Annotated in this window: 42 protein-coding genes (1 of these 42 running past the window's edge); 22 read left to right on the forward strand and 20 right to left on the reverse strand. The window is 60.2% G+C overall.

The features are described 5' to 3' along the window. Positions 1–110 carry the final stretch of a cystathionine gamma-lyase gene (locus ACR0DB_RS18160; RefSeq protein ID WP_480552402.1) on the forward strand. The gene continues 988 nt to the left of window position 1, outside the view, so the window shows 110 of its 1,098 coding nt (coding positions 989–1,098); the start codon falls outside the window, past its left edge; its stop codon occupies positions 108–110. On the opposite strand, the gene ACR0DB_RS18165 is transcribed toward ACR0DB_RS18160, so the two are convergent. Continuing rightward, the gene (locus tag ACR0DB_RS18165; protein ID WP_480552403.1) at positions 111–494 is read right to left on the reverse strand and encodes a hypothetical protein; all 384 of its coding nucleotides are present in this window, start codon (positions 492–494) and stop codon (positions 111–113) included. A gap of 154 nt (positions 495–648) precedes the next feature. Between ACR0DB_RS18165 and ACR0DB_RS18170 the strand changes: the two genes are divergently transcribed. Together ACR0DB_RS18170 and ACR0DB_RS18175 are read left to right on the forward strand one after the other, a co-directional pair. Then, complete coding sequence (locus tag ACR0DB_RS18170; protein ID WP_480552404.1) at positions 649–1,443, forward strand: DnaJ C-terminal domain-containing protein; 795 nt, start codon at positions 649–651, stop codon at positions 1,441–1,443. Beyond that, positions 1,440–1,781, forward strand: a complete 342-nt coding sequence (locus ACR0DB_RS18175) for a hypothetical protein (RefSeq protein WP_170774914.1) — start codon at positions 1,440–1,442, stop codon at positions 1,779–1,781. The genes ACR0DB_RS18170 and ACR0DB_RS18175 overlap by 4 nt, the downstream gene beginning before the upstream one ends. A gap of 6 nt (positions 1,782–1,787) precedes the next feature. Here the strand turns inward: ACR0DB_RS18175 and ACR0DB_RS18180 are convergent, their stop codons facing one another. The 5 genes from ACR0DB_RS18180 to ACR0DB_RS18200 form a co-directional block, all read right to left on the reverse strand. After that, entirely contained in the window at positions 1,788–2,414 is a 627-nt protein-coding gene (locus ACR0DB_RS18180) for a cytochrome P460 family protein (protein WP_170774916.1), read from the reverse strand. A 236-nt stretch (positions 2,415–2,650) separates the two neighbouring features. Continuing rightward, positions 2,651–3,838: a dual-specificity RNA methyltransferase RlmN gene (gene rlmN / locus ACR0DB_RS18185; protein ID WP_170783118.1), complete on the reverse strand. Its 1,188-nt coding sequence runs from the start codon at positions 3,836–3,838 to the stop codon at positions 2,651–2,653. Positions 3,839–3,917: 79 nt separating this feature from the next. Continuing rightward, positions 3,918–4,295, reverse strand: coding sequence for a lysozyme inhibitor LprI family protein (locus ACR0DB_RS18190; RefSeq protein WP_480552405.1), 378 nt, complete (start codon positions 4,293–4,295; stop codon positions 3,918–3,920). Positions 4,296–4,405: 110 nt separating this feature from the next. Beyond that, positions 4,406–4,573 carry a hypothetical protein gene (locus ACR0DB_RS18195; RefSeq protein WP_170783120.1) on the reverse strand — a complete coding sequence of 56 codons (168 nt, stop codon included), beginning with the start codon at positions 4,571–4,573 and terminating at the stop codon, positions 4,406–4,408. Positions 4,574–4,745: 172 nt separating this feature from the next. After that, on the reverse strand, positions 4,746–5,279 hold the full coding sequence (locus ACR0DB_RS18200; protein ID WP_170774923.1) for an invasion associated locus B family protein: 534 nt from the start codon (positions 5,277–5,279) through the stop codon (positions 4,746–4,748). Between the two features lie 178 nt (positions 5,280–5,457). On the opposite strand from ACR0DB_RS18200, the gene ACR0DB_RS18205 reads away from it, so the two are divergent. Beyond that, positions 5,458–6,456, forward strand: coding sequence for an asparaginase (locus ACR0DB_RS18205; protein WP_480552406.1), 999 nt, complete (start codon positions 5,458–5,460; stop codon positions 6,454–6,456). Positions 6,457–6,459: 3 nt separating this feature from the next. Here the strand turns inward: ACR0DB_RS18205 and ACR0DB_RS18210 are convergent, their stop codons facing one another. From ACR0DB_RS18210 to hutI, 8 genes are all read right to left on the reverse strand, one after another. Continuing rightward, a complete protein-coding gene (locus ACR0DB_RS18210) occupies positions 6,460–6,780 on the reverse strand; it encodes a YciI family protein (protein WP_170355453.1) in 321 nt (106 codons plus the stop codon). 33 nt (positions 6,781–6,813) lie between these two features. Then, complete coding sequence (locus tag ACR0DB_RS18215; protein WP_480552407.1) at positions 6,814–7,242, reverse strand: SRPBCC family protein; 429 nt, start codon at positions 7,240–7,242, stop codon at positions 6,814–6,816. After that, on the reverse strand, positions 7,230–7,559 hold the full coding sequence (locus ACR0DB_RS18220) for an ArsR/SmtB family transcription factor (protein ID WP_170355455.1): 330 nt from the start codon (positions 7,557–7,559) through the stop codon (positions 7,230–7,232). Before ACR0DB_RS18220 ends, ACR0DB_RS18215 begins: the two co-directional genes overlap by 13 nt. A gap of 46 nt (positions 7,560–7,605) precedes the next feature. After that, positions 7,606–8,484: a phosphoserine phosphatase SerB gene (gene serB / locus ACR0DB_RS18225; protein WP_480552408.1), complete on the reverse strand. Its 879-nt coding sequence runs from the start codon at positions 8,482–8,484 to the stop codon at positions 7,606–7,608. A 70-nt stretch (positions 8,485–8,554) separates the two neighbouring features. Beyond that, positions 8,555–10,237 carry a urocanate hydratase gene (gene hutU, locus ACR0DB_RS18230; RefSeq protein ID WP_480552409.1) on the reverse strand — a complete coding sequence of 561 codons (1,683 nt, stop codon included), beginning with the start codon at positions 10,235–10,237 and terminating at the stop codon, positions 8,555–8,557. Continuing rightward, the gene (gene hutG, locus ACR0DB_RS18235) at positions 10,234–11,052 is read right to left on the reverse strand and encodes an N-formylglutamate deformylase (protein WP_480552410.1); all 819 of its coding nucleotides are present in this window, start codon (positions 11,050–11,052) and stop codon (positions 10,234–10,236) included. Before hutG ends, hutU begins: the two co-directional genes overlap by 4 nt. Further along, positions 11,052–12,581 (reverse strand): histidine ammonia-lyase, encoded by a 1,530-nt coding sequence (hutH, locus tag ACR0DB_RS18240; protein ID WP_480552411.1) that lies wholly within the window; start codon positions 12,579–12,581, stop codon positions 11,052–11,054. Before hutH ends, hutG begins: the two co-directional genes overlap by 1 nt. Beyond that, positions 12,578–13,786 carry an imidazolonepropionase gene (hutI, locus tag ACR0DB_RS18245; RefSeq protein ID WP_480552412.1) on the reverse strand — a complete coding sequence of 403 codons (1,209 nt, stop codon included), beginning with the start codon at positions 13,784–13,786 and terminating at the stop codon, positions 12,578–12,580. The genes hutH and hutI overlap by 4 nt, the downstream gene beginning before the upstream one ends. Before the next feature lie 81 nt (positions 13,787–13,867). Between hutI and ACR0DB_RS18250 the strand changes: the two genes are divergently transcribed. From ACR0DB_RS18250 to ACR0DB_RS18260, 3 genes are all read left to right on the forward strand, one after another. Beyond that, positions 13,868–15,223 carry a formimidoylglutamate deiminase gene (locus ACR0DB_RS18250; RefSeq protein ID WP_480552413.1) on the forward strand — a complete coding sequence of 452 codons (1,356 nt, stop codon included), beginning with the start codon at positions 13,868–13,870 and terminating at the stop codon, positions 15,221–15,223. A 24-nt stretch (positions 15,224–15,247) separates the two neighbouring features. After that, positions 15,248–15,952 carry a GntR family transcriptional regulator gene (locus ACR0DB_RS18255; protein ID WP_480552414.1) on the forward strand — a complete coding sequence of 235 codons (705 nt, stop codon included), beginning with the start codon at positions 15,248–15,250 and terminating at the stop codon, positions 15,950–15,952. Between the two features lie 80 nt (positions 15,953–16,032). Then, positions 16,033–17,544 carry a malonate--CoA ligase gene (locus ACR0DB_RS18260; protein ID WP_480552415.1) on the forward strand — a complete coding sequence of 504 codons (1,512 nt, stop codon included), beginning with the start codon at positions 16,033–16,035 and terminating at the stop codon, positions 17,542–17,544. Here the strand turns inward: ACR0DB_RS18260 and ACR0DB_RS18265 are convergent. The 3 genes from ACR0DB_RS18265 to ACR0DB_RS18275 all read right to left on the reverse strand — a co-directional run bounded on the left by ACR0DB_RS18265 (position 17,537) and on the right by ACR0DB_RS18275 (position 21,203). Next, positions 17,537–18,262, reverse strand: a complete 726-nt coding sequence (locus ACR0DB_RS18265) for a metallophosphoesterase family protein (RefSeq protein ID WP_480552416.1) — start codon at positions 18,260–18,262, stop codon at positions 17,537–17,539. The two genes, ACR0DB_RS18260 and ACR0DB_RS18265, sit on opposite strands and share 8 nt — an antisense overlap. Before the next feature lie 118 nt (positions 18,263–18,380). Further along, on the reverse strand, positions 18,381–19,976 hold the full coding sequence (serA, locus tag ACR0DB_RS18270) for a phosphoglycerate dehydrogenase (RefSeq protein ID WP_170774951.1): 1,596 nt from the start codon (positions 19,974–19,976) through the stop codon (positions 18,381–18,383). A 72-nt stretch (positions 19,977–20,048) separates the two neighbouring features. Continuing rightward, positions 20,049–21,203, reverse strand: a complete 1,155-nt coding sequence (locus ACR0DB_RS18275) for a phosphoserine transaminase (protein WP_480552417.1) — start codon at positions 21,201–21,203, stop codon at positions 20,049–20,051. A gap of 285 nt (positions 21,204–21,488) precedes the next feature. On the opposite strand from ACR0DB_RS18275, the gene ACR0DB_RS18280 reads away from it, so the two are divergent. The 8 genes from ACR0DB_RS18280 (at position 21,489) to ACR0DB_RS18315 (ending at position 33,147) form a co-directional block, all read left to right on the forward strand. Then, positions 21,489–22,073, forward strand: coding sequence for an ANTAR domain-containing response regulator (locus ACR0DB_RS18280; RefSeq protein WP_480552418.1), 585 nt, complete (start codon positions 21,489–21,491; stop codon positions 22,071–22,073). Then, complete coding sequence (locus ACR0DB_RS18285; protein ID WP_480552419.1) at positions 22,070–23,242, forward strand: ABC transporter substrate-binding protein; 1,173 nt, start codon at positions 22,070–22,072, stop codon at positions 23,240–23,242. The genes ACR0DB_RS18280 and ACR0DB_RS18285 overlap by 4 nt, the downstream gene beginning before the upstream one ends. Positions 23,243–23,513: 271 nt before the next feature. Continuing rightward, positions 23,514–24,881 (forward strand): CmpA/NrtA family ABC transporter substrate-binding protein, encoded by a 1,368-nt coding sequence (locus tag ACR0DB_RS18290; protein WP_480552420.1) that lies wholly within the window; start codon positions 23,514–23,516, stop codon positions 24,879–24,881. 100 nt (positions 24,882–24,981) lie between these two features. Then, positions 24,982–26,067 carry an ABC transporter permease gene (locus ACR0DB_RS18295; protein WP_170791348.1) on the forward strand — a complete coding sequence of 362 codons (1,086 nt, stop codon included), beginning with the start codon at positions 24,982–24,984 and terminating at the stop codon, positions 26,065–26,067. Between the two features lie 5 nt (positions 26,068–26,072). Beyond that, the gene (locus ACR0DB_RS18300) at positions 26,073–27,758 is read left to right on the forward strand and encodes an ABC transporter ATP-binding protein (RefSeq protein WP_480552421.1); all 1,686 of its coding nucleotides are present in this window, start codon (positions 26,073–26,075) and stop codon (positions 27,756–27,758) included. 6 nt (positions 27,759–27,764) lie between these two features. Continuing rightward, a complete protein-coding gene (gene nirB, locus ACR0DB_RS18305) occupies positions 27,765–30,197 on the forward strand; it encodes a nitrite reductase large subunit NirB (RefSeq protein ID WP_480552422.1) in 2,433 nt (810 codons plus the stop codon). Next, positions 30,194–30,526 (forward strand): nitrite reductase small subunit NirD, encoded by a 333-nt coding sequence (nirD, locus tag ACR0DB_RS18310; RefSeq protein ID WP_170355473.1) that lies wholly within the window; start codon positions 30,194–30,196, stop codon positions 30,524–30,526. Before nirB ends, nirD begins: the two co-directional genes overlap by 4 nt. Beyond that, a complete protein-coding gene (locus tag ACR0DB_RS18315; RefSeq protein WP_480552423.1) occupies positions 30,523–33,147 on the forward strand; it encodes a molybdopterin-dependent oxidoreductase in 2,625 nt (874 codons plus the stop codon). Before nirD ends, ACR0DB_RS18315 begins: the two co-directional genes overlap by 4 nt. 2 nt (positions 33,148–33,149) lie before the next feature. Here ACR0DB_RS18315 and ACR0DB_RS18320 read toward each other — a convergent pair whose 3' ends face one another. Continuing rightward, positions 33,150–34,241, reverse strand: coding sequence for a Gfo/Idh/MocA family protein (locus tag ACR0DB_RS18320; protein ID WP_480552424.1), 1,092 nt, complete (start codon positions 34,239–34,241; stop codon positions 33,150–33,152). Between the two features lie 12 nt (positions 34,242–34,253). Continuing rightward, entirely contained in the window at positions 34,254–34,964 is a 711-nt protein-coding gene (locus tag ACR0DB_RS18325) for a GntR family transcriptional regulator (RefSeq protein ID WP_480552425.1), read from the reverse strand. Between the two features lie 108 nt (positions 34,965–35,072). Here ACR0DB_RS18325 and ACR0DB_RS18330 point away from each other — a divergent pair, with 108 nt between their 5' ends. From ACR0DB_RS18330 to ACR0DB_RS18355, 6 genes are read left to right on the forward strand one after another with little or no spacing between them, the layout of a single operon-like run. Further along, positions 35,073–36,227: an LLM class flavin-dependent oxidoreductase gene (locus ACR0DB_RS18330; RefSeq protein WP_480552426.1), complete on the forward strand. Its 1,155-nt coding sequence runs from the start codon at positions 35,073–35,075 to the stop codon at positions 36,225–36,227. Continuing rightward, positions 36,227–37,117: an aldo/keto reductase gene (locus ACR0DB_RS18335; RefSeq protein ID WP_480552427.1), complete on the forward strand. Its 891-nt coding sequence runs from the start codon at positions 36,227–36,229 to the stop codon at positions 37,115–37,117. Before ACR0DB_RS18330 ends, ACR0DB_RS18335 begins: the two co-directional genes overlap by 1 nt. Next, complete coding sequence (locus ACR0DB_RS18340; RefSeq protein WP_170783144.1) at positions 37,117–37,632, forward strand: flavin reductase family protein; 516 nt, start codon at positions 37,117–37,119, stop codon at positions 37,630–37,632. The genes ACR0DB_RS18335 and ACR0DB_RS18340 overlap by 1 nt, the downstream gene beginning before the upstream one ends. A 53-nt stretch (positions 37,633–37,685) precedes the next feature. Beyond that, the gene (locus ACR0DB_RS18345; RefSeq protein WP_170774995.1) at positions 37,686–38,273 is read left to right on the forward strand and encodes a TRAP transporter small permease; all 588 of its coding nucleotides are present in this window, start codon (positions 37,686–37,688) and stop codon (positions 38,271–38,273) included. Continuing rightward, complete coding sequence (locus ACR0DB_RS18350) at positions 38,274–39,563, forward strand: TRAP transporter large permease (protein ID WP_170783146.1); 1,290 nt, start codon at positions 38,274–38,276, stop codon at positions 39,561–39,563. 25 nt (positions 39,564–39,588) lie between these two features. Then, a complete protein-coding gene (locus ACR0DB_RS18355) occupies positions 39,589–40,650 on the forward strand; it encodes a TRAP transporter substrate-binding protein (RefSeq protein WP_480552428.1) in 1,062 nt (353 codons plus the stop codon). 30 nt (positions 40,651–40,680) lie between these two features. Here the strand turns inward: ACR0DB_RS18355 and ACR0DB_RS18360 are convergent, their stop codons facing one another. Further along, entirely contained in the window at positions 40,681–41,151 is a 471-nt protein-coding gene (locus ACR0DB_RS18360; protein ID WP_170783147.1) for a tetratricopeptide repeat protein, read from the reverse strand. Positions 41,152–41,235: 84 nt separating this feature from the next. On the opposite strand from ACR0DB_RS18360, the gene ACR0DB_RS18365 reads away from it, so the two are divergent. Beyond that, entirely contained in the window at positions 41,236–42,435 is a 1,200-nt protein-coding gene (locus tag ACR0DB_RS18365) for a cytochrome-c peroxidase (protein WP_480552429.1), read from the forward strand. Positions 42,436–42,532: the final 97 nt, after the last annotated feature.

Below are 42,532 nucleotides of genomic sequence, written 5' to 3' on the forward strand. Positions count from 1 at the left end.
GCGCGCGCTGGGGTGACGATGTAGACCCGGCCTTCATCCGCCTATCGGTCGGGTGTGAACCGGTCGAGGAATTGTGGCAGACGATCAACGACAGCCTTAACGCGTTGTGATTACTTCTTGGGCTCGCGTAGTTCCGTGAACACGTAGATCGGCAGCACGATGCTGGCGATCAACGCCCCCAGCCAGACCAGCAGGGTTGAGGCCAGCAGGTTGGAAATCCCGCCCACAGACAGGCCGTTTGTGATCAGATCAGTTAGCAACAAGCCGACAAAGGTCACGATCAGCGCGATGCCACCCTTGATCGCAGGCGCGCGCTTTGCGCCCAGTTTCAGGATAAGTGGCTCGGCGACCCATTGAATAAGCGTGAAAACGATCACCACCACGATGAACGAGATCGGCCGGATCGCAAATTCTGGTAGTAGGATCGCAGCCAGTAGCAACCCGATGGCATTCCCGGCCAGCAGGGCCAGAATGGACTTTAGTCTGCGCGTCATTAAAGTCTCCGTCAGCAATCAATTCAAAACATGCAGATATTAGCAGGATTAAGCGATTTAGCGAGGTGTTTCAAAAGCCTCTTCCTTTTGGGTCTTTGAAATCGCATGATAAAACCCAAGTATCAAGGTCAGACCCCCACCGACGAGAGGTGAGATGAGCGACGATCCCTATACCGTTTTAGGTGTTGCCAAGGATGCCAGCGACGCCGAGAAACGGGCGCAATACGATCGGGGTGAGATTGACGCCTCGGGCCAGGAGCGTCCGCAACAACAATACTATCGTGACTATGCCGAGGCTGCCGGAAACCCCTATCGCGGGCGCGCGGCAGACCCGGACGATATGTCGGACATCTTCGCCGAATTCATGCGCGGGCGCGCCAACTATGGTCAACGCAGTCAGGGGTTCCATGCGCCGGGGCATAACCGCAGCTACAGCCTGCAGATCAGCTTTCTGGACGCTGTGTTTGGCGCCAGCCAGAAACTGACATTGCCTGACGGCGACCGGATCGAGGTTAAGATCCCGGCAGGCATTACAGACGGCCAAACCATCCGCCTGCGCGGCAAGGGGGATCCCGGGTTTGGCGAGGGACCTGCGGGCGATGCTCTGGTCACGGTAACAGTCGCACCTCATCCGGTGTTTGAACGTCAGGGTGATGACATCCACATCACCCTGCCCATCACCATTGACGAGGCTGTTCTGGGCGGCAAAGTCCCCGCGCCAACTATTGACGGCGGCGTCAATGTCAGCGTGCCGCCGGGTACCAGCAGCGGCAAAACCCTGCGGCTGCGGGGCAAAGGGGTGAAAAAACGCGGTTCTTCCGACCGGGGCGACCAACTGATCGAATTGACCGTCGCCATGCCGGACCAGATCGACGATGACCTAAAGGCTTTCATGGAAACGTGGCGTGACACACACCGCTATGATCCTCGCAAAGGAATGCCGTCATGACCCGCACCCTGACCGAATCCGAAGTGATCGCAACCGTGACTCGCCTGACCTCAGCCCGGTTGACCGAGTATCTGGCCGCCGAAATCGTGATCCCTGAAAGCACCGAACAAGGGCTGGTCTATCATAGCCTTGACGTGGCCCGACTAGAGCTGGCCTGCGAGTTACACGACCAGTACGAGATGGAAGCAGATGCACTATCGATGATGATCTCGCTGATCGACCAGATGCACGGGTTGCGCGCCGAACTGCGCGAGGTGCTGAACGCCGTCGAATCGCAGCCCGAACCCGTCAGGCAAAGCCTGATCGACGTGATCGGCACCGCCCGGTTCGGGCGATAGGAAAGCTCAGTTCTGCACCAGATATTCTTCGGGCACGTAGAATGTATAGTCCCTATCCGCCACGGCCTCGTGACAATCGTGGCAATAAGACACGGCGCTGGCGCGGTCGCCCATCGTGTCGCCAAAGACCGACCCGTCCGGCATCACCATGATATAGCGCCAATCTGCCGTATCCGGGCTGGCGCCTTCGGCCAGTTTCTCCATCACGAACAAGGCGCCGGGATGGGTGTTGCCCTCATCCGTGACAGTCATGCTGTCCTTGGCCAACACCGACCCCAAAGGCAGCTTTTCACCCGGTTGCAGCGTGCCGTAATTGTGCGCCATCCGGTTGGCATAGCTGTTTACGAACCGCCTGCCATGGGTTTCCGAGATATAGGGCGCATCGTTGAACAAAGGCCAGTTCTGATAATTTCGCAGCTCATCCATCTGCGCGGCGGCGTATCCCCGCGCCATCCGGCGCTGTAATGAGGCATAGATACTCAGCGCCTCTTCCTTGGTTAGATCCGCCGGGTTTTCGATCGCAAGATGCGCGTTTTCACCATTCGACTGGGCCGCGACTCCGGTCGCCACCAAGCCTGCCAATCCTAACCCCAATAGAATTTTGCGGTTTTGTCGTATCAATTGCACAAACATTCATATGGCCTATCTGTTCAATTCGGTTCACAGAAACGCCGCACGTCTTGTGAGTGGCTATTAGATAGCGGCCATGGGTCTTCTCGCCATCACGGGGCACTCGACTCTCACCCCATTGTGCATGGATGTGAGCGCAGTACCCAAGTTTTGACCTGGCAAACATACCAAAAAAAGCATGCAATAGACAGACGCAGACGCATTAAATCTGTTTACGGGGCGATCAAATTTTATGCTTACTATCCGTCGAGGCCCGCTTCGGCTGCAATTTGCTTGCGCGACTTGCGCGCACGCTCGGTTGCGGATTTCAACTGACCACAGGCTGCCATGATGTCCTCGCCCCGCGTTTTGCGGATGGGGGAGGCATAACCCGCCTGATAGATGATATTCGCAAACGCCCGGATCCGGTTGTTCGAGCTGCGCTTATAAGGCGCGCCTGGCCATTCGTTGAACGGGATCAGGTTGATCTTGGCCGGGATGTTGTGGCGCTTGATATGGTCAATCAACCTATGCGCGTCGGCGTCGCTGTCATTGACGCCATCCAGCATCACGTATTCGAACGTGATCCGCTCCGAATTAGACGCCTTGGGATAGCTGGCCAGTGCGTGTAGCAGCTCTTCGATATTCCAGCGCTTGTTGATCGGCACCAGCACGTCGCGGGTCTCATCCGTAGTGGCGTGGAACGAGATCGCCAGCAGGCAGCCGATTTCTTCCGCCGTGCGGGCAATCTCGGGCACCACACCGCTGGTCGAAAGCGTAATCCGACGGCGGGACAGGGAAATTCCCTCAGGGTCCATGGCGATCTTCATCGCGTCGCGCACGTTGTCGAAATTGTAAAGCGGCTCGCCCATGCCCATCAAAACGATGTTCGACAGCAGGCGTGTTTCGTCTTTGGGCGCACCGGGGGTGGGCCATTCGTCCAGATCATCGCGAGCCATCATCACCTGACCCACGATCTCGGCCGCGGTCAGATTGCGCACCAGTTTCTGTGTGCCTGTATGGCAGAAAGAACAGGTCAGCGTGCAGCCCACTTGCGAGGAAATACACAGCGTGCCGCGATCGTCCTCGGGGATATAGACTACCTCAACCTCGTGCCCGCCGGCGATGCGGCACAGGTATTTTCGGGTGCCATCCTCGGACACCTGCCGTGTTACGACCTCGGGAATTTCGATCACAAAGCTCTCGGCCAGTTGGGCCCGATAGGCTTTGGCGAGGTTCGTCATCTGCGCAAAATCGCGAACACCCCATTGATAGATCCACTGCCAGATCTGCCCGGTGCGCATCTTGGCCTGTTTCTCGGGCGTGCCATGTGCGACCAGCGTCGTGCGCAATTGGTCGCGAGTCAGACCGACAAGGTTAACCTTCCCCTCGGGCAGCTTGCGGGGGATGGTCATGACGTCTTGAGTGATCGGCGCTTTGGGCGACATGGGGCTATCTCAACGGATTCTGGCTTGGGATGCGCCTCTATATAGGACCTAGCGCAAAGATCAAAAGAAATCGTCGCGTTTAATTCGCGTAGCGCAGCAATTCGTCCACACGTGCCCGGCCCAACTCTACCCGACAGGCGGCAATGCCAATGCCGGTACCTGACCCACCACCGAACGACGCGCCAACAGCCTCGCATTGGGCATCGCGGTAAGCCAGCCACGCGGTCTGCGCGCTGTCCAACGCGGGCACTGCCACAACACGTCCGGTAACATCATCCAGTTCTTTGGCCGATTGCATGGCAATGTCGTAACTTGCATCTATCGCCTGATTGACGCGGTCCTCCATCGCGCCCACGCATGCGCCAATCTCTATCTGAGAACCAGCATCCAGACATTCTAGAGTTGGATCAGCACTGGCAGCGGAAGACAGAAACAAAATCAAAAATGCAAAGCGCATCGGGCAGCCCCCTATTGGTTGCCCAATACTAGCACAGGCCCGGTTTTACCCCAAAGCGTCGAAGCCCCAGACACGACGACATGGCCGTGCCACGATGGGACCCGCATGCGTCAAATGCCCGGTGGCACGATATTGCAATCCGTTGCGTCCAGCGTTTGAACCGGATCATCCGGCCCGCATTGCTCGCCCGTGATCGGATATGTATCGGCCTCTTTCTCGCAAGCACTCAGGATAAGGGCGACCATCATCAAGAGAGCGGTGAGTGATTTCGTTTGCATGTCGGGCTCCTTCCCTAGTTCAGAGCCTTATACATGCAGATATTTGCATTCATTTCTTTGACTGGAATCAAATTTCGAATACGAATGCCGCCTCCAGAACGCTGCACAATGCCCTGCCACAACGCAAAAACCCCGCCAGACTGGCGGGGCAGCGATCAGGCAAATGCCCAGTCTAGTTGGTGCAGCGCGTCTCGGCGTCTTCAATCGCAGCGGTGAACCCCAGCAGCGAGAACGTGTCCTTGGTCTGCGTCCCACGCTCCGAGCGCGCCGTCAGGACGGCCTCGGTCCCGCGCTTCATGGCTGCGACCACCTTCAGGTCTTCACCTTCGGTTGCGGGCCACGCCCATTCACCTTCGGTGATCAGCTCGAACTTGGTGCCGTCGATATCAAGATTGACAGTCGATCCCGGTGCAAATGGATAGCCGCCCGTGAACGTCACCTGCCCTTTGACCTCGGCGTTGGGGCGGTAGAACACGAACAGCAGAATGTCGCTGCGCCGTACCGACACGACCCGCCCACCGCGGGTGTTCACGGTTTCCTTGGGGGCGGAAACGCTCCAGCATTCAGTCGGGTCATCCTCGACGAAGACGCTCCAGTCCGTTTTGGCTGCCACCCTGTTCGTGCTCGTCGCCTGTTGTGCAGTTGCCGTTGTTGCCAATCCTGCTATGCACAGGCCCGCGATCACGCGGACAAGCTTTGATCCCATCGTCCAGCCTCCTAGCTCGACCCATTACCTCATACCCACCGGAAATGCGTGCGGACCCTGCCTGATCCGTCTGTACGTTGCGTCTTCCGATGATTGCCGACATACACACTGTAACGCAGGTTTCGCCACAGGCGAAAGAGCGATTGGCAGAATTTTGCGCATGTTAAGGAATGTTCTAATGACACAAGCCGTACCAATGACAGAACTGTGGCGCGGACCCCTGTTGGAAAGCCTACATCTTGGGCATGCGGTGATCTGCGACGATACCGGCCAGATCGTTAAAAGTTGGGGGAATCCGAACGCTGTGATCTATCCGCGATCCTCGGCCAAGATGATCCAGGGATTGCCGCTGATCACCTCGGGTGCTGCGGCGAAATACGGGCTGAATTCGGAACATCTGGCGCTGGCCTGCGCCTCGCACAGCGGTGCACATATCCACACGGATCGCGTCTCGGCTTGGTTGGATCATCTGGGTCTGGCCGAATCCGATCTGCGCTGCGGCCCGCAAGAGCCACAGGACATGGCTGCGCGCGACGGGTTAATTTTAGCCGATGACACGCCATGTCAGATTCACAATAACTGTTCGGGCAAGCATTGCGGGTTTCTGACCGTTGCTCAGCATATGGGCGCCGGACCGGAATATCTGGAAATCGACCACCCCGTACAACAGGCCTGCCTGTCCGCGCTTGAGGAAACAACGGGCGAGACCAGCCCCGCCTACGGCATCGACGGCTGCTCGGCCCCGAACTTTGCGACCTCGCTGGTCGGGTTGGCGCGTTCGATGGCGTGGTTTGCCAGCGCCGCGGATCGGTCGGACCGGGCCAGCGACGCGGCGCAACAGCTGACGGCCGCAATGATGAAACATCCCGAGCTGGTCGCCGGTGAAACCCGCGCCTGCACCGAACTGATGCGCGCCATGGGTGGTCGCGTTGCCATCAAAACCGGTGCCGAGGCTGTGTTCATCGCAATCCTACCCGAAAAACGCATGGGCGTGGCATTGAAGATCACCGACGGCACCACCCGCGCCAGCGAATGCGCCATTGCCGCGATTCTGGTCAGCTTGGGCGTGCTGGAGGCCGACCACCCGGCCACCCGCAAATTTCTGAACGCCACGCAATACAGCCGTCGAGGGCTGGAATGCGGCGTGATCAAACCCGCGCCGGGGTTCCCCAGCTAAAGGCTACATCTCAATCTCGTGAATCTCGGCCACTTCGACCGAGCCGGACCCGTTGACAACCATCGGGCAACCCTTGGCCATCTCGGTCGCAGCATCCATGCTGTCGGCTTTGACAACTGTAAAGCCCGAGGCCGGATTGGCGCCGCCATTGTCAACAACACCGCTGCTGCTGACGGTGTAAGACTGGCCAACCGGGTTTCCGGGGATGTCCAGTGCCTCGCCCATTCCGCCAAACCAAGCGCCCCAGGCGGCCATGGTCGCTTCGATTTCAGCGGGGTCGGTCGGGGTATGACCACCGTGATAGACAAATAGAAACTGTGGCATTTATTTCCTCCCTTATGCCTTCGTGATGAAAAACTAGGCCAGCTGTGCGGCCAGCTTGTTCAGCGTCGACGTCCAGCCTTTGGTGTGGTTCGCTGCGATTTCGTCATCGCCCAACTCGCGGTGGTCGATGATCAACTTTGCACCCTCTTCTGCTGCCTCGACCGCCAACATCACATGGCTTTCGGCTCCGCGCTGGTCCTGATCGTCATGCCAGCCCCATGTGAACCCAACCGATTTGGGCGGATCGACATGCGTCACATGACCCGAAACCTTAAACCGCTGCCCTTCGTCATTTTGCATCACCGAATACCACGGACCCGTGCGAGAGAAATCCAGGTTGTGCTCGGGCACATGCATCCCTTCGGGTCCCCACCACTGCAGAAGCTTGTCGGGGGTGCTGATCCACGCATACAGATCGTCCGGTGCAAGCGGGTAAGCGCGCTCCAGTTTCAAATCGGCCATGAGGTCTCCTTTTCGATTGCATCACCCAGACGGTCCAGGCTGCTTTCCCAGAATTGACGTTTCGAGATGGTCCACTCCGCTATCGCGCGCAGCCCCTCGGGGCGGATCGAATACATCCGCTGGCTGCCCTGCACGCGCTGATTTATCAGCCCCGCCTCGCGCAGCAGTTTCAAATGGCGCGAGATCGCGGCGCCGGACATGCCGCGCCCTTCGATCAGGTCTCCGGCGGGCAATTCGCCATCCTGCATAAGCTGTTCGACGATCGAGAACCGTGTGGCGTCAGACAACGCGGAAAATGTGGTCAGAAGGGTGTTCATGACCACTATTTAACATTTTTGTTAAATAAAAGAAAGCCGCGCTGTTTTAACCGGCCACGAACTCAGATCGTGCATAGCCTTGCAGGAACAACAAAGCCGTTAGATCTCCGTGGTTTACCCGCACCTCGCATTGTTCCGCGACCGAGGGCTTGGCGTGCAGCGCCACCCCGGTTCCGGCCCGACCCAGCATCCCCAGATCATTCGCGCCATCGCCCACGGCGATCACATCCGATTCGAACAGACCCAACCGCGCAGTGATCTGCTCCAAAGCATCCACCTTGGCCTGACGACCCAGAATGGGGCGCGCGACATCGCCGGTCAGCTTACCGCCTTCGGCGAGCAGCGTGTTGGCGCGGTTCTCATCAAAGCCCAGTTCAGCCCCAACCTTGGCCGTAAACGCCGTGAACCCTCCCGAAACCAGCGCGGCATAACCCCCATTCGCCCGCATCGTGCCAACCAGTTCCTTGCCGCCGGGCATCAGGGTAATTCGCTCGGCCAGCACCTTGTCGATCACGGCCTCGTCCAAACCTTTCAGCAAGCCAACACGCTCGGTCAGAGCGCCCTCGAAGTCCAGCTCGCCGTTCATGGCGCGCGCGGTGATGTCCTTGACGCGCTCGCCGACGCCGGCCTCATCGGCCAGTTCGTCGATGCATTCCTGCTGAATCATGGTGCTGTCCATATCGGCCAACAGCATCTTCTTGCGCCGCCCCTCGGCAGGTTGAACCACCAGATCGACGCCCATGTTCTGCAAATCGGCCCACACGCCCCACTGATTGTCCGGCAGGCCCGCCAGAGAAAACTCTGCCGCTTCATCCGGGCTCAACCACTGCACACCGCCACCGCCCCAGGCATTACGCAGGGAGTCGACCAATGTCTGTTCCAGCGCGTTTTTGTCGGGGTTGGTCAAAAGGGTGGCAACGTACATCTTCAATCTCCGGCAAGCTTACCTGCGGGATATCGCAGGTGCAGCATTTTCACCAGAGGACAGATGCGCCCTAGCCCAGAATACCCGGCAGCCGCAGCCCATGCGCACGGGCGCAATCCTTCGCCGCCTCATAGCCCGCATCCGCATGACGCCACACGCCCGAGGCCGGGTCGTTCCACAACACCCGCTCTAGCCGCCGCGCGGCGTCCTCGGTCCCATCAGCGCAGATCACCACACCCGCGTGCTGACTGAAGCCCATGCCAACGCCGCCGCCATGGTGCAGCGACACCCATGTCGCCCCGCTGGCCGTGTTGATCAACGCATTCAGCAAAGGCCAGTCGCTGACCGCATCCGAGCCATCCAGCATCGCCTCGGTCTCGCGGTTCGGGCTGGCAACAGAACCGCTGTCCAAGTGATCCCTCCCGATCACGACTGGGGCCTTCAACTCACCATTGGCCACCATCTCATTGAAGGCCAGCCCAGCACGATGCCGATCCCCAAGCCCGATCCAGCAGATGCGCGCGGGCAAACCCTGAAACGCGATGCGGTCCTGCGCCATGTCGAGCCAGCGGTGCAGGTGCTCGTTCTCGGGGAACAGCTCTTTCATCTTGGCGTCGGTTTTGTAGATATCTTCGGGGTCGCCGGAAAGGGCGCACCAGCGGAACGGGCCGATCCCTTTGCAGAACAGCGGACGGATATAGGCGGGGACGAAGCCGGGGAAGGCAAAGGCGTTTTCCAGCCCTTCATCCTGCGCCACCTGACGGATGTTGTTGCCGTAGTCCAGCGTCGGCACGCCCGCGTTCCAGAAATCAACCATCGCCGCCACATGCTGTTTCATCGACGCACGCGCGGCTTTTTCCACCGACTTAGGGTCTGTTTCACGCTTTTCCCGCCACTGTGCCATGGACCAGCCGATAGGTAGGTATCCATTGATCGGGTCATGGGCGCTGGTCTGATCGGTGACGATATCGGGGCGCATGCCCCCCTCGGCCATGCGGCGGTAGATCTCGGGGAAAACCTCGGCGGCATTACCCAGTAGACCCACGGATTTCGCCTCACCAGCTTTGGTCCAGCGGTCGATCATCTCAAGCGCTTCGTCCAGCGTCTCGGCCTTTTCATCCAGGTATTTGGTGCGCAGGCGGAAGTCGATGCTGTCGAGGTTGCATTCTACCGCCAGACAACAAGCCCCGGCAAAGACGGCCGCCAGAGGCTGCGCGCCGCCCATACCACCCAAGCCGCCGGTCAGAATCCACTTGCCGGTCAGGTCGCCGCCGTAGTGCTGGCGTCCGGCCTCGGCAAAGGTCTCATACGTGCCCTGAACAATGCCCTGCGTGCCGATATAGATCCACGAACCGGCCGTCATCTGACCGTACATCATCAGACCCTTCTTATCGAGTTCGTTGAAGTGATCCCAGTTGGCCCAATGTGGCACGATGTTTGAATTGGCGATCAGAACGCGCGGTGCATCCTTGTGGGTGCGGATGATGGCCACGGGCTTGCCGGACTGTACAATCAGAGTCTCGTCCTCTTCCAGATCCTTCAAACCCTCCACAATAGTGTCGAAATCCTGCCATGTACGGGCTGCGCGCCCGATCCCGCCATAAACCACCAACTCATGCGGATTCTCGGCCACGTCCGGGTGCAGGTTGTTCATCAGCATCCGCAAAGGTGCCTCGGTCACCCAGCTTTTGGCGTTCAGCTCGCGGCCAGTGGGCGGATAGATATCACGGGTGTTTTTGCGTGGATCGCTCATGTCTGGGCTCCTTGATTGGTCAGTGCACCCGATCGGGTGAGGTCATTGAGGCGGGTGAGCATGTCGGTGAGATAAGGCCGTAAGGCCGCAGCCCGGCCCTCGCGCCACGTCCATGGCGGCATCTCGTCCATGTAGGAGCGCTGCGCCAACTCCATCTGGATCGCGTGGATATTCTGGTCTGGCTGCCCATAGTGGCGGGTTGTCCAACCACCGCGAAAGCGTCCGTTCAGCACCGCGGGCATCCTTTCGGCACCCTCAGCCACCCCTTGCACGGCCTGTTCGATGACGCGTGCGCAACTTTGACCGTCATTCGTGCCGGTGTTGAAAACGGGTAATTCCCCTTCGAACAGAAACGGAATTCGGGACCGGATAGAGTGGCAATCGAACAGGATCGCCACCCCATGACGCTCGCGCACGCGGTGTAGTTCTTGCAGCAGCGCGGCGTGATAAGGCGCATGATAGGCGTGACGCCGGGATTCGATTTCATCCGCTGAGGGCTCTTGCCCATCGGCCCAGATCGGTTGGCCGTCAAAATCGGTCAGCGGAACCAGCGTCGTCGTGTTCTGACCGGGATAGAGCGACACCCCGTCGGGGTCGCGATTTGCGTCGATGACATAGCGATGGATATGGGACTGCACCACCGTCGCATCGGTAAATGCCCCGTCATAGAGTCTGTTTATGTGCCAATCTGTGTCCGCAATCCCCCGGCCAATGTCGTTTAACCGCGCTGCGATGTCATCGGGCACATGGGTTCCACCATGAGGCTGACCCAGCACAATCGGGCTGTCACCGGACCGGACCGAGACCACCTGCATCAGAACAACTCCGGCATGGACAGTTTGACCGCATCCAACACGCACCCATCGGCAATCAGCACCTTCGCCTGTTCAAGCTCTGGCGCCAGATAGCGATCCTCGGACAGCGCCGGGATATCGGATCGCAGCCGGGCTACGGCCTGCTGCAACGGGGCGCTTGTTGTCAGGGGGGCGCGGAATTCCACGCCTTGGGCTGCACACAGCATCTCGACCCCAAGAATATAATTCAGGTTTTCGACCATCCGCGTCAGCCGTCGCGCGCCATGGGCCGCCATCGAGACGTGATCCTCCTGATTGGCCGAGGTCGGCGTGCTATCCGTCACGCAAGGGTTGGCCAGATGCTTGTTCTCGCTCATCAGCGCCGCCGTTGTCACTTCGGCGATCATCAGGCCCGAGTTCAGCCCCGGTTCGGGCGTCAGGAAGGGCGGCAGATCAAAACTAAGCGCCGGGTCCACCATCAGGGCGATGCGCCGTTGCGCGATGGCTCCGATCTCGGACAGGGCCAACGCGATCATGTCGGCGGCAAAGCCCACGGGCTCGGCGTGAAAATTCCCGCCCGAGACAATCGCGTCCTCCAGAACCAGCGGGTTGTCGGTGGCGGCGTTGGCTTCGACTTCAAGCGTGGCCGCCGCTTGGCGCATCACATCCATGGCCGCGCCCGTGACTTGCGGCTGGCAACGGATGCAATAAGGGTCCTGAACCCGCGTATCGCCATCACGGTGACTTTCGCGAATTTCCGACCCGTCCAGAACCGCACGCATGGCGCTGGCCGCCTCAGTCTGGCCGCGATGGCCACGCAAAGTGTGGATTTCGGGGCGCAACGGCGCGGTCGAACCCATGATCGCGTCGGTCGACAGGGCAGACACCACCAAAGCGTTTTGCGCTGCACGCCAGGCCTGAAACAGCCCTGTCAGCGCAAATGCTGTCGAGAACTGGGTCCCATTAATAAATGCCAGCCCCTCTTTCGGACCGAGTTGAATCGGCTCTAACCCGACTTTTTTGAGCGCATCAAGCCCCGGCAGGACCGTCCCGTACACTTCGGCCTCACCTGCACCGATCAGCACGGCGGTCATATGGGCCAAAGGGGCCAGATCGCCCGATGCCCCGACCGATCCCTGCGCCGGGATGACAGGTGTCACACCACGTGCCAGCATTTGCTGGAGCAGCTCGATCAAGTCCCACCGCACGCCCGAGGCCCCACGGCCAAAGGACAACAGCTTGAGCGTCATCATCAACCGGGTCACGCGGCGTGAGATTGCAGGGCCAACCCCGCAGCAATGGCTGAGGATCAGGTTGCGTTGCAGGGTAGATGTATCCTGCGCCGCGATTTTGTGGCTGGCCAGTTTGCCGAAGCCAGTATTGACGCCATAAACAGGGTCTGCGCCTTGCGCGGCGGCCTGCACGCGGTGGGCTGCGGCCTCGACCGCAGGCTTGCATGCGGGGTCCAACGCCACGGCGGCATCCTGCCAATACACGTGCGCCAAATCGGTCAGAGTGACCGCGCCGGGGGTCAGGGTCAGCTCGGTCATTCCGATCCTCCGAACAGGCGCGCGTGCAAGGGGTTGAAGCCAATGCGATAAGCCAGTTCCGCCGGATGAGAAACATCCCAGACCGCAAGATCAGCCCGCAGGTCCGGCGCAATTTGCCCGGTATCCGCCAGCCCCAAAGCGCGCGCAGCGTTTCGGGTTACACCGGCCAACGCCTCTTCCGGTGTCAAGCGGAACAGGGTGCAGGCCATGTTCATAGTCAGCAAAAGCGAGGCCAAAGGTGACGAGCCCGGATTGCAATCCGTCGCCAGCGCAATCGGAACATCTCGGTCACGCAGCAGTTGGACCGGAGGCTTCTGGGTCTCCCGCAAGGTATAGAACGCGCCGGGCAGAAGAACCGCAACCGTACCCGCTTCCGCCATGGCCAAGACGCCATCGCCATCCAGATATTCCACATGATCCGCCGACAGCGCCCCATAGGCTGCGGCCAATTTGGCGCCGCCCAGATTGGAGAGTTGCTCGGCGTGCAGTTTGACGGGCAAACCAAGCTCCCGCGCCACATCGAACACCCTGGCGATCTGGGTCGGGTTGAAAGCTATGCCCTCACAGAACCCATCCACCGCATCGACCAGACCTTCGGCATGGGCCTTGCGCAGGGCGGGAATGCAAACCTCGGTCAAGTAGGCGTCGGGATCAGCGCGGTAATCCGGCGGCGCGGCGTGTGCGCCCAGAAAGCTGGTCTTGACCCGCACCGGCCGGGCCTGCCCGATCCGCCGTGCAACACGTAGCATCTTAAGCTCGGTCGCGACATCCAAGCCATAGCCGGACTTGACCTCGATACAACTGACCCCCTCGGCCAGCAGTGCATCCACGCGCGTCAGGGCATCTGCCAGCAGCGCCTCTTGGCTGGCTGAACGCGTGGCGGTCACGGTGGACAGAATCCCTCCTCCGGCGCGGGCGATCTCCTCATAGCTGGCCCCGTTCAGGCGCATCTCGAACTCGGCGGCGCGGTTGCCACCGAACACCACATGCGTGTGCGCATCAATTAGCGCTGGCGTGAACAGCCGGTCGCCAAAATCCTGAACCGGCCAATCCGCATAATCCGAGGGCATATCCGCCCGAGCGCCCACCCAGACGATCTGCCCCCCGTCGACAGCGATTGCTGCGTTCTGGCACAGGCCATACGGCTCCGTGCCCTCGACCATGGTTGCCATATGCGCACTTAGAAGAACCGATTTTTTTGCCATGAGGATTCTTTTGGGCTCCCTTTCTTGTCGCTTTTTAAGTATACGTATAAAATATTAAAGTCTACACAAAATGGAATCCCAATGACTGTGCACGCCAAAACCGCCCTGATCGGCTCTGACTGGGTCTCGGACCTTAGGGTCGAGGTGAAAGAAGGCCGGATCAGTCGGATCGAAACCGGCGCGCGGCCTCAGCCGCAGGACGATCAGGTGGACGTTCTGATGCCCGCTTTGGCCAACTTGCACAGCCACAGCTTTCAACGGGCCATGGCCGGAATGACCGAAACCCGCGCCGACGGGCGGGAAAGCTTCTGGACATGGCGCAACCTGATGTACCGCTTTCTGGATCGGTTGACGCCCGACCAGATCGAAGCCATCGCAGCTTTGGTTTTCATGGAGATGCAAGAGGCAGGCTATGCCTCGGTCGGTGAATTTCACTATGTCCATCACCAACCCGGCGGGCAGCCCTACGAGACCCGCTCGGAACTGAACCAACGTATATTTGCCGCTGCGCAACAGACCGGCATAGGCCTGACTCATCTGCCGGTGCTTTACACCTATGGCGGCGTTCAGCAAGAGCCGCTGGCGGGCGGGCAGTTGCGGTTCGGTCATAGCGTGGACGCCTATCTGAGTCTGGTCGAAGATTGCCGTAGAGGGGCCCCGCATCCCGACAGCCTTGTGGGCATTGCGCCCCATTCCCTGCGTGCAACTTCTCCTTCGGACTTGCAGACCCTGTTGCAAGCGGCACCGCAGGGCCCGGTACATATCCACATCGCCGAACAAACGCAGGAGGTGCGAGATGTGCAGACCGCATTGGGCGCGACGCCCGTGTCGTGGCTTTTGGACAATGCCGATGTGAATGACCGCTGGTGCCTGATCCATGCGACTCATATGACCGACGCGGAAACGCAGGCCATGGCGCGCTCGGGCGCTGTTGCCGGGCTCTGCCCGATCACCGAGGCCAATCTGGGTGATGGGATCTTCAACGGCGCGGTTTATATGCTGGCGGGCGGATGGTTTGGGGTCGGGTCGGATTCGAATGTCCGGATTTCCCTGTCCGAGGAATTGCGGATGCTGGAATATTCCCAACGTCTTCGCGACCGGGAACGCACGGTTCTGGTCAAACAGGCAGGATCGGTGGGCCACGCACTTTATACCGGCGCAGCTGAAGGCGGCGCGCAGGCCCTATCGCGGGATGCAGGGCAGATTGCGGTGGGCAAGCTGGCTGATATGGTCGCCATCGACCGCACCCACCCGACCCTTTGCGCATTGACCGACGATCAGTTGTTGGACGGGTTGTGCTTTGCCGCCCATGACGGGGTCGTGACCGATCTGTGGTCTGCCGGGCGGCATATGGTGCGGCAAGGCCGCCACGTGAACCGCGACCAGATCATTTCTGCCTACAGGGTAGGAATTGCCGATCTTTTGTCCGCGGTCTAGAACGCATCCGAAAGCCGAGGGTACATGCCGCAATCAACCGAGACCACCAGCTACAAAGACATCAAGAAAACTGTTTTGGCGCGCATCCGCTCGGGCGAATGGCAGCCCGACTCGTTGTTGCCCAACGAACAGGATTTGGCAGCTGAATTCTCCTGTACCCGCACAACCGTCAACCGCGCCTTGCGGGAACTGGCGGATGAAGGCTATCTGGAACGCCGCCGCAAGGCTGGCACCCGTGTGCTCAGCGCGCCTCAGCGGCAGGCCCGGTTCAGCATACCAATGGTCCGGGACGAGGTCGAAGCGACCGGTGGCACCTATCGCTATGCACTGGTCTCAGCCGAGACGGCTGTCGCCCCGGATTGGCTGACAGCGCGTCTTGTTTTGCGGCCCAGTCAAAGCACCGTGCATGTGCGGTGCATGCATTTTTCGGGCAATACCCCGTTTCAATACGAAGACCGCTGGATCGTAGTAGACAGCGTGCCGCAAGTGGCGCAGGCGGATTTTTCGGCAATCGGCCCAAATGAGTGGCTGATCCAGACTGTACCCTTCACCAATGTGGAACTCAGCTTTCTGGCCAGCCGGGCTGACGCGACCGTCGCCCGTTTTCTGGACCTGCCTGAAGGTGAGCCGGTGTTTACTGGTGAACGCATCACATGGTTGGAGGGGCAACCCGTCACCTACGCCAAAATGTATTTCGGCGCCGGATACCGGATGACCACCCAGTTCTGAACGCGTCAAATTGGGCTTTACCACTGTGCCAATCCACGCCAGATTCGCAGGCAACAGTTCCATTGGAAAAGGCAGACAGAATGGCAAACCCGCTATACGACCGCTTGTTTGGCATTCACGCAGGTAAGGACACGCCGTTTCTGCATCTTCCGGATGGCAAAGTCATAACACACGCCGCGTTTCTGGACATGGCAGCGCGGCTGGCCAACACGCTGAACGGCTATGGATTGGAACCGGGCGACCGGGTTGCCGTTCAGATCGAAAAATCGCCCGAGGCCTTGGCACTCTATGCCGCCTGCGCGCAGGCCGGGTTGGTCTTTTTGCCCCTGAACACCGCCTACACCGTCAACGAGCTAACCTATTTCATCGAAAACAGCGGCGCATCGCTGGTTGTGTGCGACGACGCGAACCAAAGCGCCCTGACACCGCTGGCCAAGATGCACGAAGCTCGGCTCGAGACGCTGAACGCCGATGGCTCGGGCAGTTTGATGCGGCGTGCCTTGGGGATGTTGCCCGCGTTCGAGCCCGCGCGCCGGACCGAGGACGATCTGGCCGCCTTCCTATATACCTCCGGCACCACCGGGCGGTCCAAAGGCGCGATGCTGTCTCAAGCCAACCTACTATCGAATGCGGAAACATTGGTGCAGGAGTGGCGGTTCACAGCCGATGACGTGCTGCTGCATGCCTTGCCCATTTTCCATACACATGGGCTGTTTGTGGCGACGAATGTGGTGCTGGCCTCGGGCGGGTCGATGATCTTTCTGCCGAAGTTCGATCTGGATGACATGCTGCGCCTGATGCCACAAGCGACCTCAATGATGGGGGTGCCGACTTTCTACACCCGCCTGTTGGGGGATGATCGGTTCACCGGTGATCTGGCTCAGCATATGCGACTGTTCATCTCGGGCTCGGCCCCCTTGCTGGCGGAAACCCATGAGCGGTTCGAAACACGCACCGGCCACCGCGTCCTTGAACGATACGGCATGACCGAGACCAACATGAACACCTCAAACCCCTATGACGGCGAGCGCCGCGCGGGCACGGTTGGCTTCCCCCTGCCCGACGTCGAATTGAAAGTGACCGACCCCGACAGCGGCGAGACCCTGCCGCAGGGCGAGATCGGCATGATCGAAGTCCGCGGCCCGAACGTCTTCCAAGGCTATTGGCAAATGCCCGAGAAAACCGCCGCCGAGCTGCGCGAGGATGGGTTTTTCATCACCGGCGATCTGGGTCGAGTGGACGCCGATGGCTATGTCCATATCGTCGGACGCGGAAAGGATCTGATCATCTCGGGCGGGTTCAACATCTATCCCAAGGAACTTGAGACGCTGCTGGACGACCAGCCCGGCGTGTTGGAAAGCGCGGTGATCGGCGTACCGCATCCGGATTTCGGCGAAACCCCCGTGGGCCTGCTGGTGGCGGAACCCGGCGCGACCCCTGATCTGGACGCGATCATGGCCCGTGCGCAGGCCGAACTGGCGCGTTTCAAACATCCCCGCAAACTGATCGTTCTGGACGAGCTGCCGCGTAACACGATGGGCAAGGTTCAGAAAAACGCCCTGCGCGCGCGTTTCGCCGAGCTGTTTACCTAAGCGGCACGCGTCCCGTCGGGGTCAAAAGCCAGCACTTACGCCCCTCAAACACCGCCGTGGCCAATGGACGGCCATAGCCTGCGCCTGCATCCAGATTGACACGGTTGCCGCAATGCTCGGCCTGATCGACGGGTGTATGGCCATGGACAATCAGCCACGGATGCGGCGCGGCTTCGATCAGAAACTCGTTGCGAATCCAGATCAGGTCATTCTCGGATTGCTGCTCCAGCGGAAGGCCCGGTCGGATACCCGCGTGAACGAACAGCATTTCGCCCTCTTGGTGATAGTTCGGCAGAGCATTGAGGAAATCCAGATGCTGCGGTGGAACAGCCTCGACCGCGCGTTGATGAACATAGATGATACGGTCATTGTCGGTGACATCCACACCGTAAGAGGCCAACGTCTCGCGCCCGCCCAAACGCGGATGCAACCAGCTGAGCGCAACGGGCAGATGGCTGTCGGCGACCTCGCAATCCTGCACGAACCGCGCCATCATCCGGTCGTGATTACCCCGCACCATGACCCAGTTGCGTCCTGCACGCTGACCTTCGATCAACAGGTCAAGCACCCCGCGACTGTTCGGCCCACGATCCACGTAATCCCCCAGAAACACGACTCGCGCATCTGGGCCTCCATCCGCCTCAATCCGGAGCAGGGCGGTTTGCAACATCTCAAGCTGGCCGTGAATATCGCCAATGGCGTAAATGGCAGACGTCATGAAAAACCTCGGGTCGAAAATCACTTTGCTTGTGACGCGAAAACCGCCCCTGACAAAGAAAATACCCGCGCCTTAGGTGGCGCGGGTTGGGATAGTCTCAGAAATTCAACACTGCCTACTAGGCCACGTCAAATTCCAAAGGTTTGATCTGGGTAAACAGCCCCGTTTCGGCCAACTTTGCGCGGGCCTCGGCCGGGACAGGTTCATCCACATACAGCAGCGCGATCGCTTCGCCGCCCGCTTCGGACCGGCCAAGGGTAAAGTTCGCGATGTTCACGTCGTTCTCGCCCATGGTCTGACCCAGCGTACCGATGATGCCCGGCACGTCTTCGTTGGTGGTATAGAGCATATGCGCCCCGACCTCGGCATCAATATTGATGCCTTTGATCTGAATGAACCGCGGCTTGCCATCGCTGAATACAGTCCCAGCGATCGAACGCTCACGCTTGCTGGTGACAACAGTGACCTTCACATAGCCATCGAAAACGCCGGTCTTGTCCTGATTGGTGGTCGAGATTTTAACTCCGCGCTCTTTCGCGATCACCGGCGCAGACACCATGTTCACATCGGGATTGACCTTTTTCATGATCCCCGCAACGACAGAACAATTCAACGCGGCCAGGTTCATCTCAGCGGCGACACCGTCATAGAGGATGTTGATCGCCTTGATCGGCTCATCCGTCATCTGCCCAATGAAGCTGCCCAGATGCCCGGCCAGCTTAATCCACGGCCCCATGACTTTGGCCTCTTCGGCGGTCACGGACGGCATGTTCAGCGCGTTTTCAACCGCCCCGGTCAGCAGGTAGTTCGAGATTTGCTCGGCCACCTGCAGCGCCACGTTTTCCTGCGCCTCGGTCGTAGCTGCCCCCAGATGCGGTGTGCAGACGACGTTGGGCAAGTTGAACAGAGCGTTTTCCTTGGCCGGTTCCTCGCTGAACACGTCAAAGGCGGCACCGGCCACATGGCCCGATTGCAGCATCTCGGCCAGCGCGTCTTCGTCGACCAAACCGCCGCGGGCACAATTGACGATGCGCACGCCTCTCTTGGTCTTGGCCAGATTCTCACGGCTCAGGATGTTGCGGGTCTGATCGGTCAGCGGAACATGCAGCGTGATGAAATCCGCGCGGGCCAGCAGGTCATCCAACTCGACCTTTTCAACGCCCATCTTGGCGGCTTTCTCTTCGCTGAGATAGGGATCATAGGCGACGACCTTCATCTTCAGGCCCAGCGCGCGTTCGCAGACGATGCCGCCGATGTTGCCTGCGCCAATGACGCCGAGAGTCTTGTTGGTCAGCTCAATCCCCATGAATTTGGACTTTTCCCACTTGCCCGCATGGGTCGAGGTGCTGGCCTCGGGGATTTGCCGCGCCACGGCGAACATCATCGCAATGGCGTGTTCGGCCGTTGTGATCATGTTGCCGAACGGCGTGTTCATCACGATAACACCCTTTTTGCTGGCCGCTTCCTTGTCGACATTGTCGGTGCCAATCCCAGCGCGGCCGATCACTTTCAGATTGTCGGCTTTCTCCAGCAGGGTCGGCGTGACCTTTGTGGCGGAACGGATAGCGAGGCCGTCATACTGACCGATCACCTCGGCCAGTTTATCCTTGTCCTTGCCCAGATCGGGCATGAAATCCACGTCGATGCCGCGATCGCGGAAAATCTGCACGGCGGTTTCGCTGAGCTTGTCAGATACGAGTACTTTGGGGGCCATATTTCTGGTCCTTAAACTTTGGGAAAGTATCCGGGCCACAGACGGGCCCAGATTTTTCGTCGAAAAATCTTGTCAGGCGGCTGCCGATTGCGCAGCGATCTCGGCCTCAAAGGCCCAGGCCAGCCACGGTAGCATGGCCTGAATGTCCGAGGTCTCGACCGTGCCGCCACACCAGATGCGCAGGCCCGCGGGGGCATCGCGATATGCACCGATATCCAGCGCGATATTCTCGACCTCCAGCCGTTTGGCTACGGCCTTGGCGAATGTCGTCCCATCCTGAATGCGCGGATCGGTGAATTTCAGGCAGACTGACGTATTCGATTGCGTCGCCGCATCCTCGGCCAGATTGGCGATCCAGTCGTTTTGATCGCAAAAGGCATGAACCGCTCCAGCATTGGCATCTGCGCGGGCAATCAGGCCCTGCAACCCACCGACCGAGCGCGCCCAGTCCAGCGCAAACAGGTAGTCCTCGACCGCCAGCATCGAAGGCGTGTTGATCGTGGCCCCGGTAAAGATACCGTCGATCAGCTTGCCGTCTTTGGTCAGGCGGAAAATCTTGGGCAGCGGCCATGCGGGGGTGTAGCTTTCCAGCCGCTCAACCGCGCGCGGGCTGAGGATCAGCATCCCGTGCGCTGCTTCACCACCCAGCACTTTTTGCCAGCTGAACGTGGTCACATCCAGCTTGTCCCACGGCAGGTCCATCGCAAATGCAGCCGAAGTCGCATCACAGATCGTCAGACCCTGACGGTCATCCGCGATCCAGTCGCCATTGGGAACCCGCACGCCCGAGGTCGTGCCGTTCCACGTAAACACCACATCATTGGCGAAATCGACCGAGGCCAGATCAACGATCTGCCCATACTCGGCGGTTTTCACCTCGGCGTCGATCTTCAATTGCTTGACCACGTCCGTGACCCAACCGGCACCAAAGCTTTCCCAGGCCAGCATCTCGACCTTGCGTTCGCCCAACAGCGACCACAGCGCCATCTCAACCGCGCCGGTGTCCGAGGCGGGAACGATGCCGATCTTGTAATCCGCCGGAATGCCCAGCACCTCACGCGTGCCTTCGATGGCCGCCTTCAGCTTGTCCTTGCCCACCGCCGCACGGTGCGACCGGCCCAACGCAGCGTCGGCCAGCTTGTTCAGCTCGAATGTGGGGGGTTTGGCGCAGGGGCCAGAGGAAAAACGCGGATTCGCCGGCCGCGTTGCCGGTGTATTTGTGCTCATCTGTATTACCCTTCCAGATACACGCCCCTCGTTGGGGAGGGGTGTCCCGCCGCCACACCTAGAAAGCCTGCCGCGTCGCAGCAAGCGGAAAAGACTCTTCGAAGTCGAAAAACGACATTCAATTTCACCCCATCCGCGGTCATGAGTTTCCGATAGGCGAAAGATTTGCAGTCCGTTAACGCGACTCGGTGAGCAGTTGATTGTTTTTTGGGCAGTCACGCGCGGATCGTGACGGAATAGGCCGGGAACCCTTGTGATCAGACATCGGCGCAGTGAAAAGGTGCCATGCCTGACACCCTGACCATTGTCGTTGTAGAAGAAGACCGCGAGCGCGCGATTGCCATCGTCGATGCGCTCAAGGCGTCTGGGGCTTATGATGTGCATGTGATCGGCAATGTCTCGAGCCTTGCGCGCAAGATCGCCGCGCTGGTGCCCGATGTGGTGCTGATCGACATCGACAACCCGACCCGCGACATGCTTGAGGAACTGACCCTTGCATCCGGGCCACTGGAACGCCCAGTGGCCATGTTCGTCTCGGGCGCGGCAGGCGATTTGGCTTCGACCGCAATCGAGGCCGGACTGTCGGCCTATGTGGTCGATGGGATGCAACCGGACCGGCTGAAGCCCGTGCTGGATGCGGCCATCGCGCGGTTTCAGATCGTGCGCCAAATGCGCCGCGAACTGGCCGAGACCAAACGTGCGTTGGAAGAACGCAAGGTGATCGACCGCGCTAAGGGCCTGCTGATGAAGGCGCGCGGGGTCGAGGAAGAAGAGGCCTATGCCCTGCTGCGCAAAGCCGCGATGGATCAGGGCCGCCGCGTCGCCGATGTGGCCGAGGCGCTGGTCACGGCCTCGGGGTTGTTGTCATGAACGCTGTGACCCTGCCCGTCGCCTACGTTCCGCTGGTGGACGCCGCCCCCTTGATCGTGGCGCATGAAATGGGCTTGGCCCGCGCCGAAGGCGTCGAGCTGGACCTGATCACCGCGCCCTCATGGTCGTCGGTGCGCGATATGTTGGCCTTTGGGCGGGTGGACGCGGCGCAGCTGTTGTCGCCGGTCCCTGTTGCAATGGCTTTGGGGCTGGGTGGGGTGACACAGCCCTTGTCTGCAGTCTCGGTCCTGTCGGTGAATGGCGACGTGATCGGCGTTAGCCGCGCTTTGGAAACCCGCCTACGCGACTCGGGCTATGAGTTCGACTTTCGCGACCCCTTCAAGGCCGCCGCCGCGCTGGCCTCGGTCGCGGATGGGCCATTGGTCTTCGGCGTGCCCTTCCCGTTCTCGCTGCATGTGGAACTGCTGCATTGCTGGCTTGAGGCTACCGAACTGTCCAAAATCGGGGTCGAGGTGCGCACCATCCCGCCACCCCTGATGGCGCAGGCTTTGGCCGACGGCGATGTGGATGCGTTCTGTGTGGGCGAGCCCTGGGGCTCGGTCGCCGTGGAATCGCAGGCGGGGGCGTTACTGCTGCCCGGTCAGGCGATCTGGGCCTTTGCGCCGGAAAAGGTGCTGGCCGTGCGCACCGACTGGGCGGATACCGAGCCGCACCTGCTGGGCAAGCTGATGCGAGCCGTCTGGCGCGCCGGGCGCTGGCTGGGCCAGCCGGGCAGCCACACCGCCGCCGCTGAAATCCTTGCCCGAGACACCTATCTGAACCTGCCTTCGGAACTGATCGACCGGGCGCTTTCGGGGCGCTTTACCATCACAGGCCACGCCGAACAGCGCGAGGTGCCGGGATTTATCGAGTTCCACGACGGGGCCGCAAACTTCCCATGGCGCAGTCAGGCCAAGTGGATCGCCCACCGTCTGGCGCAACGATACGGTCTGGACCCGCATCTGGCGCTGGCCCAAGCGGGCAGCGTGTTTCGCAGCGATATCTACCGCAATCAACTGGCAGGGTTGGGGGCGGATCTGCCCGGAGCCTCGGAAAAACTTGAGGGCGCGATTCGTGAAACCACACCGGTTGCGTCCCATAACGGGCAGCTGTCGCTGAAGCGGGATGCGTTCTTGGATGGGCGCATTTTTGACCCTCAGGATATCTGACGCCCAAGAATTAGGCAGACGCGCGCGTCGCACCGCGCGATTGCAGCATTTAACGCCGCGTCGCAGCAAAATCGCTTGATCGGCAACGGTGCATTTACCACTCTGAACTCATCGGCACGCAAAGGCGTGTGCCGCAAGAATTCCTCCCAAAGTTTGGGAACGACTGAGCAAAGCCGCTCACTCTCTGGCCAATCCTCCCGGTCAGAGCGTGCAGCGGCTTTTTGTTTTTCACCCACCCGGCTGACCGGGACCAAGAAAGGGACAGACCCACATGAAGAAATTGCTTGCAGGCCTTGTCGCCACCACCGCCCTGATCAACCCCGCGCTGGCCGAAACGCTGGAGCTGGAAAAGGACGAGCTGACCTTTGGCTTTATCAAACTGACCGACATGGCCCCGCTGGCTGTGGCCTATGAGAATGGGTACTTCCTGGATGAGGGCCTGTTCGTAACGCTCGAAGCGCAGGCCAACTGGAAAGTGCTGCTGGACGGTGTGATCGACGGACAGCTGGACGGCGCGCACATGCTGGCCGGTCAGCCGCTGGCCGCAACTATCGGGTATGGCACCGAGGCGCATATCATCACCCCCTTCTCGATGGACCTGAACGGCAACGGCATCACCGTGTCGAACGAGGTCTGGGAAGAGATGAAGCCCAACATCCCGAAAATGGATGACGGCCGCCCGCAGCACCCGATTTCGGCCGAGGCGCTGGCCCCGGTGGTCGAGAAATACAAATCCGAAGGCAAGCCCTTTAACATGGGCATGGTTTTCCCGGTTTCGACCCACAATTACGAACTGCGTTACTGGCTGGCGGCGGGTGGTCTGCATCCCGGTTACTACAGCCCCGAGAATGTGACCGGCCAGATCGGCGCGGATGTGTTCCTGTCGGTGACGCCTCCGCCGCAGATGCCGGCCACGTTGGAAGCGGGCACAATTTATGGCTATTGCGTGGGTGAGCCTTGGAACCAGCAGGCCGTGTTCAAAGGCATCGGCGTGCCGGTCATCACCGATTATGAACTGTGGAAGAACAACCCCGAAAAGGTCTTTGGCATCAATGCCGAGTTCGCCGAGCAGTATCCCAACACCACCCGCGCCGTGACCAAAGCCCTGATCCGCGCTGCGATGTGGCTGGATGAAAACGACAACGCCAACCGCCCCGCCGCGGTCGAGATGCTGAGCCAGCCGGAATATGTGGGTGCGGACTACGACGTGATCGCGAACTCGATGACGGGCACGTTCGAATATGAAAAGGGCGACAAACGTGAAGTGCCCGATTTCAACGTCTTCTTCCGCTATAACGCGACCTACCCGTTCTATTCGGACGCCATCTGGTACCTGACCCAGATGCGCCGCTGGGGCCAGATCGCCGAGCCGCAGACCGATGCGTGGTATGACGAGGTCGCCAAGTCGGTCTATCGTCCGGACATCTATCTGGAAGCCGCGAAAATGCTGGTGGATGAGGGTCTGGCGAATGAGGCCGACTTCCCGTGGGAGAGCGACGGCTACAAGGCCCCCACGCCCGCCGAGGATATCATCGACGGCATTCCCTATGACGCCCGCACGCCCAACGCCTATCTGCAAAGCCTGCCGATTGGCCTGAAAGGCGAACAGGTCGTCGTCGGCACCGAAGTTCAGGGTTAACTCCACTGCCTCCCGGCCCTTGGTGGCTGGGGGGCTTCCTTCTCTCTCACAGAATTCCACCCCCGTCCGGCGCTGAACGACCGGGCCAGGAGACCGCAAGATGACAGCCATCGACCACGATACGCTATCCGCTGATGCTGAACGCGAGGCCCGACGCGCCCGCCTGTTCACCCGGATCAACGCCGCCGACAAATGGTTTCAGGTTTTGGGCTTGGCCTGGATCACCCCCATCCTGAAGGCCGGTGCAGGCGACAACCCGCGCGCCCAGATGGGCGAGATTTGGCGCCTGCTGGTCGTACCATTGCTGGCCATCTGTGCCTTTCTGGTTCTCTGGGGCACGTTGGCACCCAAGGTGCAAACCTCGCTGGGCGCAGTGCCTGGTCCGGCGCAGGTCTGGTCCGAAGCCATTAGCCTGCATAAGGACGCACAGGCCAAGGCCGCCAAAAAGGCCAAGTTCGAGGCGATGGTTGAAAAGCGCAACCAGAAGTTCATCGACGCGGGCCAGCCCGAAAAGGTCAAAGAGGTCGCCTATACCGGCGCGCCGAGTTACTACAACCAAATCTGGACCTCGATCAAAACCGTGTTCTTCGGCTTTCTGATCGCAACCATCGTCGCCGTTCCGCTGGGCATCGCTGCAGGCCTGTCGCCAACCGCAAACGCCGCGCTGAACCCGCTTATCCAAATTTTCAAACCGGTCTCGCCGCTGGCCTGGCTGCCGATTGTGACCATGATCGTGTCGGCCGTTTACGTCACCAATGACGGCTGGTTCGCAAAATCCTTCCTGATCTCGGCCATTACCGTGACGCTGTGTTCGTTGTGGCCCACGCTGATCAACACCTCGCTGGGTGTGGCGTCGATCGACAAAGATTTGGTGAACGTCTCCAAGGTTCTGAAAATGAACACCTATACCAAGATCACCAAGCTGGTGCTGCCCTCGGCCCTGCCGCTGATCTTCACCGGCCTGCGTCTGTCGCTTGGCGTTGGCTGGATGGTTCTGATCGCGGCTGAAATGCTGGCGCAGAACCCCGGTCTGGGCAAGTTTGTTTGGGATGAGTTCCAGAACGGCTCGTCCAGCTCACTCGCCAAGATAATGGTTGCCGTCTTTACCATCGGCATCATTGGCTTCCTGCTGGATCGCGTGATGTATGCGCTGCAGTCGCTGTTTACCTTCTCCAACAACCGGTGACCCAAATGGCTGTGATCGACTTCAAGAATGTCAGCAAATCTTTTGGCACCGGCACCGCTGCGACGGATGTGCTGAAAGACATCAACCTCTCGGTTCAGGAAGGTGAATTCGTGGTACTGCTGGGCTTTTCCGGCACCGGCAAAACCACGCTGATCAACCTGATGGCGGGGATCGAATTCCCCTCCAAGGGCAACGTCACCTTTCGCGACAAGGCCATCACCGGCCCCGCGCCGGAGCGGGGGGTGATCTTCCAGAACTACTCGCTGATGCCGTGGCTGACGGTCACGGGCAATGTGCGGCTGGCCGTGGACGCGGTGTTCCCCAAGATGCCCAAGGCCGAGAAAGAGGAAAAGGTAGCCCATTACATTCGCATGGTGGGCCTCAGCCACGCGGCGACCCGTCGCCCCGCCGAGCTGTCGGGTGGGATGCGCCAGCGGGTGAACGTGGCCCGCGCGCTGGCGATGGACCCCGAAGTTCTGCTGCTGGACGAGCCCCTGTCGGCGCTGGATGCGCTGACCCGTGGCAATCTGGCGGAAGAGATCGAAAAGATCTGGGAGGCAGACCGCAAGACCTGTGTCCTGATCACCAATGACGTGGACGAAGCGATCCTGCTGGCCGACCGCATCATCCCGCTGAACCCCGATGGCACGTTGGGGACCGAGTTCAAGGTCTCGATCCCCCGCCCACGCGACCGGTCCGCCATGAACCATGACGAGACGTTCAAGTCTCTGCGTGGCGAGGTCACGAAATACCTGATGGATGTGGGTATCGAGGCCAAGGTCGAAGGCACCAAGACCTTGCCCGACGTGACCCCGATCCACGGTGTCCCCGCAGCGGTGAAAGAAGCGCAGTCGGGTCTGATCGACGAGCGCTATCTGGATTTCAGCCAGTTGCACAAGGTCTACCCCACGCCCAAAGGCCCGCTGACCGTGGTCGAGGATTTCAACCTGAAACTCAACCGAGGCGAATTCATCTCGTTGATCGGTCACTCGGGCTGTGGCAAGTCCACGGTGCTGACCATGGCCGCCGGTCTGAACGAAATCTCCAAGGGTGCGATCAAGCTGGATGGCCGCCACGTCGAAGGCGCTGATCCGGAACGTGCCGTTGTGTTCCAGTCACCCTCGCTGTTTCCGTGGCTGACCGCCAAGGAAAACGTCTCGGTCGGTGTGGACCGCGTGTATCCGCGCGCCAGCCAGGCCGAGCGGCAGGATGTGGTGGAGTATTATCTCGAACGGGTCGGTCTGGCCGACGCGATGAACAAATCCGCCGCTGATATGTCGAACGGGATGCGCCAGCGTGTTGGCATCGCCCGTGCCTTTGCCCTTTCGCCAAAACTGCTGCTGTTGGATGAACCTTTCGGGATGCTCGACAGCCTCACCCGGTGGGAGCTGCAGGAGGTTCTGATGGAGGTCTGGTCGCGCACCAAAGTCACCACCATCTGCGTCACCCATGATGTGGACGAGGCGATCCTGCTAGCTGACCGCGTGGTGATGATGACGAACGGCCCGCAGGCCACGATCGGCAAGATCACCAATGTCGACCTGCCGCGCCCGCGCACCCGCAAGGCGCTGCTGGCCCATCCTGATTACTACGAATACCGGCAAGAGGTGTTGGATTTCCTTGAGGAATACGAGCATGGGGCCAAACCCAAGCCTAAATCCCCTGCCCCCAAAGCCATTGCCGCGGAGTGAACTGATATGAAACAGAAATTGGTTGTCATCGGAGCCGGCATGGCCTCGGGCCGGGTGCTGGAGCACCTGACCGACGCTGCCCCCGATGCGTTCGACATCACCCTGTTCAACGCCGAACCACGCGGGAATTATAACCGCATCATGCTGAGCCCTGTGCTGGCCGGTGATCAGACCTATGAAGAGATCGTCACCCATGACGACACTTGGTACGCGGAGCGCGGCATCGCCTGTCGATTCGGCGAGAAAGTGGTCAAAATTGACCGTGATCCGAAGGTGGTCGAAGGCGAGTACGGCCATGTGCCTTACGACAAGCTGATCTTCGGCACCGGATCGAACCCCTTCATGATCCCGATGCCGGGACATGATCTGGACGGTGTGATCGCCTATCGCGATCTGGAAGACACCGAACAGATGATGGGCATGGGCGCGGGCAACAAGGTCGTCGTGATCGGCGGCGGCTTGCTGGGGCTTGAGGCCGCCGCAGGCATGGCCGCGCGCGGGGCTGACGTGACCGTGGTGCATATCATGGGCCACCTGATGGAACGTCAGCTGGACCCTGCCGCAGGGTATCTGCTGAAGAAATCTCTGGAAGAAAAAGGCATCACCGTTCTGCTGAATGCCAAATCGACCGAGATCGCGGGCAAGGATGGCAAGGCCCGGGCGCTGCTGTTGGAGGACGGCACGGAATTGCCCTGCGACCTGTTGGTGATGGCTGTGGGCATCCGCCCCAACACCGCGCTGGCGCAGGAAACGGGCCTTGCCGTGGGGCGGGGTATTCATGTGGATGACCAGATGATCACCTCGGATGCCGATATCTATGCGGTCGGAGAATGCGTCGAACATCAGGGCGAGATCTTTGGCCTTGTCGCGCCGCTCTACGATCAGGCCAAGGTGCTGGCGCAGACCCTGCTGGGCGAGGACGCAGCGTTCAAACAACGTTCGCTCTCGACCAAGCTGAAGGTCACCGGCTGTGATTTGTTCAGCGCCGGAGATTTTGCCGAGGGCGAGACCCGCGAAGACATCGTGTTCCGCGACCCGGCGCGCGGCGTTTACAAACGGCTGGTGCTGGAAGGTGACAAGCTGGTCGGCGCGGTCATGTATGGCGACACCGGTGACAGCAACTGGTTCTTCGGCCTGATCCGCAATGGCGAGGACGTATCCGAGATGCGTGAGACGCTGATCTTCGGCCCGGCCTATCAGGGGGGCGGCTCTGCGGACCCTCTCTCAGCCGTTGCAGCATTGCCGCCTGAGGCGGAAATCTGTGGCTGCAACGGCGTTTTCAAATCCGACATCACCGCTGCCATTGCAGATGGCGCAACCGATCTGGGCGCGATCCGCGCGACCACCAAGGCCAGCGCCTCTTGCGGGACATGCACAGGGCTGGTCGAGCAACTGCTGCAGGTCACGCTGGGCGATGACTTCCAGATGCCCACGGCGCAACCTGTCTGCGGCTGCTGCGACCTGACCCACGAGGACGTCCGCCGCCTGATCAAATCGCAAGAGTTGAAAAGTCAGGAAGCCGTCTGGCAGGAGCTGGGCTGGAAAACGCGCAACGGCTGTCATGTCTGCCGCCCGGCGATCAACTACTACCTGCTGGCTGACTGGCCGGTGGAGTATCAGGACGACCCGCAAAGCCGCTTCGTCAACGAACGCAAACACGCCAACATCCAGAAAGACGGAACTTTCAGCGTTGTGCCCCGCATGTGGGGCGGCATCACCAACCCGGCGGAACTGCGCGCAATTGCCGACGCGGCCGAGAAATACGATGTGCCCACGGTCAAAGTCACCGGCGGTCAGCGTATCGACCTGCTGGGCGTGAAAGGCGCGGATCTGCCCTATATCTGGTCCGATCTGAACAAGGCCGGGCTGGTCTCAGGCCACGCGTATTCCAAAGGTCTGCGCACGGTGAAAACCTGTGTCGGTACCGATCACTGCCGGTTCGGCACGCAGGACAGCACGGGGCTGGGCGTCAAGCTTGAGAAAATCTTGTGGGGCTCGTGGACGCCGCACAAGCTGAAGCTGGCGGTCTCGGGCTGCCCACGCAACTGCGCCGAGGCGACCTGCAAGGATATCGGTGTGGTCTGCGTGGACTCGGGCTTCCAGATCAGCATCGGCGGCGCGGCTGGCATGGACGTAAAGGAAACCGAACTGCTGGCGCAGGTTCCCACCGAGGACGAGGCGATTGAGGTCGTCATGGCCGTCACTCAGGCCTATCGCGAGGGCGGCAAATATCTGGACCGTCTGTATAAATGGATGGCGAAGGTCGGCCTCGACTGGATCAAGGAAACCGTGGTGGACGATCTCGACAACCGCCGCGCGCTGGTTGAACGGTTTGAACTCAGCCAATCCATCTACCGCAAAGACCCATGGGCCGAGCAGGCCAAAGAGGCCCCGCGTTTTGCGCCACTGGCCGATCTGACATTGGAGGCCGCAGAATGAGCTGGATCGACATCGGACATATCGACGACATCCCCCTGCGCGGAGCGCGCGTGGTGAAAACGCCAGTCGGCTGCATCGCCCTGTTCCGCACTGCCAAGGATGAGGTCTTTGCGGCCTCAGACACTTGCCCCCACAAGGGCGGGCCTTTGTCTGAAGGCATCGTGCATGGCCAATCCGTCACCTGTCCGCTGCATAACTGGGTGTTCGACCTGAATTCCGGGCAGGCACAAGGCGCGGATGAAGGCCAGATCGCTACCTACCCGGTGCAGTTGGACGGCGATCGCATCCTGCTGGACAGCACCTCGCTGGGGCAAAGGAGCGCCGCGTGATAGACCTGAGTGCCTGCACCACACGCTCAACCTGCCCTTATTGTGGGGTGGGCTGCGGTGTTCTGCTGCAACCGGATGGCGCAGGTGGCCTGACCGTCACCGGCGACCCGGATCACCCGGCCAATCAGGGGCGGCTGTGTTCCAAAGGCTCGGCTTTGGCAGAAACAGTGGGTCTATCGCAACGGCTGCTAGCGCCCGTGGTTGCGGGCAGAGAGACTGGCTGGGACGACGCACTGCAACTGGTCGCAGACCGGTTCCGCGAAACGATTGCCGAGCACGGGCCGGATGCGGTGGCCTTTTATGTCTCGGGGCAATTGCTGACCGAGGATTACTATGTCGCCAACAAGCTGATGAAAGGCTTCATCGGCTCGGCCAATATCGACACGAATTCGCGGCTGTGCATGGCCTCGACGGTCGCCGGCCACAAACGCGCCTTTGGCACTGACACCGTGCCCGGCACCTATGAGGATCTGGACGAGGCCGATCTGGTTGTGCTGGTCGGATCCAACCTGGCGTGGTGCCACCCGGTTCTGTATCAACGCCTGATGGCGGCGCGGCAGGCGCGCGGAACCAAGATCATCGTGGTCGACCCGCGCCGCACGGCGTCCTGTGACAGTGCCGATCTGCACCTGCCGCTTGCTGCGGGCAGCGATGTGGCGCTGTTCAATCACCTGCTGACCCAAATCGATGCTGCCGGTTTGGTGGATGCGGGTTTCCTGACCCACACCACCGGTATTCATGAGGCGTTGGACAGTGCGCAAGCCGATGATGTCTCGGTCACGGGGTTGAACCCAGACGATATCGCGCAGTTCTGCCAGATGTGGATGGGCACTGAGAAGGTCGTGACGATCTTCAGTCAGGGCGTGAACCAATCCAGTTCGGGCAGCGACAAGGTCAACGCGATCCTGAACAGCCATCTGGCCACGGGGCGGATCGGCAAGCCCGGCTGCGGGCCTCTGTCGGTCACCGGTCAGCCCAACGCGATGGGTGGGCGCGAGGTCGGCGGTCTGGCCAATATGCTCGCCTGTCATCTGGATATCGAAAACGCCGATCACCGCGCCGCCGTGCGCGATTTCTGGTCGGCCCCGGCCATGCCCGAGGCCCAGGGCCTCAAGGCCGTGGACCTGTTCCGCGCGGTAGGCGACGGGCGGGTCAAGGCGCTGTGGGTGATCCACACGAACCCGGTGGTGTCCATGCCCGAGGCTGACGCGGTGCGCGACGCCATCGCCGCCTGCCCGTTCACTGTGGTCTCGGACATCACTGCCCGCACCGATACGGCGCGGCTGGCCGATGTTCTGTTGCCCGCCGCTGCGTGGGCCGAGAAAGACGGCACAGTCACCAATTCCGACCGCACGATCAGCCGACAACGTTCGGTCCTGCCCGCACCAGGACAAGCGCGCGCCGATTGGGACATTCTGGCCGAGGTCGGACGACGGATGGGATGGGCCTCGGCCTTCGATTATCAAACTCCCGGAGAGATTTTTCGTGAGTATGCAACCTTGTCCGGCATTGCCGCCAAGTTTGGACGCGATTTCGATATCTCGGGCCTCAGCGATCTGGATACAGCGGGTTATGACGCTCTTCAGCCAACGCGCTGGCCTGTCACCGCCACACGGCAGGGCGGGCGGTTCTTTGCGGATGGGCAATTCTATCACCCCGACGGCAAGGCGCGGCTTTTACCAGTTACATGGCGCGCGCCTGCGGCCAAAACAGAACCGCGTTATCCATTCTGGCTGAACACCGGTCGGCTGCGCGATCAGTGGCACACGATGACCCGTACCGGTCTGTCGGCGCGCCTGTCCGCGCATCTGCCCGAGCCGTTTTTGGACATTCACCCCGATGACGCCCGCGACAAGGGCATTAACCCCGCCGATCTGGTGCAGGTCCGCAGCCCGCATGGCGCATCCATCCTGCGGGCGCGGATCACACGCGATGTCACACAAGGACAGGTCTTTGCGCCGATCCACTGGACCGGAGAAACCGCCCTTGCGGCCCGAATCGACGCCGTGGTCGCTGCGGCGACGGACCCGGTTTCGGGACAGCCCGAAAGCAAAGCGTCCGTGGTGAGCGTCACCCGCTTTGACGCCAAATGGTATGGGTTTGTGGTGTCAGATCGCGAAATGCGGCCTTCGTGCGAATATTGGGCGCAGACCCCCACAAAACTCGGCTATCGCGCGGAGTTGGCCGGGATAGATAGAATAGATAACTGGCAAACCGCCGCGCGTGATCTTTTCGGATTGCCCGAGGCGCAGATAACGATCGTCGAAGACCCAGCGCGCGGCATGGCGCGGCTGGCGTTTTACGAAGACGGACGATTGGTCGCTGCCTTGTTCATCTCTCCCGAGCCCGTGGCGGTGATGCGCGACTATCTGGCGACTCTGCCACAGGTGCCCGACCTGCTGTCAGGCTGGGCCCCTGCGGACCGGCCCGATCCCGGCCCTGTTCTGTGTTCCTGTTTCGACGTAGGCGTGAACACCATCCTGACCGCTATTGAGACCAAAGGGCTGATGAGCGTCGAAGCCATTGGTGAGGCGTTGCAGGCCGGAACCAATTGCGGCTCATGCCGCCCGGAACTGGCGAGCCTGTTGGCGTCGACACATCAGAAAGAGGCCGCTCAGTAATTCTAGAGCCAAACCGCCTCTCCGGTCTCCAGCGCCTGTTGCGCAGCCAGACCCATGCGCACAGCCCACATCCCGTCCTGCAGAGTCACCTCGGGGGCGGGTTTATCACCACGCAGGACGGCTAGGAATCCTTGATGCTGATAGAAAGTAGACCCGTTATGGTCACCCGCAGCCAATAACGTTGGATCGACCGGAATATCCTTGGCAACCGGCCCTTTGGGATGGCGCGGGCTGACAATCAGTTGCGGCACCGGTGCATCGCCAAGATGCTCGGGCCAGAAACGGCCCGGTCCGGGCACCAGCGCCTCGATCTTCGCGTCCGGCCCGACGGCCGAGATCTCCTCCTGATACCGCGCGCCTTCGGCGAACATACACAGCTCCAGCATTGCTCGCGCGCCCGAGGCGAAGTCGACCATGACATAGCCATGGTCCAGAATGTCGGGTGTTTCTCCGTTATATGCCTCGTCCAAATGATTGACTGCCTGCCCCCCGCTGGCTGTCACGCGCACAGGGTCTGATTGCAGGATCAGGCGCATGAGGTCGAAGAAATGACAGCATTTCTCGACAAAGGTTCCGCCCGTATTACGGTTGAAGCGATTCCAGTTGCCGACCTTTTCCAGAAAGGGAAAGCGGTGCTCTTTGATGGTCAGCATTTTAACGCCGCCAGTCACCTGCGCCCCTTCAATTAAGGCCGCGATGGGCGGCATATAGCGATACTCCATCGCCACCCAGATCGGATGAGGGTAGTCGCGCTGGATGGCGTCAAGCCGCGCCGCATCTGCAGGGTCGGTGAACAGAGGTTTCTCGACCAGCAAAGGCAAGGGCCGCACCCTCGCGATCTGCTTGATCTGATCCACGTGCAAATGATTAGGGCTGGCAATCACGATGCAGTCCAGATCATCTACGGCCAGCAGATCTTCGACCGAACCCACCATCTGCGCATCCGGTACAATCGTCTGCGCCGCCTTGGCCATCGCGGCGTCGGGCTCAAAGATCGCTGAGACGCGCGTACCTTCCAGCAACGCGATATTTTGCAGGTGTTCCTGCCCCATCATGCCGCAACCGATCAGCCCGTAATGGATGGTCCGGGTCATGCGTTTTTCCTTCTACTTCAGACGTTGGACATAGGTGGCCCGATCCGGGTCGAACCACGTTTTTGAAAACTCGACCGGTTCTGGCCCCTCGGACCAGCTGAACCGCTCAATATAACCGGCCGTTTCGCCAGCGGGTTTGGTGAAGGTCTCAGGCGTCCACTGGGGCAGCGCACGGACCGAAACCCGATCCTCGGCCCGCGTGATCCAGAACCCAAGCTGCTGTTGGTAATAGCGATAAAGCGAATCCGAAAGCAGCGCCTGATCGACCTTTCCGGCGGAATCATCCAGCCAGATTTCCTCGACCGCGATGATTGTGTCATTCAAATAGCGCATCCGGCGCACCCGCGACCCCTTGGGCGATGTACCGAATTCCGGCAGATCGGAGGGCTTTTCCAGATGATCCACCGACAGGATATCCGCGCGCGGCAGGCCCCCGCCCTCGGGTAGTTCCAGCCGGAACATCGCATAAACGCTGTTCTGCGTCCCGGTCTCGCGGATGTAATTGCCCGAGCCTTGGATACGCTCCAACATCCCTTTTTTCTCAAGCTCCGCCAGCGATTTTCGCAGCGTCCCGACCGAGACATTGAGATTCGCAGCCATGTCCCGTTCGGGCGGCAAACGCTCGCCGTCGATCAGCCGACCCGCGGCAATGTCGCGGATAAGAAGCTCGGCGATCTGCACATAGATCGGCAGCGCGTTGGGGTTGCGGCTGTTGGCAGTCATTTTCGGAGTGCTTCACCGAGTCGCAGAAAAAATTGATACACTATTGATCTACATCAAAGTGATTGCTACGCAAGAGGAAAGTCAAAAGATGCACGGAGAACGAATCAAATGACCATCGTCCCCATCACATCCCCCGATCTGGATGCGGCCGAGGTTTCGTGGTTCGCCGCGTTGTGCTCAGACGATTATCAGTTTCTGGGTGTCCCGGATGGTGACCTCCGGTCGAGTTGGGAGCATTGTTCCGGCATCGTCCGCGAGGCCGAGGCGCAAGGGTTCCGAAACATCCTGTGCCCGTCTTCTTATCAGGTCGGTCAGGATACGCTGAGTTTCGTGGCAGGCTGCGCGCCGATCACGGACCGGATAAACCTGCTGGCTGCTGTGCGTTGTGGCGAGATGCAGCCGATCATGCTGGCCCGCACCATTGCGACGCTGGATCACATGCTGCAAGGGCGGCTGACGGTGAATATCATCTCGTCCGATTTCCCCGGCGAAAAGGCCGACAGCGCGTTCCGCTATCAGCGGTCCCGCGAGGTGGTCGAGATCCTCAAGCAAGCCTGGACACAGGATGAGATCAACCATGCGGGTGAGGTCTATAACTTCTCGGGCCTGACCACCGATCCGGCCAAGCCTTATCAGACCGGCGGTCCACTACTGTATTTTGGAGGCTATTCTCCGTCCGCTTTGGACCTTTGTGGCGAGCATTGCGACGTCTACCTGATGTGGCCCGAAACCAAGGATCAACTGGCCGAGCGGATGAAGGCCGTTCACGCCGTGGCTGAAAACTACAACCGCACGTTGGACTACGGCCTGCGCGTTCACATGATCGTCCGCGATACCGAGGCTGAAGCGCAGGAATATGCGGACTACATCGTTTCGAAGCTGGATGACGAATATGGCCGTGCGATCCGGGAACGGGCGCTGGATTCGACCTCTCTGGGCGTGGCGCATCAGGCCAAGAACCGCGATCTGGCGGATGAGTATGGCTATGTAGAACCGGGCCTGTGGACAGGTGTTGGCCGCGCGCGCTCAGGCTGTGGGGCAGCTTTGGTCGGATCGACCGATCAGGTGATGTCCAAGATCGAAGAATATCAAAAGATGGGTATCCGCGCTTTCATCTTCTCAGGCTATCCGCACATGGATGAGGCCAAGCATTTCGGGGCCCGCGTCCTGCCTAATCTGAAAACCTGCTCGCTGCCCGAAAAATACGGGCGCGTGCCTGCAAAAACCCCGGCCACCCCGCTGGGCACCGGAGTTCGCCGCTGATGCACCGTGTGAAACTATCCAACACGCTGGAACTGAGCCGCATCGTTTATGGCATGTGGCGTATCGGGGATGACGATGACACCTCGGCCGCGCATGTCGAGGCCAAGATACAGGCTTGTCTGGATCAGGGGATCACCAGTTTCGATCAGGCGGATATCTACGGCGACTACACGGCCGAAGGCATTCTGGGTGCCGCCCTGCGCGCCAATCCGACCCTGCGGTCAAAGATGGAGATCGTCACCAAATGCGATATCGTCGCGCCCTGCGGACGGTATTCGGACGCGAAGGTCAAGTACTACGACACCTCGCGCGCGCATATTCTGAAATCTGTCGATACTTCTCTGACCGAGATGGCCATCGACCACATCGACCTGCTGCTGATTCACCGTCCTGATCCGTTCATGGACCACGTTGAGACCGGCGCCGCGCTGGATGAGGCGGTCGCCAGCGGCAAGGTGCGCGCTGTCGGCGTGTCGAATTTCCGCCCGTGGGACTGGAGCCTGCTGCAATCGGCCATGAACACGCGTCTGGTCACGAACCAGATCGAGCTGTCTCTGGGCCGGATCGACCCATTCAGCAATGGCGATCTGGCTTTTCATCAACAGCATAACCAACGCGTAATGGCGTGGTCGCCTTTGGGGGGCGGGTTGCTGATGGCTGGAAACCCTCCGGTCGGTGTCGTGGCCGATGAGATTGCCGCTGAATTCGGCGTAGATCGCGCGGCGGTGGCTGTTGCCTTTTTGTTGGCGCATCCGGCAGGAATCCTTCCGGTAATGGGCACGAACAATCTGGGCCGGATCAAAACCCTTTCGGACGCTTTAAAAGTCAATCTGGATCGCGAAAGCTGGTTCCGCCTGTATGAGGCGGCGCTGGGGCATGAGGTACCATGATGAACGCAATCTCAAAGGATATGAGCCACACTTTCATCCCACACAAGGACGACACCCGCACCCTGCGGGACGCTTTCGGCAAGTTTGCAACCGGCGTCACCATTGTCACCTGTGACAGCGACGATGGTCCGGTCTGCATCACCGCCAACAGCTTTTCATCGCTGTCGCTGGACCCCCCGCTGGTGATGTGGGCCGGAGACCGAAATTCGCGCCGGTTCCCCTATTTCCACAAGGCGCGCCATTTCAGCGTGCACGTGCTATCGTCGGAGCAGGCCGATCTGTGTTTTGGCTGCTCTAAAGACGCGTTCGCCCTGCGGGATATCGACCACGACCGCTGCGGGAACGGAACACCTCTGCTGCCGGATTGTCTGGCGCGGTTTGAGTGTGAACAGCACGCCTATCACGATGCAGGTGATCATGTGATCGTGGTGGGCAAAGTCCTAAAAGTCAGCATGGCGGACGGAGACGCGCTGACATTCTACGCCGGGAAACTCGGCCAATTTGCGCAGCACTAAGCGCGATTTGACGACCGCGGGACAAACCTGCGGCTGAACAAGGGAGGATCCGCATGGGCGGACTGGCAACGGCGCTTGCGCCGATTGCATTCGTGAACGAAACCGTGCTGCGTTTGGGCCGCGCGGTTGGTGTCGTTGCGATTGCATTGATGGTGATCGCAATCCTGATTCAGGTGTTCTTCCGATACGTTTTAGGCAACGCCCTGCCCTGGCCGGACGAAGCCGCGCGCTTCTGCATGTTGTGGATGACCGGGCTGATGGCCCCTACCGCGTTTCGGCGCGGCGGGTTTGTCGCCATTGATATGCTGCCCATGATGCTGCCGCGCGTTATTGGCCAGCTTCTGATGCTGTTTCTACTCTTCGTCTCGCTGGTGGTGTTGGCCGTCGCAGTGAATATCGGCTGGTCCGAGGTTACGGGCTTTGGCGGGCGCTTCGCCACGGCGGCGCTATATGTTCCGACCTCGCTGGGCTTTGACGAGTGGTACCGCGTCCCGCGCAGCTGGATGATGGCATCGTTGCTGGTGGGGGTATTCCTGCTGCTGGTCGTCAATATCGAGCTTATCCTGCGGTCGATCGTCAAGATGATGGGCGGCGGAGACCTGCTACCCGAAATCGCAGATGCACCGGTGGGGGCTGAATAGATGCTGATCTGGTTCCTGCCCACCTTCTTGATTTTCCTGATGATCGGCCTGCCGGTCTTTTTCGCACTTCTGGCCGCGCCCGGCATTTTGCTTTGGCTGAACGGCCAAACCAACGACATCACGCTGCTGTACCGGAACGTCTATAACGGTATGGACAGCTTCCCGTTGATGGCGATCCCCTTCTTCATGCTGGCCGGAGAGTTGATGAACCGTGGTGGCATCACCATTCGTCTGGTCGAGTTCTCTCAGGCCCTGATGGGGCACCTGCGCGGCGGTCTGGCCCATGTGAATGTCCTGAGTTCGATCCTGTTTGCCGGCCTGTCGGGCTCGGCGGTCGCCGATACTTCGGCACTGGGCTCGATGCTGATCCCGGCGATGGAGAAACAGGGCTATACCCGCCGCTTCGCCGCTGCGATCACAGCGGCCAGTTCGGTGATCGGGCCAATCATTCCGCCCTCGGGCATCATGATCATCTATGCCTATGTGATGGGTGAAAGCGTGGCCGCCCTGTTTTTGGCAGGCATTGTTCCAGGCGTGATGGTTGGCGTCGGCCTGATGCTGATGATCAAAGTCATGGCCGACAAATACGACTTCCCCGTCGCCAGCCGCAAATACACATGGTCCGAGCGTCGTCAGGCAAGCCTCAAAGCGTTCTTCCCGCTGCTGACCCCCGTCATCATTCTGGGGGGCATCCTCGGCGGCATCTTCACCCCGACCGAGGCTGCTGCGGTCGCTGTAGGCTATGCATTCATCATCGGCTTCTTCGTCCTGCGCACGCTGACCCTGAAAGAAGTGCCCGAGATCCTCAGCAATGCGGGTCTGACCTCCGCGGTGGTTTTGCTGCTGGTGGGCGCTGCGATGGCATTCAAGACCGTGGTCAGCCTTAGCCACGCGCCTGAACAACTGGCGGCACTGATCCTTGGCCTGTCGGAAAATCCGCTGATCCTGCTGTTCCTGATCAACCTGCTGCTGTTCGTCGTCGGCATGTTTCTGGATGCAGGCCCCGCGATCATCATCCTTGGCCCCATCCTTGCGCCCATTTTCACAAGCCTCGGCGTAGACCCGATCCATTTTGCTATTATCATGAGTGTCAACCTGACCGTCGGCCTGGCCACTCCGCCCATGGGGTTGGTCCTGTTCGTGGCCGCCGCTGTATCGCGCGAAAAGGTCGAAACCATTGCCAAGGCGATCCTGCCGTTTCTGGCTGTCGAAATCATAGTGATCTTCCTGATCACCTATGTCCCCGCACTATCCATGACGATCCCGAGGATAACGGGATTTGCAAACTGAACTGAGTATCACAGGGAGGAAACGAATGCTCAGAGACTTCATCAAAACCGCTGCGGTGGCCACCTCGCTGGTGGCGGCATCCGCACTAGCTGCAACGGCTGCTGATTACACCCTGCGCGCCACAGCGAACTCAAACGAAAACGACGAAGACTATGATGGTCTGATCGTCTTCAAGAACTATGTTGAGGCTGCCTCGAACGGCGCCATCGAGGTGGAACTGTTCATCGGGACGCAGCTGTGCTCGAACGGGGCCGAGTGCCTGCAAGGCGTGGCTGACGGCACGATCGACATCTACATCTCTACCTCGGGCGGCGCGTCGGGCATCTTCCCCTACGTGCAGGTCCTCGATCTGCCCTACCTGATGGCCGATGACCGCGTGGCCGAGCATGTTCTGTCTGGGGATTTCACCCGCAAGGTCCGCGACATGGCGCTCGAGGATTCTGGTGGCGCGATCCGTCTGATGACCATCGGAAACACCGGCGGCTGGCGCAACTTCGCCAACACCCAGCGTCGCATCGCCGAACCTGCCGATATGGAAGGTCTGAAAATCCGCACCGTGGTCGCAGACCTGCCTCAAGAGCTAGTCAAGGCACTTGGTGCATCGCCTACCCCGATCCCGTGGCCTGAGCTGTTCACCAGCTTCCAGACCGGCGTTGTTGAAGGGTCCAAGAACGGCATCACCGACATCATGGGCATGAAATTCCCGGATGCGGGCCTGCAATACGTCACGCTGGACGGCCACGCCTATATGGGTGCGCTGTGGTGGATGAATAACGCCAAGTTCCAGGAGATGCCCGAGGATCTGCGCCGCGTGGTGGTCGACGGGTTCTATGCTCTGCAGCAGGCCACCTTTGCCTCGCCCAAGCGCAAGTCGATCCAGGCCTATGAAGATTTCGTCGCCGGTGGCGGGGATCTCTATGTGCCGACACCCGACCAGAAAGCTGCGTTCAAAGAGGCCGCAACGCCGGTTTATGACTGGTTCCAGTCCAACGTGGCCCGTGGGGATGAGGTGTTCAACGCCCTGACCGAAGCGGTTGCTGCAGCAGAGGCTGACATCAACGCCTCTCGCGATGCGGATCTGAACTAAGCGAAAGGGGCCGGGCGCTTCGTCCGGCCCTTACCGAAACGGGTACATCCACCCTTTGTAGTCGTTGACCAGAACATGCGCTCTTTCAATCTGCTCCGGCGACATTTTCTTGACCACTTCCTCAAGGCTGATCGCCGCATCGGGATCACCGCCAATCGCGCTGAGCGTGTACCACATATACGCCCGCACCAGATCGGGCGCGGGCATGCCCAGACCCAGCTCATAATACCAACCGACGCCCGATTGCGCCCCCGGATGTCCCTTCATCGAAGCACGCAGATACCAATCAAACGCCCGCTCGTAATCCTGCTCGACCCCCAGCCCAAGGCCGTACATGACGCCGATCAGTTCCTCGGCCTCGGCATTGCCGGACCGCGCGGCTGGCATCAGTTCCTCACGCGCGGCCTCGAACTCCCCGGCCTCCATCATGTCACGCGCCTGTTCCAGTTCGGCCAGCGCCGGGGTGGCAAGAAAGCAAAGGGCAAATACAAGCTGGCGCATTGGGTTTTCTTCCTTTTCGTCGGGGCGGCTGCGGCTCAGGATTTGCCGCGCCCACTGACCGATGATGACTTTATCCTCTTTGATATGGAACAGGCTGCCATCGGTCATCAACTGTTTTACGACCCGATCCTGTCGGGCAATCAGAACATATCCTGCGCCCACTGCCATCACCCCGATTTCGGCACGTCGGACGGGTTGTCTTTGGGGATCGGTGAAGGCGGACAGGGTCTGGGACCGGACCGCATGCCCGGCGTGGGCGCAGAAAAGATCCGCAAGCGCATCCCGCGCAATTCTCCGGGGCTGTGGAACCTTGGCGCGAAAGAGATTCACACCGTATTCCACGATGGCCGCCTGAGTATCTCGGATGTCTACGGCAACGGATTCAATTCTCCGGCCCAGGAATGGTTGCCTGAGGGGCTGAACTCGCTGCTCGCCGCACAGGCGCTGTTCCCGCTGACCTCGCAATTCGAAATGGCCGGCAATGTCGGCGAAAATCAGGTGACCGGAGCGGTTGCCGACAGGATTGATCTGGGCTGGCCGATCCTTGCCAAGCGCGTGCGCACCGATCCGCGCTATGGCCCGGCCATAGTTGCCGCTTTTGATGAGGTCAACACGACCGAGGACATCACAATCACCCAGATCGCCAACGCCTTGGCCGCGTTCATGGCGGTTGAATGGCGCAGCACCGACAGCGCGTTCGACCAATACCTCGCGGGGGACTCCTCAGCCCTAACTGCAGAGCAGAAAGACGGGATGGGCTTGTTCTACGGTAAGGCGCAGTGTTCGACCTGTCATTCAGGGCCACTAATGTCAGATCAGGAATTTCACGCCTTGGCCCTGCCCCCTTTTGGGCCGGGCCGCACGCGGCAATGGGACCCCTATGTGCGTGACGTTGGCCGCATGGGGGAAAGCGACCGCTTGGAAGATGCTTACCGCTTTCGCACTCCGATGTTGCGAAACGTCGCTCTGACGGCGCCCTATGGGCATAATGGAGCATTTCCGGACCTAGAAAGCATGATACGCCACCACCTGAATCCAGAACGCAGCCTGTCACAATGGACCCGTGATATGGCTAACCTGCCGAACGTTCCTTGGTTGCACAAAGCCGATTTCGTCGTCTGGGACGACCGGATGGAAATGGCGCGTGTGCGCGGCAAGATGGACATCACGCCATTGGAATTGTCCGAAGCTGACATCGCAAGTCTCGTGGCATTCCTCAACGCACTGACGGGATCCGGCGTGGACTCTCCACCATTCGGGGTACCGAAAGGCTTCGTTCCCTAAGAAAAACCCCCGCCAAGGCGGGGGTTTTCTGTTTATTCCGCCGCTTCCGCGTACGCGTCCATTGGAGGGCATGTGCAGACGAGGTTGCGGTCGCCAT

The sequence above is a fragment of the Ruegeria sp. AB6 genome, assembly GCF_056542685.1.

What these genes read in the sequence shown, in the direction of transcription:
- ACR0DB_RS18165 (WP_480552403.1), bottom strand. Translation starts at nt 494, where the DNA reads ATGACGCGCAGACTAAAGTCCATTCTGGCCCTGCTGGCCGGGAATGCC.
- ACR0DB_RS18170 (WP_480552404.1), top strand. Translation starts at nt 649, where the DNA reads ATGAGCGACGATCCCTATACCGTTTTAGGTGTTGCCAAGGATGCCAGC.
- ACR0DB_RS18175 (WP_170774914.1), top strand. Translation starts at nt 1,440, where the DNA reads ATGACCCGCACCCTGACCGAATCCGAAGTGATCGCAACCGTGACTCGC.
- ACR0DB_RS18180 (WP_170774916.1), bottom strand. Translation starts at nt 2,414, where the DNA reads ATGTTTGTGCAATTGATACGACAAAACCGCAAAATTCTATTGGGGTTA.
- rlmN (WP_170783118.1), bottom strand. Translation starts at nt 3,838, where the DNA reads ATGTCGCCCAAAGCGCCGATCACTCAAGACGTCATGACCATCCCCCGC.
- ACR0DB_RS18190 (WP_480552405.1), bottom strand. Translation starts at nt 4,295, where the DNA reads ATGCGCTTTGCATTTTTGATTTTGTTTCTGTCTTCCGCTGCCAGTGCT.
- ACR0DB_RS18195 (WP_170783120.1), bottom strand. Translation starts at nt 4,573, where the DNA reads ATGCAAACGAAATCACTCACCGCTCTCTTGATGATGGTCGCCCTTATC.
- ACR0DB_RS18200 (WP_170774923.1), bottom strand. Translation starts at nt 5,279, where the DNA reads ATGGGATCAAAGCTTGTCCGCGTGATCGCGGGCCTGTGCATAGCAGGA.
- ACR0DB_RS18205 (WP_480552406.1), top strand. Translation starts at nt 5,458, where the DNA reads ATGACACAAGCCGTACCAATGACAGAACTGTGGCGCGGACCCCTGTTG.
- ACR0DB_RS18210 (WP_170355453.1), bottom strand. Translation starts at nt 6,780, where the DNA reads ATGCCACAGTTTCTATTTGTCTATCACGGTGGTCATACCCCGACCGAC.
- ACR0DB_RS18215 (WP_480552407.1), bottom strand. Translation starts at nt 7,242, where the DNA reads ATGGCCGATTTGAAACTGGAGCGCGCTTACCCGCTTGCACCGGACGAT.
- ACR0DB_RS18220 (WP_170355455.1), bottom strand. Translation starts at nt 7,559, where the DNA reads ATGAACACCCTTCTGACCACATTTTCCGCGTTGTCTGACGCCACACGG.
- serB (WP_480552408.1), bottom strand. Translation starts at nt 8,484, where the DNA reads ATGTACGTTGCCACCCTTTTGACCAACCCCGACAAAAACGCGCTGGAA.
- hutU (WP_480552409.1), bottom strand. Translation starts at nt 10,237, where the DNA reads ATGAGCGATCCACGCAAAAACACCCGTGATATCTATCCGCCCACTGGC.
- hutG (WP_480552410.1), bottom strand. Translation starts at nt 11,052, where the DNA reads ATGCAGGTGGTCTCGGTCCGGTCCGGTGACAGCCCGATTGTGCTGGGT.
- hutH (WP_480552411.1), bottom strand. Translation starts at nt 12,581, where the DNA reads ATGACCGAGCTGACCCTGACCCCCGGCGCGGTCACTCTGACCGATTTG.
- hutI (WP_480552412.1), bottom strand. Translation starts at nt 13,786, where the DNA reads ATGGCAAAAAAATCGGTTCTTCTAAGTGCGCATATGGCAACCATGGTC.
- ACR0DB_RS18250 (WP_480552413.1), top strand. Translation starts at nt 13,868, where the DNA reads ATGACTGTGCACGCCAAAACCGCCCTGATCGGCTCTGACTGGGTCTCG.
- ACR0DB_RS18255 (WP_480552414.1), top strand. Translation starts at nt 15,248, where the DNA reads ATGCCGCAATCAACCGAGACCACCAGCTACAAAGACATCAAGAAAACT.
- ACR0DB_RS18260 (WP_480552415.1), top strand. Translation starts at nt 16,033, where the DNA reads ATGGCAAACCCGCTATACGACCGCTTGTTTGGCATTCACGCAGGTAAG.
- ACR0DB_RS18265 (WP_480552416.1), bottom strand. Translation starts at nt 18,262, where the DNA reads ATGACGTCTGCCATTTACGCCATTGGCGATATTCACGGCCAGCTTGAG.
- serA (WP_170774951.1), bottom strand. Translation starts at nt 19,976, where the DNA reads ATGGCCCCCAAAGTACTCGTATCTGACAAGCTCAGCGAAACCGCCGTG.
- ACR0DB_RS18275 (WP_480552417.1), bottom strand. Translation starts at nt 21,203, where the DNA reads ATGAGCACAAATACACCGGCAACGCGGCCGGCGAATCCGCGTTTTTCC.
- ACR0DB_RS18280 (WP_480552418.1), top strand. Translation starts at nt 21,489, where the DNA reads ATGCCTGACACCCTGACCATTGTCGTTGTAGAAGAAGACCGCGAGCGC.
- ACR0DB_RS18285 (WP_480552419.1), top strand. Translation starts at nt 22,070, where the DNA reads ATGAACGCTGTGACCCTGCCCGTCGCCTACGTTCCGCTGGTGGACGCC.
- ACR0DB_RS18290 (WP_480552420.1), top strand. Translation starts at nt 23,514, where the DNA reads ATGAAGAAATTGCTTGCAGGCCTTGTCGCCACCACCGCCCTGATCAAC.
- ACR0DB_RS18295 (WP_170791348.1), top strand. Translation starts at nt 24,982, where the DNA reads ATGACAGCCATCGACCACGATACGCTATCCGCTGATGCTGAACGCGAG.
- ACR0DB_RS18300 (WP_480552421.1), top strand. Translation starts at nt 26,073, where the DNA reads ATGGCTGTGATCGACTTCAAGAATGTCAGCAAATCTTTTGGCACCGGC.
- nirB (WP_480552422.1), top strand. Translation starts at nt 27,765, where the DNA reads ATGAAACAGAAATTGGTTGTCATCGGAGCCGGCATGGCCTCGGGCCGG.
- nirD (WP_170355473.1), top strand. Translation starts at nt 30,194, where the DNA reads ATGAGCTGGATCGACATCGGACATATCGACGACATCCCCCTGCGCGGA.
- ACR0DB_RS18320 (WP_480552424.1), bottom strand. Translation starts at nt 34,241, where the DNA reads ATGACCCGGACCATCCATTACGGGCTGATCGGTTGCGGCATGATGGGG.
- ACR0DB_RS18325 (WP_480552425.1), bottom strand. Translation starts at nt 34,964, where the DNA reads ATGACTGCCAACAGCCGCAACCCCAACGCGCTGCCGATCTATGTGCAG.
- ACR0DB_RS18330 (WP_480552426.1), top strand. Translation starts at nt 35,073, where the DNA reads ATGACCATCGTCCCCATCACATCCCCCGATCTGGATGCGGCCGAGGTT.
- ACR0DB_RS18335 (WP_480552427.1), top strand. Translation starts at nt 36,227, where the DNA reads ATGCACCGTGTGAAACTATCCAACACGCTGGAACTGAGCCGCATCGTT.
- ACR0DB_RS18340 (WP_170783144.1), top strand. Translation starts at nt 37,117, where the DNA reads ATGAACGCAATCTCAAAGGATATGAGCCACACTTTCATCCCACACAAG.
- ACR0DB_RS18345 (WP_170774995.1), top strand. Translation starts at nt 37,686, where the DNA reads ATGGGCGGACTGGCAACGGCGCTTGCGCCGATTGCATTCGTGAACGAA.
- ACR0DB_RS18350 (WP_170783146.1), top strand. Translation starts at nt 38,274, where the DNA reads ATGCTGATCTGGTTCCTGCCCACCTTCTTGATTTTCCTGATGATCGGC.
- ACR0DB_RS18355 (WP_480552428.1), top strand. Translation starts at nt 39,589, where the DNA reads ATGCTCAGAGACTTCATCAAAACCGCTGCGGTGGCCACCTCGCTGGTG.
- ACR0DB_RS18360 (WP_170783147.1), bottom strand. Translation starts at nt 41,151, where the DNA reads ATGCGCCAGCTTGTATTTGCCCTTTGCTTTCTTGCCACCCCGGCGCTG.
- ACR0DB_RS18365 (WP_480552429.1), top strand. Translation starts at nt 41,236, where the DNA reads ATGGAACAGGCTGCCATCGGTCATCAACTGTTTTACGACCCGATCCTG.